The sequence below is a fragment of the Streptomyces sp. NPDC028314 genome, assembly GCF_055565795.1.
In genome coordinates, this window is sequence record NZ_JBVHTP010000003.1 from 325,157 (window position 1) to 382,004 (window position 56,848).

General features: G+C 73.4%; 53 protein-coding genes (2 of these 53 cut by a window edge). 28 read left to right on the forward strand and 25 right to left on the reverse strand.

The features are described 5' to 3' along the window. From ACZ4TG_RS09305 to ACZ4TG_RS09340, 8 genes are all read right to left on the reverse strand, one after another. A protein-coding gene (locus ACZ4TG_RS09305; RefSeq protein ID WP_468161000.1) for an aldo/keto reductase crosses the window boundary here: on the reverse strand, positions 1-7 show its start. 1,031 nt of this gene lie to the left of the window's left edge; the window shows 7 of its 1,038 coding nt (coding positions 1-7); it begins with the start codon at positions 5-7; its stop codon lies beyond the left edge, outside the window. Continuing rightward, a complete protein-coding gene (locus tag ACZ4TG_RS09310) occupies positions 4-3,960 on the reverse strand; it encodes an ABC transporter ATP-binding protein (RefSeq protein WP_468161001.1) in 3,957 nt (1,318 codons plus the stop codon). The genes ACZ4TG_RS09305 and ACZ4TG_RS09310 overlap by 4 nt, the downstream gene beginning before the upstream one ends. Then, entirely contained in the window at positions 3,957-5,342 is a 1,386-nt protein-coding gene (locus ACZ4TG_RS09315; RefSeq protein WP_468161002.1) for an LLM class flavin-dependent oxidoreductase, read from the reverse strand. Before ACZ4TG_RS09315 ends, ACZ4TG_RS09310 begins: the two co-directional genes overlap by 4 nt. Beyond that, the gene (locus ACZ4TG_RS09320; RefSeq protein ID WP_468161003.1) at positions 5,326-6,144 is read right to left on the reverse strand and encodes an ABC transporter ATP-binding protein; all 819 of its coding nucleotides are present in this window, start codon (positions 6,142-6,144) and stop codon (positions 5,326-5,328) included. The genes ACZ4TG_RS09315 and ACZ4TG_RS09320 overlap by 17 nt, the downstream gene beginning before the upstream one ends. Further along, positions 6,120-7,025, reverse strand: coding sequence for an ABC transporter permease (locus ACZ4TG_RS09325; RefSeq protein WP_468161004.1), 906 nt, complete (start codon positions 7,023-7,025; stop codon positions 6,120-6,122). Before ACZ4TG_RS09325 ends, ACZ4TG_RS09320 begins: the two co-directional genes overlap by 25 nt. Next, entirely contained in the window at positions 7,022-8,086 is a 1,065-nt protein-coding gene (locus ACZ4TG_RS09330; RefSeq protein WP_468161005.1) for an ABC transporter substrate-binding protein, read from the reverse strand. The genes ACZ4TG_RS09325 and ACZ4TG_RS09330 overlap by 4 nt, the downstream gene beginning before the upstream one ends. Positions 8,087-8,139: 53 nt before the next feature. After that, complete coding sequence (locus ACZ4TG_RS09335; protein ID WP_468161006.1) at positions 8,140-8,646, reverse strand: flavin reductase family protein; 507 nt, start codon at positions 8,644-8,646, stop codon at positions 8,140-8,142. 428 nt (positions 8,647-9,074) lie between these two features. Beyond that, positions 9,075-10,328: an ROK family protein gene (locus ACZ4TG_RS09340; RefSeq protein ID WP_468161007.1), complete on the reverse strand. Its 1,254-nt coding sequence runs from the start codon at positions 10,326-10,328 to the stop codon at positions 9,075-9,077. 459 nt (positions 10,329-10,787) lie between these two features. On the opposite strand from ACZ4TG_RS09340, the gene thpR reads away from it, so the two are divergent. Then, complete coding sequence (gene thpR / locus ACZ4TG_RS09345; RefSeq protein WP_468161008.1) at positions 10,788-11,372, forward strand: RNA 2',3'-cyclic phosphodiesterase; 585 nt, start codon at positions 10,788-10,790, stop codon at positions 11,370-11,372. 175 nt (positions 11,373-11,547) lie between these two features. Beyond that, positions 11,548-12,327, forward strand: coding sequence for an SDR family NAD(P)-dependent oxidoreductase (locus tag ACZ4TG_RS09350; RefSeq protein WP_468161009.1), 780 nt, complete (start codon positions 11,548-11,550; stop codon positions 12,325-12,327). Positions 12,328-12,367: 40 nt separating this feature from the next. Here the strand turns inward: ACZ4TG_RS09350 and ACZ4TG_RS09355 are convergent, their stop codons facing one another. Genes ACZ4TG_RS09355 through ACZ4TG_RS09365 form a run of 3 tightly spaced genes read right to left on the reverse strand, consistent with a single transcriptional unit; the run spans position 12,368 to position 14,725 of the window. Beyond that, a complete protein-coding gene (locus ACZ4TG_RS09355) occupies positions 12,368-12,844 on the reverse strand; it encodes a hypothetical protein (protein ID WP_468161010.1) in 477 nt (158 codons plus the stop codon). Between the two features lie 33 nt (positions 12,845-12,877). Then, positions 12,878-13,243 carry a hypothetical protein gene (locus tag ACZ4TG_RS09360; protein ID WP_468161011.1) on the reverse strand — a complete coding sequence of 122 codons (366 nt, stop codon included), beginning with the start codon at positions 13,241-13,243 and terminating at the stop codon, positions 12,878-12,880. 36 nt (positions 13,244-13,279) lie between these two features. Beyond that, positions 13,280-14,725: an amidase gene (locus tag ACZ4TG_RS09365; RefSeq protein ID WP_468161012.1), complete on the reverse strand. Its 1,446-nt coding sequence runs from the start codon at positions 14,723-14,725 to the stop codon at positions 13,280-13,282. A gap of 154 nt (positions 14,726-14,879) precedes the next feature. Between ACZ4TG_RS09365 and ACZ4TG_RS09370 the strand changes: the two genes are divergently transcribed. Next, positions 14,880-15,500, forward strand: a complete 621-nt coding sequence (locus ACZ4TG_RS09370) for a TetR/AcrR family transcriptional regulator (protein WP_468161013.1) — start codon at positions 14,880-14,882, stop codon at positions 15,498-15,500. A gap of 13 nt (positions 15,501-15,513) precedes the next feature. Here ACZ4TG_RS09370 and ACZ4TG_RS09375 read toward each other — a convergent pair whose 3' ends face one another. Then, on the reverse strand, positions 15,514-15,930 hold the full coding sequence (locus tag ACZ4TG_RS09375) for a hypothetical protein (protein WP_468161014.1): 417 nt from the start codon (positions 15,928-15,930) through the stop codon (positions 15,514-15,516). 207 nt (positions 15,931-16,137) lie between these two features. On the opposite strand from ACZ4TG_RS09375, the gene ACZ4TG_RS09380 reads away from it, so the two are divergent. The 3 genes from ACZ4TG_RS09380 (at position 16,138) to ACZ4TG_RS09390 (ending at position 19,864) form a co-directional block, all read left to right on the forward strand. Beyond that, complete coding sequence (locus ACZ4TG_RS09380; RefSeq protein WP_468161015.1) at positions 16,138-17,538, forward strand: MFS transporter; 1,401 nt, start codon at positions 16,138-16,140, stop codon at positions 17,536-17,538. A gap of 134 nt (positions 17,539-17,672) precedes the next feature. Further along, the gene (locus tag ACZ4TG_RS09385) at positions 17,673-18,401 is read left to right on the forward strand and encodes a response regulator transcription factor (RefSeq protein WP_468161016.1); all 729 of its coding nucleotides are present in this window, start codon (positions 17,673-17,675) and stop codon (positions 18,399-18,401) included. Continuing rightward, positions 18,398-19,864 carry a sensor histidine kinase gene (locus tag ACZ4TG_RS09390; protein WP_468161017.1) on the forward strand — a complete coding sequence of 489 codons (1,467 nt, stop codon included), beginning with the start codon at positions 18,398-18,400 and terminating at the stop codon, positions 19,862-19,864. Before ACZ4TG_RS09385 ends, ACZ4TG_RS09390 begins: the two co-directional genes overlap by 4 nt. A gap of 4 nt (positions 19,865-19,868) precedes the next feature. Here ACZ4TG_RS09390 and ACZ4TG_RS09395 read toward each other — a convergent pair whose 3' ends face one another. From ACZ4TG_RS09395 to ACZ4TG_RS09415, 5 genes are all read right to left on the reverse strand, one after another. Continuing rightward, a complete protein-coding gene (locus tag ACZ4TG_RS09395; protein WP_468161018.1) occupies positions 19,869-20,837 on the reverse strand; it encodes a TAXI family TRAP transporter solute-binding subunit in 969 nt (322 codons plus the stop codon). Positions 20,838-20,947: 110 nt separating this feature from the next. Beyond that, complete coding sequence (locus tag ACZ4TG_RS09400; RefSeq protein WP_468161452.1) at positions 20,948-21,466, reverse strand: hypothetical protein; 519 nt, start codon at positions 21,464-21,466, stop codon at positions 20,948-20,950. Between the two features lie 195 nt (positions 21,467-21,661). Further along, complete coding sequence (locus tag ACZ4TG_RS09405) at positions 21,662-22,453, reverse strand: amino acid ABC transporter ATP-binding protein (protein ID WP_468161454.1); 792 nt, start codon at positions 22,451-22,453, stop codon at positions 21,662-21,664. Positions 22,454-22,490: 37 nt separating this feature from the next. After that, the gene (locus ACZ4TG_RS09410; protein WP_468161019.1) at positions 22,491-23,291 is read right to left on the reverse strand and encodes an amino acid ABC transporter permease; all 801 of its coding nucleotides are present in this window, start codon (positions 23,289-23,291) and stop codon (positions 22,491-22,493) included. After that, positions 23,288-24,136: an ABC transporter substrate-binding protein gene (locus tag ACZ4TG_RS09415; RefSeq protein ID WP_468161020.1), complete on the reverse strand. Its 849-nt coding sequence runs from the start codon at positions 24,134-24,136 to the stop codon at positions 23,288-23,290. Before ACZ4TG_RS09415 ends, ACZ4TG_RS09410 begins: the two co-directional genes overlap by 4 nt. 257 nt (positions 24,137-24,393) lie before the next feature. Here ACZ4TG_RS09415 and ACZ4TG_RS09420 point away from each other — a divergent pair, with 257 nt between their 5' ends. Together ACZ4TG_RS09420 and ACZ4TG_RS09425 are read left to right on the forward strand one after the other, a co-directional pair. Beyond that, the gene (locus ACZ4TG_RS09420) at positions 24,394-25,929 is read left to right on the forward strand and encodes an FAD-dependent monooxygenase (RefSeq protein ID WP_468161021.1); all 1,536 of its coding nucleotides are present in this window, start codon (positions 24,394-24,396) and stop codon (positions 25,927-25,929) included. A 142-nt stretch (positions 25,930-26,071) separates the two neighbouring features. Further along, positions 26,072-26,815 (forward strand): TetR/AcrR family transcriptional regulator, encoded by a 744-nt coding sequence (locus ACZ4TG_RS09425; protein ID WP_468161022.1) that lies wholly within the window; start codon positions 26,072-26,074, stop codon positions 26,813-26,815. A 32-nt stretch (positions 26,816-26,847) separates the two neighbouring features. Here the strand turns inward: ACZ4TG_RS09425 and ACZ4TG_RS09430 are convergent, their stop codons facing one another. Continuing rightward, positions 26,848-28,464: a phospholipase D family protein gene (locus ACZ4TG_RS09430; protein ID WP_468161023.1), complete on the reverse strand. Its 1,617-nt coding sequence runs from the start codon at positions 28,462-28,464 to the stop codon at positions 26,848-26,850. Between the two features lie 83 nt (positions 28,465-28,547). Then, on the reverse strand, positions 28,548-29,006 hold the full coding sequence (locus tag ACZ4TG_RS09435) for a MarR family winged helix-turn-helix transcriptional regulator (protein ID WP_468161024.1): 459 nt from the start codon (positions 29,004-29,006) through the stop codon (positions 28,548-28,550). Between the two features lie 136 nt (positions 29,007-29,142). On the opposite strand from ACZ4TG_RS09435, the gene ACZ4TG_RS09440 reads away from it, so the two are divergent. Beyond that, positions 29,143-29,541: a nuclear transport factor 2 family protein gene (locus tag ACZ4TG_RS09440; protein WP_468161025.1), complete on the forward strand. Its 399-nt coding sequence runs from the start codon at positions 29,143-29,145 to the stop codon at positions 29,539-29,541. A gap of 79 nt (positions 29,542-29,620) precedes the next feature. Beyond that, positions 29,621-30,514, forward strand: a complete 894-nt coding sequence (locus ACZ4TG_RS09445) for a S41 family peptidase (protein ID WP_468161026.1) — start codon at positions 29,621-29,623, stop codon at positions 30,512-30,514. Positions 30,515-30,602: 88 nt separating this feature from the next. Here ACZ4TG_RS09445 and ACZ4TG_RS09450 read toward each other — a convergent pair whose 3' ends face one another. From ACZ4TG_RS09450 to ACZ4TG_RS09475, 6 genes are all read right to left on the reverse strand, one after another. After that, positions 30,603-31,400, reverse strand: a complete 798-nt coding sequence (locus ACZ4TG_RS09450; RefSeq protein WP_468161456.1) for a VOC family protein — start codon at positions 31,398-31,400, stop codon at positions 30,603-30,605. Positions 31,401-31,537: 137 nt separating this feature from the next. Beyond that, positions 31,538-32,092, reverse strand: a complete 555-nt coding sequence (locus tag ACZ4TG_RS09455) for a hypothetical protein (protein WP_468161027.1) — start codon at positions 32,090-32,092, stop codon at positions 31,538-31,540. Between the two features lie 269 nt (positions 32,093-32,361). Further along, the gene (locus tag ACZ4TG_RS09460; protein ID WP_468161028.1) at positions 32,362-33,162 is read right to left on the reverse strand and encodes an LmeA family phospholipid-binding protein; all 801 of its coding nucleotides are present in this window, start codon (positions 33,160-33,162) and stop codon (positions 32,362-32,364) included. Then, a complete protein-coding gene (locus tag ACZ4TG_RS09465; RefSeq protein ID WP_468161029.1) occupies positions 33,159-33,797 on the reverse strand; it encodes a TetR/AcrR family transcriptional regulator in 639 nt (212 codons plus the stop codon). The genes ACZ4TG_RS09460 and ACZ4TG_RS09465 overlap by 4 nt, the downstream gene beginning before the upstream one ends. 231 nt (positions 33,798-34,028) lie before the next feature. Continuing rightward, a complete protein-coding gene (locus ACZ4TG_RS09470) occupies positions 34,029-34,742 on the reverse strand; it encodes a hypothetical protein (protein ID WP_468161031.1) in 714 nt (237 codons plus the stop codon). 40 nt (positions 34,743-34,782) lie between these two features. Further along, positions 34,783-35,355 (reverse strand): DUF6817 domain-containing protein, encoded by a 573-nt coding sequence (locus ACZ4TG_RS09475; protein WP_468161032.1) that lies wholly within the window; start codon positions 35,353-35,355, stop codon positions 34,783-34,785. A 187-nt stretch (positions 35,356-35,542) separates the two neighbouring features. Between ACZ4TG_RS09475 and ACZ4TG_RS09480 the strand changes: the two genes are divergently transcribed. The 18 genes from ACZ4TG_RS09480 to ACZ4TG_RS09565 form a co-directional block, all read left to right on the forward strand. After that, a complete protein-coding gene (locus tag ACZ4TG_RS09480; RefSeq protein WP_468161034.1) occupies positions 35,543-36,475 on the forward strand; it encodes a LysR family transcriptional regulator in 933 nt (310 codons plus the stop codon). A gap of 96 nt (positions 36,476-36,571) precedes the next feature. Beyond that, entirely contained in the window at positions 36,572-37,768 is a 1,197-nt protein-coding gene (locus ACZ4TG_RS09485; protein WP_468161035.1) for a barstar family protein, read from the forward strand. A 43-nt stretch (positions 37,769-37,811) separates the two neighbouring features. After that, complete coding sequence (locus tag ACZ4TG_RS09490) at positions 37,812-38,192, forward strand: hypothetical protein (protein WP_468161036.1); 381 nt, start codon at positions 37,812-37,814, stop codon at positions 38,190-38,192. A 332-nt stretch (positions 38,193-38,524) separates the two neighbouring features. Further along, positions 38,525-38,716: a thiazolylpeptide-type bacteriocin gene (locus ACZ4TG_RS09495; protein WP_468161037.1), complete on the forward strand. Its 192-nt coding sequence runs from the start codon at positions 38,525-38,527 to the stop codon at positions 38,714-38,716. 176 nt (positions 38,717-38,892) lie between these two features. Continuing rightward, complete coding sequence (locus ACZ4TG_RS09500) at positions 38,893-41,628, forward strand: lantibiotic dehydratase (protein WP_468161038.1); 2,736 nt, start codon at positions 38,893-38,895, stop codon at positions 41,626-41,628. Between the two features lie 161 nt (positions 41,629-41,789). Then, positions 41,790-42,998, forward strand: a complete 1,209-nt coding sequence (locus tag ACZ4TG_RS09505; RefSeq protein WP_468161039.1) for a lantibiotic dehydratase C-terminal domain-containing protein — start codon at positions 41,790-41,792, stop codon at positions 42,996-42,998. Further along, positions 42,995-44,995: a hypothetical protein gene (locus ACZ4TG_RS09510; RefSeq protein WP_468161040.1), complete on the forward strand. Its 2,001-nt coding sequence runs from the start codon at positions 42,995-42,997 to the stop codon at positions 44,993-44,995. The genes ACZ4TG_RS09505 and ACZ4TG_RS09510 overlap by 4 nt, the downstream gene beginning before the upstream one ends. Then, positions 44,992-46,935, forward strand: a complete 1,944-nt coding sequence (locus ACZ4TG_RS09515) for a TOMM precursor leader peptide-binding protein (protein WP_468161041.1) — start codon at positions 44,992-44,994, stop codon at positions 46,933-46,935. The genes ACZ4TG_RS09510 and ACZ4TG_RS09515 overlap by 4 nt, the downstream gene beginning before the upstream one ends. A 40-nt stretch (positions 46,936-46,975) precedes the next feature. Further along, positions 46,976-48,661 (forward strand): thiopeptide-type bacteriocin biosynthesis protein, encoded by a 1,686-nt coding sequence (locus tag ACZ4TG_RS09520; protein ID WP_468161042.1) that lies wholly within the window; start codon positions 46,976-46,978, stop codon positions 48,659-48,661. Between the two features lie 160 nt (positions 48,662-48,821). Beyond that, positions 48,822-49,202: a hypothetical protein gene (locus ACZ4TG_RS09525; RefSeq protein ID WP_468161043.1), complete on the forward strand. Its 381-nt coding sequence runs from the start codon at positions 48,822-48,824 to the stop codon at positions 49,200-49,202. Continuing rightward, on the forward strand, positions 49,199-51,130 hold the full coding sequence (locus tag ACZ4TG_RS09530) for a GMC oxidoreductase (RefSeq protein ID WP_468161044.1): 1,932 nt from the start codon (positions 49,199-49,201) through the stop codon (positions 51,128-51,130). Before ACZ4TG_RS09525 ends, ACZ4TG_RS09530 begins: the two co-directional genes overlap by 4 nt. Next, a complete protein-coding gene (locus tag ACZ4TG_RS09535; protein WP_468161046.1) occupies positions 51,127-51,993 on the forward strand; it encodes a hypothetical protein in 867 nt (288 codons plus the stop codon). Before ACZ4TG_RS09530 ends, ACZ4TG_RS09535 begins: the two co-directional genes overlap by 4 nt. Before the next feature lie 243 nt (positions 51,994-52,236). Further along, positions 52,237-52,452, forward strand: coding sequence for a hypothetical protein (locus ACZ4TG_RS09540; RefSeq protein WP_468161047.1), 216 nt, complete (start codon positions 52,237-52,239; stop codon positions 52,450-52,452). Positions 52,453-52,511: 59 nt separating this feature from the next. Further along, complete coding sequence (locus ACZ4TG_RS09545) at positions 52,512-52,883, forward strand: VOC family protein (RefSeq protein ID WP_468161048.1); 372 nt, start codon at positions 52,512-52,514, stop codon at positions 52,881-52,883. 162 nt (positions 52,884-53,045) lie between these two features. Then, positions 53,046-54,533, forward strand: a complete 1,488-nt coding sequence (locus ACZ4TG_RS09550) for a glycoside hydrolase family 18 protein (protein WP_468161049.1) — start codon at positions 53,046-53,048, stop codon at positions 54,531-54,533. A 53-nt stretch (positions 54,534-54,586) separates the two neighbouring features. Next, entirely contained in the window at positions 54,587-55,237 is a 651-nt protein-coding gene (locus ACZ4TG_RS09555) for an HAD family hydrolase (protein ID WP_468161050.1), read from the forward strand. 61 nt (positions 55,238-55,298) lie between these two features. After that, complete coding sequence (locus tag ACZ4TG_RS09560; RefSeq protein WP_468161052.1) at positions 55,299-55,721, forward strand: YjbQ family protein; 423 nt, start codon at positions 55,299-55,301, stop codon at positions 55,719-55,721. A gap of 120 nt (positions 55,722-55,841) precedes the next feature. Continuing rightward, positions 55,842-56,848, forward strand: partial view of an eCIS core domain-containing protein gene (locus tag ACZ4TG_RS09565; protein WP_468161053.1) — the 5' portion only. It continues 892 nt past the right edge of the window; 1,007 of the gene's 1,899 nt are visible here — the first part of the coding sequence; its start codon is at positions 55,842-55,844; its stop codon lies off the right edge, out of view.

Here is a 56,848-nt window from a genome sequence, read left to right on the forward strand (position 1 = left end):
CGGTCATCGTGCACTCCCGTTGACGAGTTGATCGGTAAGGGTGGTGTCGGCCGGAACCGGACGGGCTCCGGCGCCGCCCGGTCGGTAGGCGTCCCACAGGCGCCGGTACGGCCCCTGTGCGGCGAGCAGTTGGGCGTGGGTGCCCGTCTCGACGACGGTCCCGGCGTCGAGGACCACCACGCGGTCGGCCCGGGCGGCCGTGGTGAGGCGGTGCGCCACCACGACGGTGGTGCGGCGCCGGGTCAGGGCCTCGACGGCGGCGGTGACCCGTCGTTCGGTGGCGAGGTCGAGAGATGCGGTCGCCTCGTCGAGCAACAGGATGTCGGGGTCGACGAGTTCGGCCCTGGCCAGGGCGAGCAGCTGGCGCTGGCCCGAGGAGAGGCCCCGGCCGCGTTCCCCGATCCGGGTGAGGTAGCCGTGCGCGAGCGTGGCCACCATCTCATGGGCTCCGACGGCGCGGGCCGCCGCTTCGACCTCCGCGTCGGTCGCGTCCGGGCGTCCGTAGGCGATGGCGTCACGGACGCTGCCGCCGAACAGGTAGGGCTCCTGCGGGACGATGCCCAGTCGGCGCCGGTAGCCGGTCAGGTCGAGTTCGCGCAGGTCGTGGCCGTCGACGCGGACGGCTCCGGAGGCCGGGTCGTAGAAGCGGGCGAGGAGTTTGACCACCGTGGACTTGCCCGCGCCGGTGGTGCCGACGAGGGCGACGGTCTCGCCGGGGGCGATGCGCAGCCGGATGCCGTGCAGTACGTCCCGGTCCGGCCCGCCCGCGTAGTGGAAGGAGACGTCGTCGAACTCGATCTCCCCGCGCAGGGCCTCGACGGGCCGCGGCACGGACGCCGGCGGCGTGCCGACCGGCGTGCGCATCAGGGTGCGCAGGCGGTTCATGCCGACGACCGCCTGCTGGTACCCGTCGAAGACCGGGGAGAGCTGCTGGATCGGCGCGAAGAACAGCTCGACGCAGAGCAGGAAGGCGATGAGGGTGCCCGCGGTGAGCCCGCCGGAGGCCACCTGTCCGGCACCGACGGCGAGGACGGCGGCCGTGGACAGGGTGCCGAGGAACTCGACGAAGGGGAAGAAGGTGCCCATGTACCGCTGCGCCCGGAGCCTGGACGCGCTGAACGCCCGGGCGAGGGCCGCGAAGTCCTCGGCGTTGCGCTGTTCCCGGCGGAACGCCTGGGTGACCCGCAGGGCCCCGACGTTCTCCTGGAGGCAGGCGTTGACCGTGCTGATCTGCTCGCGGGCCGCCAGATAGGCGGGGACCGAGTAGTGCCGGAAGAGGGCGGTCGCCGCGATCAGCGGCGGGAGGGCGGCCAGCAGGACCAGCGCGAGCTGCGCGTCGATGGCCAGGAGGGACACCAGGACTCCGAGCACCGTCAGGAGGCTGACGACGGCCGTGATGAGGCCGGTCTGGAGGAAGTTCGACACGGCGTCCACGTCGGTGGTCATCCGGGTCATGATCCGGCCCGCGAGTTCCCGTTCGTAGTAGTCGAGGCCGAGTCGCTGCAGCTGGGCGTACGTCTTGACCCTCAGGGTGTAGAGGAGCCGCTCGCCGGTGCGCCCGGTGGTGCGGACCTGGGCCACGCCGAGGAGCCAGTTGGCGGCGACGACCGCGGCCGCCGCGGCGGCGGCCGCGAGCAGGACGCCCCTCGCCTGGCCGGTGACCCCGCTGTCGACGCCGTGCCGGACGAGTACGGGTACGGCGATCTGGGCCAGCGCGTCCAGGGCCACCAGCAGGAGCCCGCCGAGCAGCGGGATCCGGAAGGGCCGCAGCAGGGAGCCGAGGCGGAAGGCGGGGTCGCCCGCCACGGCCCGGTCGAGCGGGACGCCGGGCTCGGCGGCGGGCAGCGGGATCCTTGCGAGGGCGGCGAGCAGCTCGGGGGCGGGCTGGGCGGAGCCGAGCACCCCGCTGCCGGGTCCGCCCCGGCCGGGGCCGGAGGTGACGGCGGCTTGGGCGAGGGCGTTGGCGGCGCGGACGGCGGTGGCCTCGTGGCGGGTGGCACCTTCCCCGTCGGGGCGTCGCCACAGCTCCTCGGTGACACCGCCGACCGGGACCGCGAGGGGGCGCACGGTCCCGTCGGCCACGTCGGGACCGTCGCAGACGTCGGCGTCGTCGGGGCCGTCGCTGACGTCGGGGCCGTCGGGGCCGTCGCTGACGTCGGGGCCGTCGGGGCGGCCGGAGGTGGACAGCAGGGACCGGAAGAGGGCGGAGCGGGCGCGCAGTTCGCCCGGCGTGCCGATGTCGGCGATCCGGCCGCCGTCCATCAGCGCGACGCGGTCCGCGAGCTCCAGGGTCGACTCGCGGTGGGCCACGATGAGCGTGGTGCGGCGGCGGCCGGCCTCCCCCAGGCCGGCGTGGATCTCCGCTTCGACACGGGCGTCCAGGGCGGAGGTGGCGTCGTCCAGGACGAGCACGGCGGGGTCGATGAGCAGGGCGCGGGCGAGGGCCACCCGCTGGCGTTGCCCGCCGGAGAGCGTGAGTCCCTGTTCGCCGACGATCGTGTCGTATCCGTCGGGGAGCCGGTCGATGAACTCGTCCGCCCGGGCGAGCCGGGCCGCCTCGCGGACGCGGGCGTCGGTGGCGTCCGGGATCCCGTAGGCGATGTTGGCGCGGATCGAGTCCGACAGCAGGAGGCTCTCTTCGAAGACGAAGCCGATCCGGGACCGCAGGGAGGCCAGGGTGAGGCTGCGTACGTCGTGGCCGCCGACGGACACGGTGCCCGCCCGGGTGTCGTAGAACCGCGGCAGGAGCGCGGCCACGGTCGACTTTCCGCAGCCGGCCGGGCCGACGAGGGCGAGCGTCTCCCCCGGCCGCACGTCCAGGGTGAAGCCGGACAGCAACGGCTCGGCCCCGTCGTAGCCGAAGGTCACCTCCCGCCAGGCCAGGGCCGGGGCGGCGGGGCCGAGGTGGTGTGCGCCCGGCTCGTCGGCGATCACGGGTGCTTCGTCGATGACCTCCAGGACGCGTTCGGCGCCCGCCCGGGCCTGCTGCCAGACGGTGAGGAGGGTGGCGACCTGGCGCACCGGCGTGACGAGGGCGCCCAGGTAGGCGGTGAAGGCGAGGAAGGTTCCCAGCGACAGGCGGCCGTCGATCGCGAGCCAGCCGCCGAGCGCGAGGACCACCACCTGCCCGAGGGCCGGTACGGCTTGCAGCGCGGGGTTGTAGCGGCTGGTGAAGGCGACCACGCGCAGCCGGGACGCGAAGAGCGCGCGGACGCGTTCTTCGAGTCCGCGCAGTTCGCGGGGCTCCTGGCCGAAGCCCTTGACCACGCGCACCCCGGTGACGGTGGCCTCGACGGCGGACGCCACCTCGGCCGCCTCCTGCTGGGCGTGCCAGTTGGCGGGGAAGAGCGTGCGGCGGCTGCGCAGGGCGATCACCCACAGGGCAGGTCCGACGACCAGTGCGACGACCGTGAGCAGCGGCGAGAGCCACGCCATGAAGACGAGGGAGACGCAGAACATCAGCGCGTTGCCCGTCAGGTTGGGCAGGAACTGGAGCAGGGTCTGGATGAGGGTGATGTCCGAGATGGACCGGCTCACGACCTCCCCGGTGCGCAGGCTGTCCTGCTGGGGTCCGCCGAACCGCAGCAGGGCGGCGAAGGCGTCGTTGCGCAGGTCGTACTGGACTCCGAGGGAGAGCCGTCCCGAGCGGTGGCGGCGGACGAAGGACGCCCCGAAGCGGACCGCCCCGAGGGAGACCAGGAGCACGATCCAGGGGGCGAGGGCGGCGCCGTCCGCGGCGGCGACGTCGTCGACCACCTGGCGCAGCACGAGGGGCAGGGTGGCGGCGGCGACGGCCGCGACCGCGGCGGCCCCGAAGGCCAGCACCAGGTCGGTGCGGTGGCGCAGGCAGTAGCCGGCGAGCCGCCGGGCCCAGCTGTCGGCCGGTGGTCCGCCGACGGGGCCGGCCGCCGCGTCGTGCGCGGTGGCCGGCTGCGTCGTGGCGGAGGGACAGCCCGTCATCGGGCCTCCACCAGGCCGATGCCGGGGTGGCCGGCGCGCGGGGCGGGGCCGTCGAAGAGGCGGTTGGCGGGGCGCGGGAGGCCGTAGTGCTCGCGCAGGGTCGTCCCCGTGTACTCGGTGCGGAACAGGCCGCGTTCCTGGAGGATCGGGACCACCTGGTCCACGAAGCGCTCCAGCCCCGAGGGCAGCACGGCGGGCATGATGTTGAAGCCGTCGGCGGCTCCGCTGTCGTACCAGTGCTCGATGGTATCGGCGACCTGCTGCGCGGTGCCCGCGAAGGTGCGGTGCCCGCGGCCTCCGCCGAGCCGTCCGATCAGCTGCCGTACGGTCAGCCGTTCGCGCCGGGCCAGCTCCACGACGAGGGTGTAGCGGCTCTTGGCGCCTTCGATCTCGTCCTCGGTGGGGATGTCGTCGGGCAGTTCGGCGTCGAGGTCCAGGGCTTCCGGGGCGATGCCGAGCCGCTGGGCCAGCTGCCGTTTGGCGTACTCGGGGACGATGAGCCGGTCCAGTTCGGCGTCGAGTTCGCGGGCCTCGGCCTCGGTGTCACCGATGACGGGGACGATGCCGGGCAGGATCTTGATGCCGTCCGGGTCCCGGCCGAGGGCCAGGGCGCGCCGCTTGACGTCCTTGTAGAAGGCGATTCCCTCGTCGAGGGTCTGCTGCGCGGTGAACACCGCCTCGGCATAGCGGGCCGCGAAGTCCTTGCCGTCATCGCTGGAGCCCGCCTGCACGAGGAGGGGGTGGCCCTGGGGGGAGCGTTCCACGTTGAGCGGGCCGTCGACGCGGAAGAACTCGCCGTGGTGGCCGATGGGGCGGACCCGGTCGGCGCGGGTGTGGACGCCTGCTTCCTTGTCCGCGACGACGGCGTCGTCGGCCCAGCTGTCCCAGAGTTTCGTCGCGACGTCGACGAACTCGGCGGCGCGGCGGTAGCGGTCGTGGTGCAGCGGCGTGTCATCGAGGCCGAAGTTGCGGGCGGCGTCGGCGCCGGCCGTGGTGACGATGTTCCATCCCGCCCGGCCGTTGGAGACGTGGTCGAGGGAAGCGAACCTGCGGGCCAGGTTGAATGGTTCGTTGTAGCTGGTGGAGGCGGTGGCGATGAGTCCGATCCGGCTGGTGACCGCCGCGAGCGCGGTGAGCAGGACGGTGGGTTCCAGCTTGCTGGAGGGCCGCCGGCCGGGGTCGCCGTGCAGGACGGGGCTGTCGGCGAGGAACACCGAGTCCAGCAGGCCGCGTTCGGCGATGCGGGCGAGGTTCTGGTAGTGCGCGATGCCGGTGCCGCCGTCGGCGGGGCTCTCGGGGAGTCGCCAGGAGGCCTCGTGGTGGCCCACGGACATCAGGAAGGCATTGAGGTGGAGGGGCTTGCGCTCAGGCGTTCGTGACATCGGGGTCGTCCTTCTGGTGGGGGTCCTGGTGGTGGTCGGTGGGTGCGGGGGACTCCGCCACGCCGAGGGCGGCGAGGAGGGTGTCCCGGTACTCCTGGAAGCGCGGGTCGCGCCGGCTCCGGGGGGTGGGCAGGTCGACGGCGAGGTCGACCGAGATGCGTCCCTCGTCGAGGACGAGCACCCGGTCGGCCAGCTCCACCGCCTCGTCCACGTCGTGGGTCACGAGGAGGACCGCTGGGCGGTGCCGTTCGTAGAGTTCGCGCAGCAGGCCGTGCATCCGGATGCGGGTCAGGGCGTCGAGCGCGCCGAACGGCTCGTCCGCCAGCAGTAGTTCCGGGTCGCTCACCAGGGCGCGGGCCAGGGCCGCGCGCTGCTGTTCGCCGCCGGACAGCTCGTGGGACCAGGCACGCTCCCGGCCCCCCAGCCCGACCTCGGCGAGGGCGCGTACTCCGCGTTCGCGGACGCCCGGTCCGCGCAGCCCGAGGGTGACGTTGTCCAGGACACGGAGCCAGGGCAGCAGCCGGGAGTCCTGGAAGGAGAGGGAGACCCGCTCGGGGACGGTCAGTTCGCCCGATCCATCGACGTCGTGGTCGAGGCCGGCCACGGCGCGCAGCAGGGTGGACTTCCCGGAGCCGCTGCGGCCCAGGAGCGCGGTGAACTCGCCCGCACCGAGGGCCAGATCGAGTTCCTTGAGGATGATCCGGTCGCCGAAGCGGCGTACCAGCCCGCTGGTGCGCACCGCGGCCGGGGCAGGGGCCCGCCTTCGGGCCTCGGCGGTCAGCCCGCCAGAGTACGTCGCCACGACAGGGCCCTCCGTTCGATCGCGCGTACCAGTGCGTCGGAGGAGAAGCCGAAGATGCCGTAGGCCACCAGGCCGACGACGATCACGTCGGACTGCGCGTACTGCTGGGCCTGGAACATCATGTAGCCGATGCCGCTGGTGGCGTTGATCTGCTCGACGACGATCAGGCCCAGCCAGGCCGAGGTCACGCCGAGCCGCAGTCCGACGAAGAATCCGGGCAGGGAGCCGGGGAGGACCACCTTGCGCAGGAAGCGCCACCGGCTCAGCCCGAGCACCTCGGCGAGTTCGACGTGGCGGTTGTCGATGCCGGTGAGGGACGCGTAGGTGTTGATGTACATGTTCACCGCGACGCCCAGGGCGATGACCGTGACCTTCATCTGCTCGCCGATGCCGAGCCAGAGGATCAGCAGGGGCAGCATGGCCAGCGAGGGGATGGCACGCTTGATCTGGAGCGGCCCGTCGACGAGGTACTCCCCCGCGCGGCTGAGTCCGGCGAGGACGGCGGCCGCGACTCCGGCCAGGACGCCGAACAGGAGTCCCAGGCCGGCTCGTTGGAGCGAGATGAGCACGTTGCCCTGCAGGCGGCCGTCCGCGACGAGATCGCCCGCGGTGGCGATCACGGTGCCGGGACCGGAGAGGATGCGCGGGTCGAGGACGCCTGCGGCGGACGCCGCCCACCAGACGGCGATGAGCAGCGCGGGACCGAGGAGCCGGCCGAAGGGGATCCCGCGTCCGGGCCCCAGCCGCCGGGCCTTGCGGGCCGCGGGGCTGGGCCGTCCGGGGGCCGTGCCGGAAGGCTCCACGGCAGTGCTGCCGGTCCGGTCCGCGACGGCCTCGGGCGCCGGTGCCTGAACGCGCAGATCCGTCAGCGCCTCGCTCATGCGCCCTCCCGGTATCCGGCCGGCACGGCGGCGGCCGCGAGGCCCTCGAACCGCCGGTCGAACAGGGCCTTGACGTCGAGCTTCGGCACGAATCCGCCCTCGGCCATCAGGTCCGCGGTCTCCTGCTCCCATGCGACGGCGTTGTCCCAGTTCGCCGGGAACCGCGGCTTCGCGAGGGAGTCGACGATGCGCCGGCCGTCGGCCGCACCGACGCCCTGGTCCTTGACGTAGTACGCGTCGATCCACTGGTCGGAGTTCTCCCAGGCCCAGACCACGCCCTGCGCCCAGAGCGTGACGTAGCTGCGTACGGCGGCCGCCTTCGCCGGGTCGTTCAGGACCTCCACGGGCGCCCACAGGACGGTGAGCAGGTCGACCACGTCGGTCGGTACGCCACGGGCGCCGTCCTTGCCGTACTGGGTCAGGTACTTGGTCAGGGTCGGTTCGCCGAGGGGCGCGACGTCGACCTGCTTCGACTGGAGGGCGGTGAGGAACTGCGTGCTCGGCAGCGCCACCAGCTGGACATCGGAGTTGGCGAGTCCGGCCTTCTTCAGGGCTCGCAGGACGACGACGCCCTGGGCCTGTCCCTGGGAGAAGGCGATCTTCTTGCCCTTGAAGTCCTCGGCGGTCCTGATGGACGAGGCGGGCGCCGTGGCGAACGTGTAGGTGGGGTGGTGGCGTTCCTGCACGGCGACGATCCGGGCCTTCACACCGATGGCTTCGGCCTGGATCGGCGGAATTCCGGCATTGCTCGCGATGTCGATCGAGCGGGCCCGGAATCCCTGGATGATGTCGGGTCCCGCGTTGAGGTTGATCCAGGAGGACACCTTGAAGGGGAGGTTCTTGTCGAGTCCGGACGTGGCCAGTTGGATCTGCGAGGTCCGCACCGCCACCGCCAGTGACGTTCCGGCGGGCGGCGGCCCGGTGGGCAGTTCGCCGACGGGTCCGGAATGGGCGGCATTCGTGTTCGGGGGAGCGCATCCGGCGGCGGCAAGAAGAGCGCCGCCGGTGAGCGTGAGGAATCCTCTGCGCCCCAATCGGGGAGAGGAAGAGCGGGAGGGCATGGACATTCCTGTTCTCATGACGGGGATTCGCCGGTCGCCGGGGTCGCCGAGGTTCACAGGGAGTGGTAGGCGCCGTTGTGGAAGAGCAGGGGGCGGCCGTCCTCGGCCTGCCAGGCCTCGGCGACGCGTGCCACGACGATGTGCGCGTCCCCCGCGGGGACGAGCTGTTCGACGGCGAGCCGCAGCCAGCCCGTGACCCCGTCGAGCACCGGCTCGCCCTGCGGCAGCCGGTGCCATCGGGTCGGCGCGGCGAACCGGTCGACGCCGCTCGTCGCGAAGCGCCTGGCCAGGTCCTCCTGGGCGGAGTCGAGGAAGTTGACCACCACCGACGCGGCGCGCTCCAGGTGCGGCCATGAGGAAGAACTCTTCGCGATGCCGAAGGAGACGAGGGGCGGATCGAGGGACACCGAGGTCAGCGAGGTGGCGGTGAAGCCGACCGGGCCTGCTCCGGAGTCGGCCGTGACGACCACGACCCCGCCCGGGTAGGCGCGGAAGATCTGCTTGAAGCGGGCCGGCTCGACCAGGCTCCCGGCCGGGTGCGAGGACAAGGAAATGGTCAAGGTTCCCCCAGGGTGAGTGGTGCCGTGCGCTGCCGGTACCCGGCCGCCGGAAACGGCGGCACGGGAAAGACAGAACGGAAGAGGCGGCACGGAAAAGGCGGCAGGAAGCGGATCACGGCTGAATGGGCGTGGCAGAGCACGGCACGGTGAAGTACCGGTCGCGCTCAGAAATGCCACGTGAAGGTGCACGCGAAAAGAAAGGGGCGGCGCGTCATGACCGCGCCGGGAGTGCCTTCGGCTCGCTCGTCAACAACAACAGGAGCGGCCGGCACCGGAGAGAGCCGGCCGGACCGAGCGGCAGTGTCGCGCGATCCGGTGCGCGTACCGTCGATTCCTCTGCGGGCTGCTCATGGATCCATTTTCCCTTTCGGGATCCGGCCCGGTCAACAATGCAACTTTCTGAATTAAGTCGATTTCCCGAGGCCGGGTCAGGACACGGCGGGCAACGCGGGCCAGGGCCCCAGCGGGTCGTCGTGCAGCGCACCCAGCGCGACGGCCGCGCCCGCGGTGGCCAGCACGGACCCGGTGAAACTGCTCGGTACGACCGACCGTGCGGCGTCTTCGCACACCAGGGACCGCGCCCGCACCTCCGCCCGCAACTCGTCCATGTACACGGGGAGTCGGCCCGTGGCCGGTTCGACCACGACCAGCACCTCGGGATCGAACATGTCCAGCAGGACCGCGGCGGCCCTGCCGGTGAGCCTGGCCCGCTGCCGGAACAACTCGCCGGCCACGGGATCGCCGTCGACGGCCAGGGCCAGCAGGGCGGCGAACGTCGTTACGGACAGGCCCCGTTCGGCGGCACGGCGCACCATCGCCGGTTCCGAGACCTCGGACTGGAGGCAGCCGGCCGTGCCGCAGGTGCAGAACGCGCCGGCGGAGGCCGCGCCCACCGGCAGGTGGGCCACGTTGCCAGCGCCGAAGCGCGGCCCCTGGTGCACGGCGCCCGCGGTGACGAACGCCGCGTCGACGACGTTGCCGACGAACAGCACGACGGCACTGGTGCGGGTGGCCGCCTCGCCGAAGAGCTGCTCGGCGCGTGCGAGGGCCCGCGAATGACTGTCGAGGTGCACGGAGACACCGGTCGCCCTGGCGAGCTCGTCCCGCACGGGGACCCCCCGCCAGCCCAACTGGGGGTGGTGCACCACGGCTCCGGCCTCGGGATCGACCCAGTGTCCGGTGGCGACGCCCAGCGCGAGGACGGTCCGGCCCGCCCCGTGCGCGGCCAGCAGCCGCGGCAGTCCGGCGGCCACCCGGGCGAGCACCCGGCCGGGTTCGGTGCCCTCGTGGGGGCGGCGCTCCTCCGCGACGATCCGCCCGGTCAGGTCCATCAGGGACAACGTCGTATGGGGGACCGCGATGTGCGCCCCGGCGACGAGGAAGCGGCTGGTGTCGATCTCCACCGGGATGTACGGGCGGCCCAGCCCGCGGGGGCCGGCGGTCTCGGGGCCTTCCCGGACCAGCCCCCTGTCCAGCAGCGCCCCGCAATGTCCGCTGACCGAGGCGGGCGAGAGTCCGGTGAGCCGGGCGATGGTGCTGCGGGCGACGGGGCCGTGGTCGAGTACGGCGCCCAGCACGGCACCGGTACCGGACGCCCTGCGCAGCGGGTTCGAGGCGGGCGCGGAGATGTCCGAACGCCGCAGTGGGGCACGGCGGTTGGCTGAGGTCTTCGGTCTGTCCACGGAGGTGGCCTTCCAGGTCCTGTGCGGTGGCGCGGAACACCCGGGCTCCGGAAGCGGCACGCGACGGGCGGCCGGTCCGGGCAGGGGCGTGCACGGGAAGCTCCACGGAGGGAGCGCTGTTCACCAGAACGCGGGGACGCTGCGGGAGTTCAGGCTCCGGACCCACTGCCGGGCAGGACGAAGACGAGGGATCCGCGCGGTCGCCGTACGGTCAGGACCACTGACACGCGGCGGAGCAGACACGCTTCAGGTCGACGTGACCTCGAGTCGTGAGAAGCGCGGATCGGTACATGGCGCGCAACATAGCCGGGGCGACGCAAGCCGGTCAAACGGCCGCCCGCACCGTGGAACGCCTCCCGGTCCGCCCGCTCGCGCCGACGCGGGCGGGAATCCACGGCGAACGCCCGATTACGGGCGTGCTGTGAACGTCCCGGCGGCCGGTCGTGTAAGAAGTTCTTCGTGAACGAACAGATTCAGCCCTCGACCGTACGCGTCTTCATAGCGCTCGCCCCGCCCGACGACGCGAAGGAAGAGCTGGAGCGGGAGCTGCGGCCCGCCTACGAGGCGTACCCGCGCCTGCGGTGGAACCGCGTCGAGGACTGGCACATCACCCTGGCCTTCCTCGGTGAGCTCCCGGTCGCGAGCGTGCCACCCCTGCGGCAGCCCCTCGCGGATCTCGCCGCGGCGCGCCGGCCCGTGGAGCTGGCCCTGCGCGGCGGCGGGCACTTCGACCAGCGCGTGCTGTGGACCGGCATCGAGGGGGACCTCGACGGGCTGCACCAGATCACCGCCGAGGTCCGCGGCGTGGTCAAGGAGTGCGGGATCGCCTTCGAGGACCGGCCGCTGCGCCCCCATCTGACCCTGGCGCGGTCCCGCCGCGACGATTCCTCCAGCGTGGTGGAACTCGCCGCCGGACTCTCCGCGTTCGCCGGCCGCCGGTGGCCGGCCGGACGTCTGCACCTGGTCGGCAGCAACGTCGGCCGGGGCCCGGGACCGATCCACTACCGCGACATCGAAGCGTGGGACTTCACCGGCGGGCAGTGACCCCCGTCGTGGACCGGTCGTCGGCTCGATCGGCGCGGCGTCCGGCAGGCCGGCCGGGGATCTGCGCGTCCCGGGTGTCTCGCCCGGGCCTCTCTCCCGGCTCCTCCCCGGGCCTCTCCCCCCGGGCCTCTCCCCCGGGCACGGTCGTCGTGGACGCGCCGTTTAGTGTGTCGGCATGATCTCGCGCAGCTACCTCTCCGAACTGTTCTCGCTGGACGGCCGGGTCGCCGTGGTGACGGGCGGCAGCTCCGGCATCGGGCGGGGCATCACCGAGGCCCTCGCCCGGGCGGGAGCCGGCGTGGTCATCGTGGCGCGGTCGAAGGCGGGGCTGGACGCCACGGTCGGCGAGCTGGCGGCGGACGGCTGCCGGGTGGCCTCGGTGAGCGCCGATCTGAGCACCCGCGACGGGGTGCGCGCGGCGGCGGAGCAGGCGGCCGAGGTGTTCGGCGAGCCCGACATCCTCGTCAACAGCGCCGGGATCAACCTGCGGCCACCGATGGGCGAGCTGGGCGAGGAGGTGTGGGACACCACGATGGCGTTGAACCTGGAGGCGCCCTACCTGCTGGGCGAACGGTTCGGGCCCGGCATGGCCGAACGGGGATTCGGCCGGATCATCCACATCAGCTCCCAGCAGGCGCACCGGGCGTTCGTCAACAGCGGCGCCTACGGGGTTTCCAAGGGGGCGCTGGAGTCGCTTGCCCGCTCTCAGGCCGAGGCCTGGTCGCCACACGGCGTCACCTGCAACACGCTCGTGCCCGGCTTCGTCATGACCCCGCTCAATGCGAGGCTGTCGTCCGACCCGGAGAAGGTGGCGGCGCTGGCCGCGCGCACGATGGTCGGGCGCAACGGCCTGGCCGAGGACTTCGCCGGAGCGGCCGTGTTCCTGGCGAGCCGCGCGTCCGGCTACGTCACCGGCCAGTCGATCTTCGTCGACGGCGGCTTCTCCGTTCACTGAACCCGTCGGGCGGCGCGAGCGGTCTCCGGCGGGACGGCCCTCAGTCGCGCGTGCGCAGCAGCTGTTCCAGGGCCGCGCGGGTCCGGGCGATGCGTTCCTTCCAGTCCGCGCCGGTCAGGGAGGCCAGGTCCGATCCGGCCACCGGTTCCTCGCCGCTCACGCAGTACCCGTAGATCGCGGAGGCGGTGTCCTCGGTGAGCAGGTGGTCGTAGTGGAACGACCCTTCGAACCCGGCCCACGCCACGGTCGGGCCGTCCGCGCACAGGCGTCGCAGGGTCTCGCGCGTGTACGTGAGCAGGTCGAGCGAGGTGTCGTGGAAGGTGAGGTCGTACGACATCAGCCCGAACGGTTCGATCTCCTCCGGCTGCTCCTCCAGCCTGAACGGGAACACCTCGTCGGGCACGAGTCCGGCGAGGCGGAAGGCCTCGGGCGGCAGCGGTTCGTTGCCTGCGCCGATGACGAACAGGGTCACCATCGCGGGACCCGTGAAGCAGAGTCCTTCCAGCAGGTCGTTCACTCGGTTCGCTTCCTGTCGTTCGCGGCGGTGTGCCTACGGGCCTTCGTCGTAGGTGCCCGCCTCCACTTCGAGGGCCAGCTCCTGGAGCACTTCGATCGAGGAGACGTCCGCCCGGCCGCCGTCGTGCACCATGGCGAGGCTGGTGAAGGCCAGGCTGAATCCGGCGACCATCGTGTGCAGGGCGGGGCCCAGCGCCTCCGCGACGAGTCGCGCCACCTGTTGCGGGGAGGCGTCGGCCGGGACGCTGATCGAGGGGAGCATCTCGTTCAGCAGGTGGGTGACGATTCCCGCTTCCGTAGCGGGGACGTCATCGTCCTCCCCGGCCTCGGCTGCCCGGCGGATCTCCTGGGCCTCGGTGAGGATGCCGATGACTCGCTTGAGAACCTCTGCGCGTTCCATCCTGGGAGCCTAGCCCCCACCTGCTCGAACGGGGGGTCACACTCCCGATGTCCGGTACCCGCCGGTGGCCCCGCGCGGGTCGATCGGTGTGAGCACCCCGAGGCGGTCCTCGACGGCCTGGGCCGCGTCCAGGCACAGGTCCTCCCTGAAGGCGCGCCCGATGATCTGCACTCCGCTGGGAAGCCCGTCGGCGAGCCCGGTCGGTACGGCGACGCCGGGCACGCCCACGAAGCTGCCGGCGGTGCACAGGCGCATCCCCGAAGCGACCCGGTCCCGCCCCGCCCTGTCGCGTGACTCCAGGCCCGGCTCGACCGGCGGCCCGGTGAACGAGGGGCCCAGCAACAGCGGGTACTCGTCGAGGAATTGCGCCCAGGAGCGGCGGATGTTCAGCCACGTCCCCATGAGCTTGACGAGCTCCTCCGCGCTCGCGGGCGGGGTCTGCTCCATGGCCATTCCGATGTAGCGGTCGCCACCCTTGCCGAGCAGGGTGCGTACGACAGGCCAGGTCGGAGCGAACTCGGTGACGGTGATCCGGCCGTACGCCTCCAGCGCCTCGTCCAGCCTGGGAACGTCCGCCACCTCGCGCACGTCGTACCCGGCGTCCCGCAGCGCGCCGGCCGCGGCCTCGACGGCCGCACGGACCGCGGGGTGGACGCCGTGGCCGCCGGGGTCCGCCACGACCGCGACCTTCACCGGCCCGGGGAGCGGCTCGCCGTAGGCGGGTACCGGTACGGCCCGCGGGTCGCGCGGATCGGTGCCCGCCAGCACCTCGTACGCCAGCCTCAGATCGCCCACCCGGCGGGCCAGCGGGCCGTCGGTGACCAGCATCTGCGACGCCGGTCCCGGGTCTTCGGAGCCGAGGAAGCGGTGGTCGGCCGGAAAGCGCCCGGCGGTCGGCTTCAGCCCCGCCACCCCGCAGAACTGTGCCGGGACGCGGATCGAGCCGCCGGAGTCGTTGCCGAGTCCGAAGGCCGCCATGCCCGTGGCGACGGCCACCGCGTCGCCGCCGCTGCTGCCGCCCGGAGTCACACCGCTGTCCCACGGGTTGACCGTGTCGCCGAAGAGCTCGCTGCGCGTGTGCATCCCCGCCAGGATCAGCGTGGGTACGTTGCTGTGCCCGATCGGGATCGCCCCGGCGGCGCGCAGCCGCGCCACCGGGGGCGCGTCGGCCGGCGCGACCAGATCGCGGAAGCGCTCCACGCCGAAGGTGGTCGGGACGCCTTCGACCGCAGTGGTCTCCTTCACCGTGAACGGCACGCCCGCGAGCGGTCCCAGCGGTTCGCCGGCGGCCCGTCGGCGGTCGGTCCGCGCGGCTGCTTCCCGCGCCCGCTCCGCCAGGAGCTGGGTGACCGCGTTCACCTGCGGGTCGACGTCGGCGATGCGCCGGAGGTGGCTCTCGACCAGCTCGACGGCCGACACCTCCCCGCTCCGCACGGCTGCGGCCTGCGCCTCGGCCGGCTTCTGCCACAAGGCGTCCCCCATGTGCTGCACGCTCCTCGTCCTCTCGTTCGCCGTTCCGATGCGCTTGCATCGGAACGAACCATACCCCGGGATCCGATGCGAGCGCATCGAATAGAATGGGGCCGCACGACAGACCCCGGTGGAACACCGCGGCGGAACGGGAAGGCGAGCGGGCATGCCCAAGCAGGTGGACCACGAGAGCAGACGCCGTCTCATCGCCGACGCCGTCTGCCTCCTCGCCGACGAACGCGGCCTGGAAGGCGTCACGCTGCGCGATGTCGCCGCCCGCGCGCAGGTGTCGATGGGCGCGGTCCAGCGGTGCTTCCGCACCAAGGAGGAGATGCTCGTGTTCGCCCTCGGGTACGTCGGCGAGCGCATCGGGGAGCGCGTACGCAGCCGCCTCCACCGGAGCCCGGCCCAGTCGGCCGCATCAGCCCTGGGGCACGCGGCCGCCGAGGTCGCCCTGCTCCGCAAGGAGCACCGGGCCGAGGCCAGGGTCTGGCTCGCCTTCGTCGCGCAGGCGGCCGTCAGCAAGCCCCTCGCCGAGCTGCTGAAGGCGAACTACGCCGCCTTGCAGCAGGCGTTCGCGGGCCTGGTCGCGGAAGCCTGTCAGGGCGCCGGCCGTGCCGGCCGCCCCGAGCCCGTCGATCCGCAGCAGGAGGCCCGCGCCCTGCTCGCCCTCGCGGACGGCCTCACCACGCACGTGCTGATCGGCCACCTCACCCCGCGCGAGGCCCAGGATGTCCTGCACGCGCATCTCGAAGGCCTCTGGGACGGGTTCGCCGTACGGGGATGACGGCCCGGGGTCGCTACGTGCCCAGCAGCAGCGCCAGCCGCTCCGCGACCTTCTCGCCCGCGCGCTGTTTGATCAGGCCTTCCTTGGCCGCCGCCCGGAGGCGCACGCTGGTGCCCTCCTCCCCGTGACCGGTCAGACCGACCGTGACCACCACCGGATTCAGGCCGCCGAATCCGCCGCCGACCATCACGCGGAGCGTCGTACCGCCCGTACCGCCCTTGACCGGCCACGGACCGGCCCCGCGGCTCAGCTCGGCCAGAGCGCCGCGCACCCGTTCGACGGCGGGGCCGATGGGCAGCGGCAGGAGCAGGTCGATCTCCCGGACGTTCTTCCGCATGCGTCGGGCCGCGAACCTGGCGCCCCCACGCCCCGACCCCGCGAGCGCGCCCAGCGCGTCTTCCAAGAGCCGGTCCTCGCCCTGTTCCTCCATGCTGCGCTCCCCTCGCTCGAAACCGTCGAACCCGAATCGTCGCACCCGCCCGAAGCAGCGTGCCGGCGCGGGGATTCTTAGCGGAACGTTAGATCTGCGTGCCGGACCTTGTCCGGCTCCGGCGGCGGACGCATGCTCTGGGCGGCACTCCCCCACGACCGGGGGCGTTTCGCCGTCTCCCACCAGGGACTTCCGACTGGAGCCGCCATGTCCTCGTCCGCCGTCCTGCCCGCGTCGCCACCCGGGGACGAGCGCAAGAAGCGCCGCCTCGCCCTGATCGGGGGGTCGCTCGGCAATCTCGTCGAGTGGTACGACTGGTTCGTCTACGCCAGCTTCGCGATCTACTTCGCCGACTCCTTCTTCCCCGGCTCCAATCCGACCACGCAGCTGATGAACACCGCGGGGATCTTCGCGGTCGGCTTCCTGATGCGCCCCGTGGGCGGCTGGATCCTCGGCCGCGCCGCCGACCGGCACGGGCGCAAGAGCGCGCTCACGCTCACCGTCACCATGATGTCGGTGGCCGCGCTGCTGATCGCCGTGGCCCCGACCTACGGCCAGGCCGGCTACTTCGGCGCTCTGGTGCTGCTGCTCGCGCGCCTGCTCCAGGGCATGAGCATCGGCGGGGAGTACGCGGCCAGCGCCACCTACCTCACCGAGGCGTCGGCCCGCGATCGGCGCGGCCTGGGCTCGTCCTTCCAGTACGTGTCGATGACCTGCGGCCAGCTGCTCGGCCTCGGCATCCTGATCACGCTCCAGCACACGCTGACCACGGCCCAGCTGGAGGACTGGGGCTGGCGCATTCCGTTCCTCGTCGGGGCGCTGTTCGCGGTGGTCGTCTTCTGGCTGCGCCGACGGCTCCAGGAGACCGACGCGTTCAAGGAGGAGTCGTCGGGCGAGGACGCCCACGACGACAGCACGCGCGGCACGCTGAAGGCCCTGTGGCAGCACCGGCGGCAGGCCGGCCTGGTCATGGCGCTCACCCTCGGCGGAACCGTGGCCTACTACACGTACACCACCTACCTCACCAAGTACCTGGTCGGCAGCGCGGGCATGCCGAAGACGACCGCCACGCTGGTCAGTTTCACCGCCCTGACCCTCTTCGCCGTGCTGCAGCCCTTCGCCGGCATGCTCTCCGACCGGATCGGCCGCCGCCCGCTGCTGATCACCTTCGCGGTCGGCTGCACCGTCGGCACCTACCCGATCATGACCGCCCTCGGGTCGGTGTCCTCGTACTGGTCCGCGCTGGGACTGTCACTGCTCGCCCTGGTGATCGTCACCGGCTACACCTCCATCAACGCGGCGGTCAAGGCCGAGCTGTTCCCGACCCGCGTGCGCGCCCTGGGCGTGGCGCTGCCCTACGCCGTGGCGAACGCGCTCTTCGGCGGCACGGCGGAGTACGTGGCGCTGTGGTTCAAGGACAGCGGCCACGAGACGATGTTCTTCTGGTACGTGTCCGGCTGCGCCCTGATCTCCCTCGTGACGTACGTCCTGATGCCGGACACCCGCAACGCCGCGCTCAGCCGTTCCGAGGCGGACGCCGACCAGCAGGGCCCTCGGGCGGCCGGTCAGGACCTCCCGGCGGCCACCACCGCGGACGCCGGGCGCTGATCCGCGCCCGTGACCGGGGGCGGCGGCTCCCGTAAGCTGCCGCCCCGGGTACCGGCCGCCGGGCCAGGCCATCCGGCAACGGTCAACGGCCATCCGGTCACGGCCATCGGTCAACGGGTACGGGGAATCTGTCTATGCACGCGCTTCTCGTCGAGGACGACGACCGGATGGCCCACGCGCTCGGCACCGCCCTCGCCCAGCGCGGGCACACCGTCCGCAGGGTCGGCCGCGCGCTGGACGCCCTGCGGCTCGTCCACGAGGCCGAGTTCGTCCTGCTCGACCTGGGCCTGCCCGACCTGGACGGGCTGGAGCTGCTGCGGCGGCTGCGTACGGTCTGCGACGCGCCGCTCATCGTCGTCACCGCGCGCTGCGAGGAGCGGGACATCGTGCAGGGGCTGCGGGCCGGCGCGGACGACTACGTCGTCAAGCCGTTCCGGATGGCCGAGCTGATGGCCCGTATCGACACCGTACGCCGCCGGACCGACACGCACTCCGGCCGTTCGGGCGCGGACCCCGGGGAAGCCGGCGCCCGGCCTGTGCGCGCCGGGGACGTCGCCGTCGACCTGGCGGGGCGTACGGTCACCGTGGCGGGCGCCGAAGTGCGCCTGACGCGGCGCGAGTTCGACGTACTGGCCTTCCTGGCGGCCCGGCCCGAGGAAGTGCACTCCCGGGAGGAGATCCTGGACCGGATCTGGGGCGACGCCTTCCTCGCCGCCTCCCGCTCGCTGGACGTCCACGTGGCGGGCATCCGCGCCAAGACCGGCCGATCCGGCCTGGTGCGGACGGTCCGGGGGTTCGGCTACCAGCTCGGCTCCCCGACCGCGCCCGACGAGGAGGGCTGCGACCGGGACGGGCGACCGTGAGGCGCAGGCTCGTGGCGGTGCTGATGGTGCTGATGGGGGTCGCGGCGCTGCTGCTCTGTGTGCCGCTCGCCGACGCGTACGCCCGGGGGCGGACCGAGCACCTGCTCCTGCAACGGCGTTCGGAAGCGGTGCGGTTCGCCGATCTCGCCGACCGGGTGCGCACCGGCGCCGACCGGTCGGAGCTGGCCGCCGAGATCGGCCGGTACGCCCAGTTGTACGGCGCGGGAGTGCTCGTGGTCGACACCGCGGGAGAGGCGGTGGCGCGGGCCGGAGCGGCGCCCGCCCTCGGCGGCCCGGCGGCCTCGGGCGCCCCTTCCGGTACCGCCTCGGACGTCCCCGCCGGTACCGCGTCGGAGGCCCCTTCCGGCACCCCTTCCGAGGCTGCGGAGGCCCTGCGGCGCGCCCTCACCGGCCGCTCCACGGACCGGCTGCCGGTCATCCGCCCCTGGGGCCCGGCGTCGGTGGTGCTCGCCGAGCCGGTGGGCCGGGACGAGCGGGTGAGCGGGGCCGTTCTGATGGCCGTGCCCACCGACGCCGCCCGCCGGGACGTGACGGCGCGCTGGTCGCTCATCGCCGCCGGGGCACTCGCCGCCTTCGCGGCAGCCGCGCTGGTGGCGGCGGGGATCGCGCGGTGGCTGATGCGCCCGGTACTCGATCTGGACCGGGCGGTGGAGGGGCTGACGGCCGGCAGCCTGCACACGCGGGCCGTCTCCGATACCGGGCCTCCGGAGCTGCGCCGGCTACGGCAGCACTTCAACACGATGGCCGAGGCCGTGGCCGACTCCATCGGCCGCCAGCGCGACTTCGTGGCCGACGCCTCCCACCAGCTGCGCAACCCGCTGGCAACGCTGGTGCTCCAGCTGGAGAACGTCGAACCGCACATCGCCCCGGGCCCCGGCCGGGACGAGCACACCCGCGCCCTGGACGAGGCGGAACGTCTGGAGGACCTGCTCGACGGTCTGCTGGCGCTGGCACGGGTGGAGTCCGCCACCGCGGAGCTGACGGACCAGAACGTGTCACGGGCGGTACGGCAACGCGTGCGGGCCTGGACTCCGGTGTTCCGCGACGCGGGACTGGAACTGGCCGTCGCCGGCCTCCCCGAGGGGCTGCGGGCACGGGCCCTGCCCGACGCGGCGGGCCGCATCCTGGACGCGCTCCTGGACAACGCCGTCAAGTTCGTGCAGCCCGGTGGCCGCGTCGAGGTGACGGCGACGCGGGGTACGGACGGGAGCGCCGTCGTCCGGGTCACCGATGACGGCCCGGGTGTCCCTGAGAACCAACTCGGCCTGCTGCTAAGGCGTTTCGCGCGTTCGCCGGAGCATCAGAACGTTCCCGGCAGCGGCCTGGGGCTGGCCATCGCCGACGAGATCGCCCGGATCAGCGGCGGCCGCCTCGGCGTCAGCGGCAATGCGCCGCACGGCCTGGTCATCGAACTCCTGCTGCCGCCGGCGCCGACTCCCTGAGCACTCAGCCGTACACGGACCGGTAGTACGAGACGGCGCCGGGATGCAGCGGCACCTGCCCGGTCGAGATGGCGAAGCGGGGTTCCAGCCGCGCGCCGGCCGTCACCTCACGCAGCAGGTGGCTCCAGCTCTCGAAGACGACCTGGAGCAGCTCGTGGACCGCCCCCTCCGGTACGTCGGCACGGGCCAGGAGGTAGTTGCCGACGCCGACGGTCCCCACCGGCTCTTCCAGCCGGTACACCCCGGCCGGCAGCGTGACCGCCGTGTAGACGGGCCCGTAGCGCTCGCGCAGGGCGCCCACGTACCCGTCCAGCGGCAGGAACCGCACGGCTCGCTCACCCGCCAGCGCGGACAGCGCCGGGGTGGGCACGCCTCCGGACCAGAACAGGGCGTCGACCGCGCCCGCGCGCAGCGCCGTCGCCGAGGCTTCGAGGCCCAGTTGCCGCTCGTCCACCGGCGAGGGGCCGCCGCTGAGCCCGGCCGCCCGCAGTATCCGTCCGGCCACCACCTGGACCCCGGAGCCCGCCGCGCCCACGGCGACCGGCCGGCCCGCGAGGTCGTGCACCGAACGCACCGGCCCGTCGGCCGGGACGAGGAGGTGCGTGTAGTTGACGTAGACCCTGGCCAGCGCGGTCACCCCGGCCGGCCGGGAGAACGGCTCGCGCCCGGCTACCGCGTCCTCGGCGGTGTCCGCCATGGCCAGCGCCAGCTCGACGGAGCCCTCGTCCAGCTTCCGCAGGTTGTTCACGCTGGCCGCGGTGCTCACGGGGACGATGTCCAGCCTGCGGCCGCCGGCGGCGACGGCCCGGGCCAGGGCCTGCCCGAAGGCGTTGTACGGACCTCCCTCGGGCCCCGTCGCGAGCCGCAGCCGCCGGACGGGGCCGGAGTCCCGCGCGCATCCGCCCAGCGCTGCCCCGGCCACCGCGAGTCCGGCGGCCATCACTCGGCGGCGGCTCACCTCGGCGCTGGTCACGAGGGCAGCGTATCCACTTCCGCCGCGGTGGAGCGGTGCGTCAGAGGGCGCGCTTCGTCAGCTCTTCCCGGGCTGTTCGTCAGCTCTTCGTGAGCTCTCGTCAGCTCTCGTCAGCTCTTCGTCACGCTGACGACGACGCACTCCTTGTACTCACTGCCGTCGCCCTTGCCGGTGTACGGCGTCGTGGCCTCGGCCTGCTTGGACGCGCCCGCCTTGACCGTGAGGGAGCTGACCCGGGCCGAGGCGGGGGCGGCGGTCGAGCCGGTGTCCCCGCGGAACTTCATGGTGATGTTGTAGGTGGAGTCCAGCACGCCGCTGTTGGTGACGGTGAGCCGTGCGACCAGGTTCTTGCCCGCGTCGTCCAGCTTGCACGCGTCGATCTTGATGTCGCGCTCGGCCTTGTTGCTGCTGCTGGAACCGCCGGTGACGGAGGTGCCGCCCGAGCTGCCGCTGGTGCTGTCGTTGTCGTGGCTGCCGCCGGTGCTGCTGCCCCCGCTGGAGCTGTTGGAGCTCGACCCGGAGCTGTGGCTGCTGCCTCCGCAGCTGGCGCCGTGGGAGCCACGGGCTCCGGTGAGTGCGAAGACGGCGATCCCGAAGACGGCGACCGCGCGGACATGGCGAAGCTTCACGTTCAAACCCCGTTGGTATATCAGTGGATGAGAGAGGGCCCGACTTGACGGGCGCACGTCACCCTAACAGTGGTCCGGGAGCCTTCGGTCCACCGTCTCACCACGCCCCGCCCGCGACGAATCCGCGTTGTCGCTGGTGTCGCCGAGTCCCCCAAGGGACGCAGCCACCGGGGCCGGGGGCCGTTCGGGGCGCCTTCAGACGGGCTCGCCGTCGCCGTCGGCAGCGGGCGCTTCGGCCGCCGCCGGGTCCAGGATGCGGTTGAGGAAGTCCTTGGTCCGTTCCTGCCGGGGTTGGCCGATCACCTGCGCCGCGGGACCCTGCTCGACGATCACTCCGCCGTCCATGAACACGACCCGGTCCGCGACCTCGCGGGCGAAGCTCATCTCATGGGTGACGACCATCATCGTCATCCCCTCGCCCGCCAGTACCCGCATCACCGCCAGCACCTCGCCGACGAGTTCGGGGTCGAGGGCCGAGGTCGGCTCGTCGAAGAGCATCACCTCGGGGCCCATCGACAGCGCCCTGGCGATCGCCACCCGCTGCTGCTGGCCGCCGGACAACTGGGCCGGGTAGGCGTCGGACTTGTCGGCGAGGCCGACGCGTTCGAGGTTCTCCATGGCGACGGCGGCGGCCTGGTCCTTGTCCCTGCGCAGGACCCGCCGCTGGGGCAGCGTGAGGTTCTCCATCACGTTCACGTGGGGAAAGAGGTTGAACTGCTGGAAGACCATGCCGATGCGGCGGCGTACGGCGTCGATGTCGACATCGAGGTCGGTGACCTCCGTACCGCCGACGAACACCCGGCCGTCGCTGGGCTCTTCCAGCAGGTTCACACAGCGCAGCAGCGTCGACTTGCCCGAGCCGGACGGCCCGATGACGCACACCACCTCGCCCCGGGCGATCTCCAGGTCGATGCCGCGCAGGACGTGGTTGTCGCCGAAGAACTTGTGCAGCCCCCGGATCTCGATCTCCGGGCCGTCCGTGGCCATCGGGCCCCCCGCTTCCGTCTTCTGTGACATCAAGTCCTCACGTGGCCTTGTCCGCACGGGCCTCGAGGCGCCGCACCACGAAGCTCAGCGGCACGGTCACCAGGAGGTAGCACAGGCCCGCGACCAGGATGGGGGTGGAGTTGGCGGTCTGACTGGCGAGGTCGCGCCCGAACTTCGTCAGTTCCCGCTCGTCCAGCGTCACACCGAGGAACAGCACCAGCGAGGAGTCCTTGAACAGCAGGACCAGTTCGTTGGTGAGGGGCGGGATGACGATGCGGAAGGCCTGCGGGATGATCACCGACACCATGGCGCGGGCGTGCGAGAAGCCCAGCGAGCGGGCCGCCTCCATCTGCCCCTTGGGCACCGCCTGGATGCCGGCGCGGATCGTCTCCGCCATGTACGCGGCGGCCACCAGGCCGAGGCCGATGGCGACCTTGCCGTACGTACCGCCCGGGATCTCGGTGCCGGGGAACGCCAGCGGCACCGCCACGCCCACGAAGATGAAGATCAGCAGGGCGGGGAGGCCGCGGAACAGCTCGATGTACACACTGGCGACCCACCGGTACGGGGCCACCGAAGACAGCCGCATCATGGCGATGACCAGGCCGAGGACCAGGCCCAGGAGGAACCCCGACATCGTGTAGACGACCGTGTTGCGCAGGGCCGTGGTGATGATCTCCGGGAAGAGCCGGAGGGCCAGGTCCTTCTGGGCGAACTGGTTCTGCAGCCGGTCCCAGTCGGCATGGACGCCGATCAGGATCAGCACGGCCGCGAAGAGCACGTACTGGATGCCCTGCGAGATGCGGCGCCGCTGCCGGCGGGTCAGCCGAGAGGTCACGGCGTGCCCTGGGGCAGCGGGCCGATCCACTGCTCGTAGAGCTTCTTGTAGGTGCCGTCGGCCTTGGCGTCCGTGATCGCCTTGTCGATCGCGGCCAGGAGGGCGGTGTTGCCCTTCTTCACCGAGAAGCCGTACTGCTCACCGGTGTCGACGTTCTGCGCGAGGGTGAACTCGGCGGCGTTCTTGGGGTCCTTGAGCCAGCCCTGGACGACCGGGTAGTCGATGACGACCGCGTCGACCTGGCCGGTGCGCAGTCCGTTGAGCACCGCGTCCGAGCTTTCGAAGGCGACGGGATCGAAGCCCTGCGCCTTGGCGTAGCTCTCGCCGGTGGTCTCGGCCTGGGCGCCCAGCTTCTTCGACTTGGCCTTGACGTCGGCGAGGGAGGTGACACCGCTCTTCTTGGTGACGAGCAGCGCCTGGGTCGCGTCGAAGTAGGGGACGGAGAAGTCGACGTTCTTCTTGCGCTCGTCGGTGATCGTCATACCGGCCGCCGCGAGGTCGCACTCGCCGGAGTTCAGGAAGGCGCCGGTCTTGAAGTTCTCGAAGGGCGTGTCGAGGATCTTCTGCTCGACCTTGAGCCTGCTCGCGACCAGGTCGACCAGGGCGACGTCGAAACCGACCACCTTGCCGTCCTGCTCGAACTGGAACGGCGGGTAGGGCAGGTGGGTGCAGGTGGTCAGCTTGCCCTTCTCCACCACGGGCACCCCTCCGGCCGCCTCGCCCGGCCCCTCGCCGCCCGATGAGCAGCCGGCGACGAGGAACACACCCGCTGCGGCGGCTCCGGCCGCGGCTCGGATGCGGAAGCTGCTGGGGCGACTGCGGATTCCTCTGGCCGTCCGGAACACGGTTGACCTCCACGAGTGCGGGGCGTGCGGCGGTCGCGGGACGGGACCGTCCGCCGAGATCGTAAGCCACGGGTGGCGCGTGGCGGGGGATCATCCGTGAAGCGTTCCGGGTCCGTCGTCGCCGCGGACCGGATCTGCCCGGCCCGAGGCGCGATCCGGTCCCCGGAAAGCGGCCGGCGCCACCCCTGCTAATTACGGCTACAATGTAGCCATAATTGATCCACGCATACGGGCGCAGACGGCAAAGGTGGATGGACATGACGAAATCGGACGATGTGGCTCCGGAGCACGATGTGATCGTCGTCGGCGCCGGCCCGGTCGGCCTGGCCCTCACCCTCGACCTGGCACGCCGCGGGCTCGCGGTACGGCTGGTGGAACGGTCGGAGAGGACCTTCGAGGGCTCACGCGCCAAGGGCATCCAGCCGCGGACCCTGGAGGTACTGGACGACTTCGGCCTCGCCGACGGCGCCCGCGCGGCCGGCTCCCCCTACCCTCCGATGGGCCTGCACCTGGGGCCCTTCACCAAGTCCTGGCAGATGCACCAGTCCGCCCCCGAGAACGCCGCGACCCCCTACCCGGACATCCTGCTGCTGCCGCAGTACGCCACCACGGCCCTGCTCCTCGGCGCCGTCGAGCGCCTCGGCGTGACCGTCGACTTCTCCTCCCCGGCCGCGGACATCACCCAGGACGCCAACGCGGCCGCGGTGCGCCTGGCCGACGGCCGGAAGCTGCGGGCCCGCTACGTGGTGGGGGCGGACGGCGGGGCCAGCACCGTGCGCAAGGCCGCCGGCATCGGCTTCGAAGGCACCACGGACGAGGCCGACCGGATGATCGTCGTGGACGCATCCGTCGACGGCCTGCCCCGCGACCGGTGGCACGTCTGGCCCCGCCCCGGCGGTCGAAGCGTCGCCGCCTGCCCGCTGCCGGGCGGTGACCGCTTCCAGCTGATGATCAAGATTCGGCCGGACGACCCCGCGGACCTCACCGAGACCGCCCTCGCCGCTCTGCTGCGCCGTCGCGTGAGCCGCTCGCTGACACTGCGCGACGTCACCTGGGCCTCGGTCTTCCGCCCGAACATCCGCCTCGCCGAGCGCTACCGCCACGGGCGTCTCCTGCTGTGCGGCGACGCCGCCCACGTCCACACCCCTGCCGGGGCGCAGGGTCTGAACACCGGGGTCCAGGACGCCCACAACCTCGGCTGGAAACTCCAGCAGGTGCTGGCCGGAGCGCCCGAGTCGCTCCTGGACAGCTACGAGGGCGAGCGGCGGCCCGTCGCCGCGCACGTCCTGGGCCGGTCCACCGAGCTGTACGAAGGCCTCCGGCAGGCACGCCCCGGCAGGCTCACCCGCGGCCAGGACGAACACCAGCTGAACGTCAGCTACTTCGGCGGCCCGCTGGCCCCCGCGGACTCCCCCCGCACCGTCACCCTGCGCTGCGGCGACCGCGCACCCGACGCCCCGCTGGCCGCCCCCGCCCCCGGGGCGCGGCGCATGTTCGACCTCTACCGCGGCCCCCACTTCACCGCCCTCGCCTTCGGCGCACGCGCCCGGGCCGCCCTGGCAAGCCTCCCGTGGCCGGCCCACGGCGTCCCGCTGCACCGCCATACCGTTCTGGGCCACACCACGCCGCGCGATCCGCAGGAGGAGGCCCTGATCGGCACCTACGGGATCACCGACGACACCCTCCTGCTCATCCGCCCCGACGGCTACGTCGGCCACATCGCGAGTCCGCCCGCCGATCCCGGCCCGGCCTCCGCGGTCCGGTCCATGACCGCCGGCCTTCGGGCCGGCTGAAGCACCGGCGGTGGCGGGCCCTGCGCCCGCCACCGAAGCCGCCCGCGATCCCCCGCTACCGTGGCCTCGTCACCAGTACGAGCACGCCGGCCCCCTGAGCGCCCCGGCGGAAACCAGCTACGGCGAGAAAGGCAGCTGCCTCATGGCCGCCAACCCACCGGTCCTCCCGGGCAGCCCGGCATGGTGGGCCTCACGTCCCCCCACCCCCACCGGTCCGCGGCGCGGCCGCCCCGCGATCGACACCGCCGGCGTCGTCGACGCGGCCCTGCGCCTCGTCGACGAACACGGCGTCCAGGCGTTCACGCTGCGCATGCTCGCAGAGGCCCTCGACTCCGGCACGGCCACCCTCTACCGCCACTTCGCCGGCAAGGACGAGATCCTGGCCTACGTCGTCGACCGCGTCCTCGGCGAGGCCGACCTGGCCGACCTCGCCGCCCTCTCCACCTGGCAGGAAACCCTCACCGCCACGGCCCAACGCCTCTACGGAGCCCTGCGCGGCCACCCGAACGTCCTTCCCCTGCTCATCGCCCAGGTACCCGTCGGCCCGAACGGCCTGGCCCAGCGCGAACGGGTCCTGCACACCCTGCTCGACCACGGGCTGCCCGCCGGCCTGGCCGCCCGCGCCTTCACCGCCGTCGCCCACTACGTCATCGGCTTCACCGCCCAGCAGCACGGCCCCTCCGCGGCTCCCGACAACGGCCCCCAGCTCGCCGCCTTCTACCGGCACCTGGACCCGGCCGCCTATCCCGCCCTCACACGGGCCGCGCACAGCCTCACCTCCGTTCCGCTGGAGGAGGAGTTCCGCTTCGGCCTCGCGCTCCTGGTCCACGGGCTCGAACACCTCCGGGCGACCCGCGCTCCGCTCGACGCGCGGGACGTGCCCTAGGCCGGTCTGCGTTCCGGCTCGGCTCGGCCGGTTCAGTACGCGTTGCGTCGCCGGAGGCCGAACGGGCGCCCGTCCGGGTCGACGAAGAGCCGGTACAGGGGCATGGAAAGGCGCCGCGTCATCCACGGCAGCTCCGGCGGCCGGTAGGTGCGCAGGCGGCCGGCGGGCCTCGGCCCCCGGCAGCCGCCCTCGTGCCAGGAGTCCAGCGCGGCGGCGCTCGCCGCGAAGGCGTCGAAGGCGCTCACCGGGTCGCAGATGAGCTCCGGCGTGTACGGGGAGCCGGGAGCCGCGCCGTCGAGGTGTTCCAGGGAGAGCTCCAGCCGCAGGTCGCGGGCGTAGCGGCGGGCGCCGTCCGCGAGGCCTGCCGGGTCGCGCGGCGGGCGGGCGTCCGGGGTCTCGTCCAGGACCGCGCAGTTGAGTTCCGAATCGTGGGTCCAGGAGCGCAGGTTGACGTTGTCGGATCCGACCGAGACCCAGACGTCGTCGATCACGCACACCTTGGCGTGCACGTACACGGGGGTACCCGCGTGGTTCTCCAGTCCGTAGACCGCCACGCGGTCGCCGCCCGCGCGGCGCAGCCTGTCCAGCGCGGTGATCCGTCCGACCAGGTTCATCGGCCTCGTGAGCCGGCCGTCCTGCTCGGGGACGGTGGGTATCACGGCGATCAGGCGCAGCTCCGGGTTGTCGTGGAGGGCCGCGGCGAAGGACTCCACGACGTTCGGGGACCACAGGTACTGGTCCTCCAAATAGATGAGCCTGCGCGCCCTCTTGAGCGCCTTGAGGTAGCTGCGCGCGATGCTGCGTTCGCCGTCGGGCGCGAACGGGTAGCCGCGCAGCAGGCGGTTGGGATAGGTGCGGAGCACCTGTACGGTGTGGCTGCCGCACGGCTGGGGGTCGGGGAGCTGGTCGGGCAGTCGGTCCGCTTCGGTGTCCTCACGGTCCAGGAGCTCCCGGAGCCGGACGAGCGGACTGCGGGTGAGGGGTGCGGGGTCGTCCCAGCGCTCGCGGAACACGGCCTCGATGTCGCCGACGGCCGGGCCCCTCAGGGCCAGTTGGACGTCGTGCCAGGGCGGCCGGGGCCCGTAGGCGGCGGCGAAGGGCAGGGCCTGCGGATCGCCGCGGTGCGAGGCGTCGTCGTTGCGGCTGTGGCAGAGATCGATGCCGCCCACGTACGCCACGTCGAGCTCGGGACGGCCGGGGTGGCGCAGTACGACCAGTTTCTGGTGGTGGGAGCCTCCGGGGCGTACCCGCATGTCGAGCAGGCACTCGCCGCCGGCTTCCTCGATCTCCTCGCCGAGGTGGCGGTTCTCGGTCTCGCTGAACTGGAGTCCGTCCAGGTGGGAGCGCCAGATCAGCCCCTTCACGATCACACCGCGCCCGGCCGCCTCGCACAGGACGGCGCCGATCTCCGTGCCCTCGCCGTCGAGCCGCTCGTCGGGGTCGCCGCGCCAGTCCGTGAACAGCAGGAGGTCTCCCGAGCGCTGGGCCCGGATCGCCTTGAGCAGCTCGGCGAAGTACGTCGCTCCGTGCACCAGCGGTCGTACGTGGTTCCCGCGCGTCCACGCGGCTCCGTCGGGGTGTCGTGCGTCCAGGCGGGTCGCGTCGTTGCCGCGTTCGCTGACGGTGAGCATCCAGTCGCTGAGTTTCACGTGTCTCGGCCTCCGCCGGAGCGTCTACCCGCTCGGAGCGTCTTCACGTGCCGCCCCCGGTGGCGGCTACGGCGAACCGGAGCTCACGCCTGCGAACGCCGCCCGAAGGGGCCTTCGTCCACGAACCTGCGCAGCCCGCGGGCGAAGACGCGGGCCTCCCCCGGCGGCCACCCTTCCAGGGAGGCTTCGACCAGCAGCGCGAGGCGCTCCCGCATGGTGTCCACGGTACGGGCGCCCTCGTCGGTGAGGGTCAGCAGGACGGAGCGCCGGTCGTCGGGGTCGGGATCGCGGCGCACGAGCCCGGCCGCCTCGAGGCGCGAGGCGCGCCTGCTGACGCCGGAGCGGTCCAGGCCCACCTCGGCGGCCAGGTCGGCGGCACTGCACGGCCCCGTCCTGGCGAGCCCGCTGAGCACCGGGTAGGTGACCTCGTCGACGCCCTCGCCGAGATTCTCGGTCAGCCCCTGGTACAGCTCGGCCCGCAGGCTCCGCTTGAGCAGCTCTCCGAGTGCGTCGGCGATCTCGTGCCCCATGTCGTGTGCCACGGCCCCAGGATAGCGTGCGCGGCGCACGGAAATAACGTACCCTTCCAGAAGCGTGCTCGGCGCACGCTTTTTTCGGGCTCACGCACGCCTGCTCACGCACGCCCGCTCACGCACGGATACGGACAGAGGACAGACCATGACCGCGACCAGCACCAACATCACCGCCGCCCTGACCGACCTCCTCTTCTCCCCGGAGATCGGCCTCGAGGAAGCCGCCGACCGGCACTTCGCCCCCGACTACCGCCAGCGCACCGACGGCCGGTGGGACGACCGCGCCGGCTTCCTCGCCCACATCGCGCATCTGCGCACGGTGGTCGCCACCGGCACGGTCGAGGTGCACGACGAGCTCAACGACGGCACCCTGTACGCCGACCGCCACACCGTGCACGTCACCAAGAAGGACGGCTCCGCCGTGCGCACGGAGGTCTACCTCTTCGCCGAGTTCGCCCCCGACGGCAGGTTCCGTCGCGTCGAGGAGACGACCCTGATGCTGGCCGGCGCCGAGGCCGACCGGAATCTGGGCAGCGCCCGCTGAGGGCCCGCCCGCCCCCGGCCCCGCCGCGCGCCGGGAAATCGCTGGCCGGGAAGCCGCGCGCCGTCTACCGTGGCCCGCCATGATCACCAACGAACGAATAGTCGAACAGGCCCTCGGCCGGATCGACTCGGGGTACGTCTTTCCCGAGAAGACGGCGGACATCGGCGCGGCCGTACGGCGCCACCTCCAGGCAGGCGCGTACGACGGCCTGGACGGCCCGGCGCTCTGCGAGGCCGTGACCGCCCACCTCCAGGCGGTCTGCCCGGACAAGCATCTGCGGCTGCTCTGGTCGGACGAGCCGCAGTCGCTGGAGCCCGAGGACGAGGACGCGGGGCGCGCCGCGTTCCTCGCCCTGCTCCGCGCCGAGAACCAGGGGATCCGCCGCGTGGAGCACCTGGAGGGGAACGTGGCGCTGATCGGCATCGGGCTCATCGCCTCCGCCCAGGAGGGCGCCGCCTCGATCGGCGCGGCCATGCAGCTGGCCGCCCACAGCTCCGCGCTCATCCTGGACCTGCGCGCATGTCGTGGCGGGGCACCGGACGGCGCCGCGATGTGGTGCAGCTACTTCTTCCCCGACGGCGAGGTGCACCTCAACGACATCTACGACCGGCCTTCCGATGCCACCCGCCAGTACTGGACCAGCGCGCACCTTCCCGCGCCGCGCTACCTCGACCGCCCGGTGCACGTGCTCACCAGCGCCGCCACGTTCTCCGGCGGCGAGGACGTCGCGTACACCCTGCAGGCGCAAGGCCGGGCCGTCGTGGTCGGTGAGACCACCCGGGGCGGCGCCCATCCGACGGTCCGATACGCGGTCTCCGAGCACATCCTGGTGACCGTCCCGATCGCCCGGTCCGTCAACACCGTGACCGGCACCAACTGGGAAGGCGTCGGAGTGGTCCCCGACGTACCCGTCCCGGCCGACCGGGCGCTGGACACCGCGATCAAGGCGGTTCTGGAACGCCTCGACTCCTAGGCCGTACGCTCCCCCGCGCTCGCGGCGCCGCCGGGCGCCGCGAGCTCCGGGGAGCGCCGGAACGGGGTCAGGCGATCGCCCGGACCGGTCAGGCGGGCTGCTCGGGCGACGAGGCCGTGATCACCGAGAAGCCCCCGCCCTGCGGGTCGGCGAGGACGGCCATCCGGCCGGCGGCCATGTCGAAGGCGGGAGCCAGGACGCTGCCGCCGGCCCGCACGGCGGCGTCCTGGACGGCGTCGACGTCGTCGACGTGGAAGTACGGCATCCAGTGCGGCGGAACGCCCGGGGGCAGCTTGGAGAGGTCCAGCATGCCGGCGACGGCGCGGCCCCCGACCTTGAACTCCGTGTAGCCCTCGGCTCCCGGCATGTCCGACGGGGCCGGGCTGATCGGCAGTACGGCCGAGTAGAAGGCCGCGGCGGCGTCGGTGTCGCCCGTGCTCAATTCGTTCCAGATCAGCGCGCCGTGCTCGTTCACGATGCCGGCGCCCTCGAAGGTGCCGGGCTGCCAGAGGCCGACGACGGCACCGGTCGGGTCGGTGACGACAGCCATCCGCCCGAGCTCCATGACGTCCATCGGCCCCACCATGACGGTGCCGCCCGCTTCGGAGACCGCCTTGAGGGTGGCGTCGATGCCGTCGGTGGAGAGGTACGTCGTCCACACGCTCCGCGGCATCGGGTCGGGCACCGTCCCGTCGGGATTCATCGCGCGCATGATGCCGGCGACCGGCTTGCCCTTGAGCAGACAGACGGAGTACCCGCCGGTCTCCGGCGGGCCGATCTCGCCCTGCCAGCCGAACAGGTCGCCGTAGAAGTCGAGGGCCGCCTGCTGGTCGGGGACCATCAGGTCGATCCAGCACGGAGTGCCGGGCTTGTAGGGGCCGTTCATGTCGGGCACGGATGCCTCCGGGATGGCGAGTGGGGAAGGACGCGCCGTCACCTACCCGGCCCGTACGGCCCGAATCGGGCCGTACGGGTGACGCGGAGGACCGAAGTGCCTGTGGTTCCCGCGCTGCTTCGCGGCGCCTACGGGCAGAGCTGGTGCGGGGTCGGGTGGCACTCGCCGTCACCCGGGTCCACGGGGCCGCCGGGCCGGAAGTTGGACCACCAGATCGGCGTGGCCCCGTAGTAGACGACCATGTTCCCGGCGTTCTGGATCGCCAGGTGGGCTCCGGGGTGCCGGTCGGTCGCGCTGTTCCACAGCGGGCGCATCGCGGCGTCGTAGGCGACGAGGTTTCCGTCGGCCTGCATGTAGAAGGAGGTCCCGATGCCGTACGTGCCGCGGGCCGTCCAGATCGCGACGCCGTTGTGGTAGAGCACGACGTGCCCGTCGGTCTGCTGGGCCAGGACGGTACCGCCGTCGGGCGAGGACCACGCCTGGCCGCGGGTCAGGCCGCTGGTGCCGTGGATGATCGTCTCGGTGTCGCTGCTCACCGCCGATGAGGACGAGGAGGTCGATAAGGAGGCGGTGGCCGGCGCGACGGAGGCGGCCTGCGCCGCTCCCGCCCCCAGACCGGCACTGCCCAGGGCGAGAACGGCGGAAGCGACGACGACGCCGAGCCGGATATGCCTTCTGCTCATGCTGACTCCTTATGCGGGCTGCGAACGGACACCGGAAGGTTCGCAGCGGAACCCGGCCCACAGCAGGACGAAACCGGCCGTTTCGGTACGACTCCCAGCCACTGGAACGAGGCGGCGCCACCGGAACGACACAGCGCGGGTGCGCGCCCCGGGGGCCCGTCGGCGCCTCGTCAGGGTGCGGTCGTATGACCGGCCGGTTCCTGGAGCCGTTGCGCACCCGCCCCGAGCTGGCCGAACCGGCCGCGTTCTTGTCACCGGCATGGCGGAGCTCAGGCGGTGCGGCAGTCCGTCGTACGGTTCGCGCCCGGGCCGGTGCCCGCGGCGCCGGGGGAGCCCGTGGCGCCCGTGGAGCCCGTCGCGGCGGCCGTGTCCGCCCGGGTCGGCGACAGGGCGAAGTCCAGTACCAGTCCCGTGCCGGTGGCCCGGGCTCCGGTGAGCCGGGTGCCGTCGGGGAGTTCGGTGATCTCCACCGTGCGGGGTCGCAGCTGCTCCGCCATCCGTCCGGCTCCGGGCAGCTTGGACAGCAGGTCCAAAGGCAGTTGGCGGCCCATCGCGCGGACGGCGGTGGGGGTGGCGGTGAGGCTGTGCGCGGTGGTGGTCAGCTCCGTCACGACGGTGACGGGCAGACCGCCCGCAGTTCCGCTGAGGACGAGGCGGCTGCCGTCGGTGCCGGCCTTCATGTCCTCGCCCGCCTGTACGCCTTCGCCCGCTTCGCCGAGGCGCTTGTCGAGTTCCGTGTACGCGACCGTCGCGGTGGCCGTGCCGCCGTCGCTCTGTCCGCCGGTGGAGACGCCGTGCAGCACCGCCGAGACGTCCATGTCGGTTCCCTGGCGGTGCACCCCGTCGGCCGTGACGCGGACCGTGCCGACCGAGCCGGTGAGGGCGGTCAGGCCCGCGAAGGTGTCGTCGAGCTCGACGTCGACGCCGTTCTCGGTGTCCAGCCGGCAGGCGGCGACCTCGGCGACGCGCTGCTCCACCTTGTGCTGCATCACGAGGTCGGTGGCACCGGCCGCTGCGACGAGGGCGGTCGTGCAGGCTGCGGCGGCCATGAGGGTACGGCGTCGATTCACGGGGCTGTGGTTCCGATCCGGGTGAGTACGTCGAAGGCTTCCAGCAGCAGTCGCCCCGGCACCACGGGCTCCACCGCTACGTCCGCCCGCCTGCGGTTGCGCAGGGTACGCAGTACCGCGCGGGCGGCGGACAGGACGGACGCGGCGATCACCGCGGCGTGCAGGTCGGCGTCCGGTGTCCCGAGCGGGAGGCGCCGCTGGATGAGTTCGCCGAAGCGGTCCTCGAACTCGGCGAACTGCTGGACCATGTGGGCCCGCGCGTGTTCGCGGACCTCGTCGAAGGGGTGGGTCAGCGCGGTGAGGCTGCTGGTGGCGAAGAAGCCCACCGCGTCCAGGACGGCGGCGCAGGCGGCCTGGAGGGCGCTTTCGTGTTCCGGCCGGTCCAGGAGGGACTTCTCGATCCGGATGAACAACTCCCTGCTGTCGGGCAGCAGTACGTCTTCCTTGCTCTCGAAGTAGCGGAAGAAGGTCCGTTCGGAGACGTTCGCCCCGGCGGCGATCTCGGCGATCGTGGTCCCGAGGAATCCGCGCTCGGCGAAGAGCCGGGCCGCCGCGTCCCGCAGGTCCCGGCGGGTCGCCTCTTTCTTGCGTTCGCGCAGTCCCGGCGGCCCGGGCGGCTCGGATCCAGTGGCCATGGCACAACCATCCGTCATATCTGACATTCATGTCAATTGACAGGACTGCCAGTTTCCCCGCCGCGCTGACGTACGACACCCTCCCGGACTCCCCCCGGGGCACGGGAGCGACCGGCTACCTCACCGGGAGTTCCAGTGGGGTTGGGGCAGCGGGCTCCTGGACTGGTGGCCGCCCGGGTTTCCCGGCCGGGCCCTGCCGCGCCTGACCCTCCGATGAGCGGTGCGGTCCGTTCAGGAGATTCCGTACCACTGGCTGGCCCAGCCGGTGTTGATCGTGCTGGTGGACTGCTCGCTGAGGTTCACGGTGGCGGGCAGGGAGCTCTGGCCTGTCAGGACGGTGCTGTACCGGAGGTTCGGCGGGGTCAGGCCCGCGTTCACCGAGATCCCGGCGCCCGTGGACTTGAGCGTGAGGGCGTTGGTGGCCCAGTTGCCGTTGAGGAGGAGGGCGACGAAGTAGGTGCCGGGAGCGGCCGTGAAGGGCTTGGCGAGGGGCAGCGGCTTGGCTATGGCGTCGGTCATCAGCTGCGGCGACACATCGGCGGTGGACGCGCGCAGGGTGCCGTGGGCGTCGTAGACGCCGAGGTAGCAGTTGGAGAGCTGGGCGTTCGGGTCGATGCCGGCCAGCCCCAGCCAGACGTTGGACCAGGTGATCTGCTCGCGCAGCACGACCCGCACCAGGGTGACCCGTCCGCCTACCCCGGCCGCGGTCTGGGCGGTGACGTGCCCCGCGTCGTTGGGGTCGCCGGTCCAGGCCAGCAGGTTCTGGTCCTGCGGCCGGGGGCCCTCGTACCCGGAGCCGCCGCCCGGCGCGGAGGGAGCGGGAGCGGCGGCGCTGCTCCCCTTCCCCTGCGGGCTTGCGCCGGACCCGGTGCAGCCGGACAGGACGAGCGACGCCGCGAGCACGGCGGCGAGGCAGGTCGAGACGGTGGTGGTACGGGTGCGCATGGTCCCCCCATGAGGTGCGGATGCTCCGAAGGGGCCATGGTCACACGGGTCCCGCCCGTCCCCCGCACGGGGCCAGCACAGTCGCGCAGTCCTGCCACGCCAGCGGGCTCAGCAGGGGCCGGAGCCGGGTGAACAGGGCCAGCAGGCCGGCTCCGGCCGCCTCCCGGAAACCCGCGTCGACGCGGGCGAGGTCCAACTCGTTGGCAGCGGTCAGTTCCACGAAGTCCTGGCGCTGCCGCAGGGTCGGGGTGAAGGTGCGGCCGGTGAACCGGTCCCGGAAGGCCGCGTCGGCGCCGGCGAGCGTGGGATAGGAGGAGGCGCGGTCGCAGCTCGCGTAGAAGTGGACGATCGATTCGGCCTCGGCGCCGATCACTTCCACCAGTCTGGACCGGTGCCCGAGTGCCAGCGGGGCGGTGGCGAAGCCGTCGGTGCCGTAGAAGGCGTGGCACAGTCCGGCGAGTTGGAGGGCGGGGCGGGCTTCCCAGCGTTCGAGTTGCTGCTGTACGCGCCGCAGGTGCGCGCCGAGGGTGCCGCCGGGATGTTCGCTGGCTGCGGCGCCCAGTTCCTCCAAGAGGCGCAGGGCGGCAAGGACGCGGTCGGCCGGAGGCGGCATCCGGTGGGTTCCTCCTCGGGTCGGGTGCGGTCGGGTCGGCACCCGACAGTGCCCTGAGCAACCGTCCGGAACATGCTCAGGTCCCTGCCGGGTTGCCGCCCTGGGCCCGAGAAAAATCCTCACAAGAGGAAGTACCCAAGTCAATCCTCCAGGTTGATTGCACGGACCCAAGCTGTAGCTTGGGTCCGTGACTCTTGAAGATCTTCGATTCTTCGTCGCGGTGTGCAAGGCCGGCTCCCTCAGCGCGGTCGCGCGCGATGTGCCGTGTACGCAGTCGGCCGTCAGCCAGCACGTGAAACGCCTGGAGCGGGAGCTGGGCCTGAGCCTCCTCGAACGGCACCCGCGGGGGATCGTGCCCACCCAGGCCGGACACCTGCTGCGGGTCGCGGTCGAAGACGGGCTGGGCAGCATCGACCATGCCCTGCGCCAGATCGAGGACCTCGTGCGCGGCGACGGCGGTTCGGTCCGGATCACCACCGGGGCCACGACGGTCCGCCACTTCATGTCGGACGCCATCGTCGACTTCCGGCGCCGGTACCCGCGGGTCAGCCTGGAGTTCGAGACCGAGAACTCCAGCCGTGGCTGCTTCGACGCACTCGCCTCCGGCGGCCTCGATCTCGCCTGGATCACCGTCGGCCCAGCGGTACGGGGCATCGAACAACGCCCCGTGATCGAGCTGCCCTGGGTACTGGCCGTGAGTACGGACCACCCTCTGGCGGCGAAACCCCTCATCGCACCGGCGGACCTCCAGGGCGTTCGGATCGTCGGACTTCCCGAGAACTCGACCTCCCGCTCCCACCTCGACAACTGGCTGGAGGAATCGGGGATCCGGCCGGTCTTCGACACCAGCGTCGCCGACTGGGACACCGCGATCCTCCTGGCCGAGCTGGGCCTCGGCTGCGCGATCGTCCCCGCTCTCCCCGGCTGGCTCGGCCCCGGTCACACCGGCCTGCGCCTCGTCCCCATCCCCGCCCTCCCGGTCCTGTGCGCAGGATGGGCCGTGCGGCGCTGGGACGCGCTCTCCCCGCTGGCGCGGACCTTCGCCGACACCGTCGCCCGCAACTGTGCTGCGAACCGGCCTGCCCCCGGGCCCGCCACGATCCCGGCGGCCCGGGGCTGAGGGGCGCCGCCGCCCGTCAGGACGCGGCGCTCTCCCGGCGGGTCGTGGCACGAGGCGATCGGGTGACGTGGGGCGGCGCCCTGTTGAATGAGCGGCATGGACCCCTTTCACCAGCGCTGGAGCTGGGAGCGCGACATCCCCCTGCGGTACGCCCTGACGGCGGAGACCGAGGCGAACGCGGAGGACGAGGGGGACGAGGACGGAAACGGCATCCCCCGCGCCGGCGGATTCGAACTCATGGCGAGGTGTTCCGACGTCGAGGGACTGTTCGCCGAACCGCCGGCCCCTGCGCGGGAGGAACTGGTGCTGTTCGAGTGCGCACCGCTCGGCGCGCTCCGTGACGCTGTCGACGGGCAGGACGGAGGCCGGGTCGGCGACGTGCGGATCGAGGTCGGCCTCAAAGGCGAGAAGGTCCACGACTGGCACTACCGGCTCTGCGACGCCGTCGTCCTGGAGCACCGTCCCAGCCCGCAGGACGCCTCGCTCGTCGACCTGATCGTCGAGGCCGGTGTGCGGACTCCGGACTGGTCCTTCGGCGACCTGTCGGAGTCACGTCAGGAACAGCTGGGCTTCGAGCTGTTCCGGGCCGAGGGCGACACGCCGTACGGCTCCTGCGGCGCGGTGCCGGGGCTCTTCGTCCGCCGGCCGGATCTCCGGATGACCGAGCTGCGGCTCGTCGGCTGTGAGCCCGATGCCCCTGTGCTGTCCCAGGGCACCACCTCGATGGACCTCCTGGCACTCGACCGCAGCGGCCGCGTCATGACGAGTCGGCGGGCAAGGCTCTGGGCCACCGGGACATGTCCCTCCGCCACGGGCGGGGACCTGGTCGACGTGGAGCTGCGCGGATGGATGGACGACCAGCCGCCGCCGGCACTCGCCGCAGTGTGGGAGGCCTGGTCACAGGGGCGCCCGACCGCCCCCAACCGGTGGGTGCCCTTCTCCGACGACCTCAGGGGCGAATGGCTCTGGCTCACGGAGAAGAGCACCGGCCCGGACCGGCAGGGCGGCGAGTACCACCTCGACGGCCGGTTCGTGACCGGCTTCCACGCCTTGCACTGCGCGTTGGGCGAGGCCGTCAACGGCCCCGGCGGGTACTACGGCCACTGCTGGAACTCGCTCTTCGACTGTCTGAGCGGCGGATACGGCGCCGCGCCGCCCTTCACGCTCGTCTGGCACGACTTCGACGTGGCCCGCGCCGCGCTGGCCGACGAGGGGTCGTCGCAAGGCACTTCGTACGCCGAGGAGATCGCCGAGCGCCTGAGGGGCTTCGGCGTCACCGTCGAACCGCGTTGAACCCGCACGTCGCCCGTTCGACGGTGACGATACGGTGGGCGCCATGACCACACGTGCCCGGGGCGGCGACCCGACGTTCATACGCGGAGCGGCGGTCTTCGCCGGCGCCCTCACCGCTGCCCTGTACCTCCTCGGCCTCCTGCTGGTGGGTCTCACCGTCAGCCAGGTCGGGGAGGGGGCTGATTCCACGCCCATGCACGAATGCCGCTCCACGGCCAACCGCCCGCAGGATGCCGTGGTGTCGGACCACGAGGTGCGGTTCATCCCGTTGCACATCATGTGCCGTACCACCGACGGCAGGCTGTTCAACAGCGCGGTCGTCCCCTCCTGGCTGAACCCCGCCCTCGCGACGTCCTTCGCGGCCTCCGTCGTTCTGACTGCGGTCGGCTTCGTACAGGCCGGCCGGCGGCCCGCCGCCCGATAGCCGTCCCGCTCAACTAGGGTGTTTTTCCTGGGTTGTTGAACCGGTTGGCGAACCGGTTGTTGAACCGAAAAGGGACCGAACGGGCTGCATCTCCCCTCCAGTAGTGCTGAAGCCGGGCCGGTGATGGTGGGTACCAGGCCGCACCACGGCCGGCAGGAGTCCGGATCCAGGGGACCGAAGCGAAGCTCTTCCGTCGAGGAGAGCAGCCCGGTCGCCTGCGGACCCGGCCAGACCGCACGCCGAAGACCTCCGGGCCAGGCAATTACGGCCCGTGGGCCGGGGCGTTCGATCACTGCACATTCGGCTCTCACCTCGACTTCCGGGAGATACGCATGTCCGACACCGCCCGCACCTCCGAATTCGCCCTCCAGGATCTGGAGCTGGACCTCGGCGACCTCACCGTCACCTCGATGCGCGACACCGTCGCGCTGCCCGAGGGCGGGGCCTCCTGGGGTTCTTGTTCCTGCCAGGGCTCGTCGTCCTGCGCCCAGCCCCAGCTCGACGCCGGTGAACTCGCGGGCTGACCGCGGCGGCCCCACCGCGCCCCTACCGGCGCCCGAGGTCCCGGCGCCGTAGGCGATAGGCGATAGGCCATAGGCCGTACCACCCGATACACCCGCACGTGTGACGCCTCCCGCCGCACCTCGCGTCCGGCGGGAGGCCCGCTCGGCATCACCGACAGGACAGGACAGGGGCCACCATGCCGCAGCCGCAGCCGCGCCCGACGGGCACCGGGACGGAAGCCGAAGCAGACCCCCACTTCGCAGCCGGCAGCGGCGGCTACCGGGTTCGCTCCGCGCCCTACGCGCTGGTCCGCGCCTCCGTGCTCGCCCATCCCGCCCAGCGGCCGCACGCCTCCCGGTTCCGGGTCCTGCTCGCCCGACTGCACCGTCTCGACTCTCAGCTGCTGCGCATCACCACACCGCTCTGCGACTCCCTGTACGACAGCCGCGAAGGGCATCCGGCGGACTTCCACCGCGACATCGTCCTTCCGCTGCGCCGCGCCCTGCACAACGGCCGTGAACCCCGGCCCGCCCTGCTGGAGCGCCTCGGCGATCTGCCGGCCCGGGTACCCGAGCTGGCCTCCTGGCTCGCGCTCCGCGCCCGCCGCGGCGCCGTGCTCGCCGAGCTGGGCGCCGCCGCCGGACCCGCCCTGGCCGACGAGCGGACGGCCCTGGCGGCTCTGTGCCGCGAACCGGCCCTCGGCAAGGCCGTCGCCCTCACCAGCGCCGATCTGCTCCGGGCGGTGCAGCGGGCAGGCACCGGCGCGACCGACCGCAAGGCGCGCAAGGAGGAGCCCGGCGTGCTGCGCTACGCCCTGCGGGCCAGCACCAAGACCAGCCCGCTGTCCTGGTTCACCGCCGTCGGCTGGGGCGTGCTGTCCGAGGGCTCGCCGGCCCGCCCCGTGCTCGACTGGGGCGCCCCCGCACTGCTCGACGGCTCCTTGCGCCCGGTCGTGAAGGCCAACCGCACCCTGACGACCGCCCTCACCCTCGCGCTCCTGGCCGATCCGCACCGCCGGGCGCGGCTCCCCCACCGCATCACCAGTACCGCCCGGACGGCCGACGGGAGGGCCGCGTACTCCCGCGACCGGACCGCCTTCGCCGGGGGCCGCTATCTGGTGGCCGACGAGGACGAGGTGGAACTGCCCTTCGCAGGCCCGCTGCGCCTGGTCACCGAGCACGCCGGAAGCCCGGTCGAACGGGCCGGGTTGGCCGAGCGGTTGGCCGCGGCACTGGAGGGTGGGGGCGACGGCGCCCGCGCCGCGGCCGAAGCCTTCCTCGACCGTCTGGAACAGGCCGGCCTGCTGGTTCCGGGTGACCCGGTCCCGCCGCAGGACGCCGACCCCTTGGACCGCATCGCGGTATGGCTGCGGACGGCCGCCGCGGCGCAGCACGGCGGATCCCCCGCGGACGCGGCGCTGGCGGACCGCATCGGTGAACTCCGCCGTATGACGGCCGGCTTCGGAGCCGCATCGGCCGCCGATCGCCCCGCCCTGCTGGCCGCCCTGTCCCAGGGCTGGCGGACGGCGCTGGCCGATGCCGGGCGGCCCGTACCCCCCGGGTCCGCCCCCCTCAACGTACTGTCCGAGGACGTCGTCACCCCCCGCCCGCTGCCCCTCGGCGGCTACCTCGACGGCGCCGACCACGAGGCGCTCGGCGAGGTCACCGCGCTGGCGGAGCTCTTCGACCTCGGGCACCTTGTCCGCCGTCTGGTCCGCGACCGCTTCGTCGAGCGCTACGGCTCCGGCGGCACCTGCCGCCATCCGTGGGAGTTCGGTACCGAGGTCGCCGAGGCCTGGGCCGCGGTCGGGCGGCTCGCCGCACTCGACCCCGCGGACCGGGCCGCCTTCCCCACGGGCGCGGGGGAACTGGCCGCGCTTCGCGCGGAGGCCGTCCGAGCGGTCCGCGACACCCTGGCCGACGGTGCCTTCGGCGGTGACGAGCTCGTACTGCCCCATGACCTCGCCAAGGGCCTCGGCGAGCGGCTGCCGGGCTGGGCCGTCGAACGGCCGTTGAGCTACTCGTACTTCCTCCAGCGCGATCCCGCCCGCACCGAGGGCCCCGGCCTGCTGTGCGTCAACCACGTGTACGGCGGGTGGGGCCGGTTCACCAGCCGGTTCCTCGACGCCCTGGACCCGAGCGCCGGGGCCGAGGTGTCCCGGCAGATCCGCCGCGGGCTGGGGTCCGGCGCACGGGCGGCGCAGATCCGGCCCGTCGGTGGTTTCAACGCCAACCTCCACCCGATGCTCGTACCGGACGAGATCGGCCCGGACCGCCGCTGGGCCTCGATCGGCGAGGGCGACCTGGACCTCGTCCACGACGCGGCCGCGGACCAGGTGCGTTTCCGCCTTCGGAGCACCGGGGAGCACCTCGACGTCCTCTACCCGGGCTTCCTCGCGCCCGTCCTGCTGCCGCGGCGCATCGGGGCGCACCTGGCGGACCATCCCCAAGGCGCCGTCGACTTCGGGGCGCTCGTCCCCCGTCACGCCCTCGCCGCACCGGGCGGCCGCGTGACGCGCACCCCCCGGCTGCGCCACCGGCACGTGGTGCTCCGCCGCCGTCGCTGGCTGCTTCCGCCCGAGGTCGTACGGGCCCTGCGCGCCGACCTCGGCTCCGACCCGGTTCCCGCCGCGGCAGCGGCCCGTTGGCGCGCCCTGCTCGACCTGCCCGAGCAGGTCTTCCTGCACCCGGCCGGCGCCGCCCCCAGCGGGCGGGCCGCGGACGACTTCCTGAACCGGCTCAGCCGCCCCAAGCCGCACCTCGTGGACCTCGGCAGCGCGCTGCACCTGCGCTGTCTGGCCAAGTGGCTGTCCCGCCACAGCGATGCCGGCGCGGTCCTGGAGGAGGCGCTCCCCGCGCCCGGCGGCCCGGCCGCCCCGGCCAGGGCGGTGGAACTCGTGCTGGAGACCTACCGGTCCGGGCGACCGCGATGAGCCGAACCCCGACGACAGGGAAAGAGAGGGTGCGAGCAGTGCCACCCACGCAGCCCACGCCGCGGCCCACGCCGCAGCCCACCCCGTCCACGCAGCGCTCACGCCCCGTGCCGTCCGCGCCGCCTGGGCTGCCCGTGCCGCCTGCGCTGCCCGTGCCACCCGTGCCGTCCGCGTCGCCCGGGTCCTCGCCGTCCGCGTCGCCCGCGTCCTCGCCGTCCGCGCCCGCGTCCGGGCGACGCTCCGGCAGCGGCGTCCGCGACGTGGTCGCCTACTACCACCACCCCGTCAAGGCGCCGCTGCTGCGCGAGGTGATGCTGCCGCTCGCCGAGGCATGCGCGGCGGACGGGCTGGCCGCCCACGTCGAGCGGCACTGGCTGCACGGCCCGCACCTGAGGCTGCGCCTGGAGGGCCCGGAGGCGCGGGTCGACGCCGCCGCCCGGGCCGCCGCGACCCGGATCCGCGACTGGCTCCGGGCCCACCCCTCGCGCGGCGACCTGACCGAGGCACAACTGCTGGAGCGCGCGGCCGAGGCGGGCCGTGCCGAGCTGATCGCGGGGCCCTACGGGCCGATCGTGGCGGACAACTCCGTCCGGCTCCAGCCCGCCGACCGCGCCCCGCTGCGCACCCTCCTCGGCGCCGACGGCGCCGACCTGCGCGAGGCGCTCCTGCGGGCCGGCCTGGGCGCGTTGCGCGCCGGTGCCGGTTTTCTCGCCCGGCACGGCGACGGCGCGCAGGCCCGGGTGCAGCTCGCGGTGACGGCGCTCGCGGCGCACGCCCGCGCGCACCCCGGGGGTCTGGCGGGCGGCCACTACTCGTACGTCTCCCACCTGGAGGACTTCCTCGTCCACGACGATCCCGACGGACGGCTGCGGGACCGGTTCGAGCGCCAGTGGGAACGTACCGACGACGCGGTCACCGGCCTCGTCGGGCGGATCTCCGACGGCGGTGCACAGGGCTGGGAGCGGGCCTGGACGGCCTACTCGGCGGATGCGTGGGAGCTGACCCGCAGCCGCTACGACGCGGGCGCGGACCTGCACGGCGCCCCGGACGCCTACCGGGCACGGGCCGCGGCCACCGGGGACACCGCGACGGCGCAGCGCTGGAACCCCGGCTCCCGCACGCGCTACAGCGACTTCCACCGGCTGCTGCGCCGCTCGGACCCCGGCGGGACGATGTGGAGCCGTCCCGACTATCTGGTCTACCGGGCCTGCACGAACGCCCTGTACCGGCTCCTCGCCATCTGCGACGTCCAGCCGCTGGAGCGGTACCTGGCGGCGCACCTGGTGATCCGGACCGTGCCGCCCCTGACCGGCTGCGACTGGCGTACGGAGCTCGGCGCGGCCGTCGACGCGGTGGAGGCAAGGCCATGACCACGACCCCCGCATCCCCCGCCGCCCTCCGCGGCACCGTCGCGCAGGCATCCGCGGCCGGCCCGCGGATCGTGCGGCGGCTGCGCCCCGGTGTCGCCGTGACCCCGCTGCGCAACGGCCTCCACCTGCGCGGCCGGCGCGGGAGCCTGACGCTGGAGGGAAGCAGGGCGCTGCCCGCTCTGTGGCAGGTGCTGGAGGGGCCCCTGCGCAACGGGGGGCTGGAAGCGTTCGTCGACGGCACGGAGCCGGGTTCGGCGCTGCGTACGGCCGTGGACGCGCTCCTCGGGCAACTGGACGCCCACGACCTGCTCGTGGCGGAGCCCGCGCCGTCCGCGGACCCCGGCCCGCCGGTCTACGGAGCCGGTCCGGTCGCGGACTGGCTCGGCGCGACGGCCGAGCGGCCCGACGCCGCTGCCGCCGCGCTCGCCACGACGCGGGCCGAGGTGGTGGCCGGGGCCCCGGACGGGCCGCTGGCCAGGGCGGCCGGGCGCGCGCTGGCGGCGGGTGGACTGCCCGTCACGTACACCACCGATGCGGATCTGCCCCCGGACCGGGTCCTGCTGTACGCCCACGGCCCCGGCCCCGACCGGGGCGTGGCGGTCGGGCGGTGCGGGGGCAGCGGCTACGCCACCGCGCCGGGCAGTCCCGCCCAGGTCCGGTCCGAGGCGGCGGCCCTGGAGGAACTGCTCGGCCACCCCGGCCCACCGGAGGCACCCGCCGCGTTCCCGGCCCTCCTCGCGGGCGCCGCCGCGCAGCGGCTGCTGTGCGCGGCCGCCGGGCTGCCGGACCCGGCGGGTGAAGGCGGGGACGACCGGCTGCTGCCCGGGCTGCCCGCGGTCCTCCTCGCGGACGCGCGCCCGCTCCGGGCCGACTACCGCACCTGGCTCGGGGCCGCCCGGATCGACGCCGACCGGCACGCGCGCCTGGCGCCCGCCGACACCCTCGGCGATGCGCTGCGGCGCGTGGCGGCCCTCACCGACGGGCGGTGCGGGGCGCTCCCCGAGCCGCTCCCGGCGGACCTGAGGCAGCTGCCCGTGCCGCTGGCCCGCTGCGAGCCGCTCCCGAGCACCGGCCCCGACCGCAGACCGCCCGGCACGGTCGCGCCCGCCGCCGCCCAGCTCGGCACCGCCGCGCCCGGCGCCGCCCAGCCCCACGGCACCGCGGGCAGCGGCGCCCGCTCCGACGTCCTGGCCGGCGGCGCACCGCGGCTGGATCTGGCTCGGCTCGACCTGTTCTGCCGGGCCGCAGAACAACTCCTGGGCCAGGGGGACTTCACCGTCGGCGCGAACCCCGGGCACGCCTGGGGCCGGGCCCTGCGCACGGCCGCCCTCCTCCGCCCGACGCCCTCCCCCGGGCCGCTGTCCGTGCCCGCCGCCCAGTGGTCCGGGCACCCCCAGGTGCGTCACTGGTGGACCACGCTGACCGCCCGCCTCGGCGTGTCCGCGCGGTTGGAGGTGTTCCGGGCCGCGCCGGGCGAGGAGGTGTACCGCGCCGTCGTCCGCCCCGCCTCGGCCCGCGGTCCGCTGCCGGGCACCCGGCCCGAACCCCGCATACAGGGAACCCCGCCTGCGCCCCGCGCACAGGGCACCCCGCCCGAGCCCCCCGTACAGGCAACCCCGCCCGAGCCCCGCGTGCTCGGCGCCGCCGTCGAGGCGACCGCGGGCGATGCGGCCGCCTTCGCCGCGCTCGCGGCCGTCGCCGGGGTCTGTCTCGCCGCCGCGGGGCTGCCCGCGGCGCCCGCCGCTTCCTCGGGCGGCGCGGTCGCCCCGCTGGCCGCCGCCGGCGCGCGGACGGCCGCCTGGGAGGACACCGGATGGACCGGGGGCTGGCTGGCCGACCTGGCCGGACGCGAGGACGCGTTCCAGGACGCGCTGCGCCGGCTCGCGGGAGCGGCTCCGCCCGCGCAGGCGCCCGTTCCCCCGTACGCCACCGAACTCACCGAGCGGCTGCGCGCGTTCGGCTTCACCGTTCTGCACACCCCGCAGGAGGCACGATGACCGCGCCGGCACCTCCCCCGGCCCCGATCGAGGAGCCCGGGGTCCTGCACGTGCCCGTGCTCGACGCCGGGTCCGCGACGGCGGTGACGGCCGGCCCGGCCGTGGTGCTGCTGCCGCGGTGGACGCTCGGCCTCGCCGAGGAGCTGAGCCGGCACGCGCTCGGCCACCCCGTGGCCCTGGCCCCGGTGCGCTTCGACGGAGCCCTGGCGGTGGTCGGGCCGGTGCTCCGGCCGGGTGCGGCGGCCTGCCTGTGCTGTGCCGAGTACCAGCGGCTGGCCACGGCGGGCGGCCGGGTCCCGTGGCGCAGCCCGAACCTGGCGCTGGCAGGCGTACCCTCCCCGGCGCTGTCGGATGCGCTCCGCGCCCTCGCGCTGGAGCTCCTGGAGCCGGTGGCGCACGCCCCTGCGGACCCGTCGGCCGCCGAGGACCCGGAGTCCGCCGTCGTACACGTCGTCCACCTGGGACGCGGCACCTGGTCCACCCACCGCGTCCGCCCTGTCGGCGGCTGCGCCGTGTGCCGCCCCCTGCCCCCGGACTCGGCGCCCGGCGTCGCCCCGCTGCCGTCGGCGCCCCGGGTGCTCGCCGACCCGTACGTGCTCCGCGGCGCGAACCCCCTGACCACGCCGGACCGGCTGCGCGAGGCCCTGTACGACGAGCGGTTCGGCCCGGTGCGCAAGCTGTTCCGGTCCGAGGATTCGGCGTTCAGCCTGACCAGCGCCTTCGTGACCGATGGCCGGCTCGTCGACGACGGCGGGTACGGCCGGTCCCGCGACTACGCGGACAGCGAGCGGATCGCGCTGTTCGAGAGCGTCGAGCGGTACGCGGGGATGCGGCCGACCGGTCGGCGCACCGAGTTGCGCGCCTCCTTCGCGGAGCTCGGGCCCGAGCGGGCCGTGGACCCGCAGCGGCTCGGCCTGCCCGACCCCGCCTTCCACGGGCACCCGGCGTCGCCGACCGTGCCCTACGCCCCGGACCTGGAGCTGGACTGGGTGCACGGCTGGTCGCTCACCCGTCGGCGGGCGACGGCCGTCCCCGAGCACGTGGCGTACTGGGACGTCCCGGGGAACGGCCGGCCACGGGTGGTGTACGAGTCCTCCAACGGCTGCGGGCTGGGCAACAGCCCCGAAGAGGCCGCGCTCTACGGCCTGTTCGAGGTCGCGGAACGGGACGCCTTCCTGATGGCCTGGTACGCGGCGACGCCCCTGCGCCGCGTCGCCGTGCCACCGGACGACCTGGACACACTGCTGCTGGCGGACCGCGCGGCCCTGGCCGGCTACCGGCTCGTCCTGCTCGACGCGACGAACGACCTCGGCATCCCGGCCGTCGTGGCGGTCTGCCGGTACGAGGGCTCCCACCCGGACGCGCCGCGGATGTTCCTGGCGGCGGGCGCCCACCACGACCCGCGGGCGGCGATCCGCTCCGCGGTGGCCGAGGTCGTCACCAACGTCCTGGAGTCGGGACACCGCTCCCTCGCCGAGGCGGGCCCGCGCGATCCGCGCCGGCTGCGGCCGATGCTGGACCGGCCGGAGCTGGTGGTGACCCTGGACGACCACGTCGGGCTGAACACCCTTCCCGAGGCGGGCCCGCGCCTGGAGTTCCTCTTCGCCGACACCCCGTGCGTACCGGTCGAGGAGGCCTGGCCGGGGGCGCCCGCGCCGGTGCGCGATCTGGCCGCCCTGCTCGGAGCGACCGTGGAACGGCTGTCGGAAGCGGGCCTGGAGGTGATCGCCGTGGACCAGAGCGAGCCGGGGATGCGCGACCGGCTGGGCCTGCACTGCGTGAAGGTCGTCGTCCCGGGCTCCCTGCCGATGACCTTCGGGCACGTCAACCACCGCACCCGGGGGCTCCCCCGGCTGCTGGAGGTGCCGTACCGGCTGGGCCGTACGGACCGTCCGCTGCGTCACGCGGACCTCGCGCTCCACCCGCACCCCTTCCCCTGACCCCCACCGGCCGCGACCGGGCCCACGACGAGGACCGCAGATGACGACGACCGACACCTGGCAGAGCCACCACCTGTTCCTGCACTCCACCGCCGAGGACACCGACGCGTTCCTGCTCCGGGACGTGGCACCGCTCCTCGACGGCCTGGTGACGGCCGGCGAAGCGGCCGAGTGGTTCTTCATCCGGTACGGGGAGGACGGCCCCCACCTGCGGATCCGGGTACGGGGCCTGAGCCGCGCGGCCTCGGGGCGGCTGCCGGACGAACTCGCGCGGGCGGCCAAGGAGGTGCCGGCGGTGCCGGGCCCGTGGCCGTCCGCCCACGCGGAGGTCCGTACGGTGCCCTACGTACCCGAGACCGACCGCTACGGCGGCCCGCGGGCGCTGCCGGTCGCCGAGGAGGTCTTCGTCGCCGCCACCCGGGCGGCGCTCGAAGCCCTGCGGGAGCAGCCCGGCGCGGGCGCGGCGCGGCGGCTGGCGGTCGCGGCGGACCTGGCGCACGCGACGGCGTACGCGCTCGGCATGGACGACCTGAGCGCGGCGCGCTGGCTGCGCCGTCACGCGGCGGGCTGGCGCTGGGTCACCGAGGTGCCGCTGCTGCCCGGCGCCGCGGTGCACACGCGGGTCAACTCCGTCTACGCGGCGCAGCGTACGGTGCTCGCCCGGCGCGCCGCGAACGTCCGGCAGCGGCTCGCCGAGGGCACCGCCGCGCCCTGGCTGGCACGGTGGACGGACCGGGTCCGTGAGGCCGACGCGTCGCTGCGCGGCGCCGGCGCCGGGGGCGCGCCCGAGGATCCGTGGACCTGGGTCTGGGCGTCGCAGCTCCACATGCTGTTCAACCGGCTCGGGGTCACCCCCGACGAGGAGCGGGCGGTGTGCCGGCTGGCCGCCCGGACCCTGCTGGAGACGGCGGAGGAGCCGCCTTCGTACTTCCCGTCGGGACGTACCGCGCCCGACTTCCGGTACCTGGAGCGGAGCAAGTTCCAGATCGGCCGGGGCGAGGACACGGCCCTGCGTCCGACGGCGCCGGCACCGGGGGCGCGGCACGCGTCCCGGCCGGTCCTCCCGCTTCCGGCGGGCCCGCTGCCGGACGTTTCGCTGCGCGCCGTGCTGGCGGACCGCTCCTCCCGGCGCGGGGCGCTCGGGGGGCCGCTCGACGCCGACGCCCTGGGCGCGTTGCTGTGGTACTCCCTGGCCGAGAGCGGCCGTTCCGCGCAGCGCCTGGCGGACGGCTCGACGCGTCCGCTGGCCCACCGCCCGTACCCAAGTGCGGGGGCCCTGTACACGGCACGGGTGCGGCTGCTGGTCCTCGACACGGCCGGTGTCCCGGCGGGGACGTACGAGTGCGTGCCCGAGTCGCGGTCGCTGCGCCACGTCGGGCCGGTGCCGCGGGTCGAGGAGATCAAGGCGCTGTCGACGTACCTGTCCCGGCCGGCGACGGACCCGGACTGGATCGGCATCGACGGTGCGCCGGTGGTGCTGGGCGTGTACGCGGACCTGGGGCTGCTGCGCCGCCGCTACGGTCTGCGCGCGCTGCGGCTGGCCCTGCTGGAGACCGGTCACCTGACGCAGACGCTGCTCCTCACGGCGTCGGCCCTGGGCCTGGGCGGCACCCCGCTGGGCGGCTTCCACGACGACCTGGCCCAGGAGCTGTTCGGGCTGGACGACCTCGAACAGCCCCTCCAGTACCTCCTGCCGCTCGGGCGGCGCGAGGAGGCCGGCGGGTAGCGGCCGCGATCGACATGCATGACCCGGTCTGCACCGAGGAAGGATCACGGCGATGTGAGCGCAATGGAGCCCAAGGGGAGCAATGCCCGTGACCGACCATTTCTTATGCCTATCCTCTGCCCTGACCGGATTCGGCACCGATGAGCTGCGCGGGACCGGTATGGCGGACACCTACCACCGGGTGGTGGTGCGGCACGCCGGGACGGGCCTGCTGCGGCGGCTCGGGAAGACCGTGACCGAGTCGGGGGCCGGCCCGCTGGCCATCGAGGACGAGTCGGAGCGCGAGCTGGCGCGCGCCCTCGCCCACCTGTGGTACCTCGGGACCTGGCCGGCCCCGGCCCTGCGGGCGGAGCCGGACCCGGACGAGGAGCAGCCCGCCGATGCTCCGTTCGTGGTGTCGTCGCGGGCCTACGCGCAGGGGCTGGTGTGGCGGGCCTTCGGCGGACACGCGCCGGGCTCCGCGGCCCAGGGATACGGCAGTTGGACCGAAGCCCCCTTCGCGGTGGGCGCGCGCGGCGCCGACCCCGTGGGCGAGCGGTGAGCGCGGCGGGGGCCCGGCGGTGGGACGTGATCGTGGTCGGCGCGGGGTTCGCCGGATCCCTGGTCGCCAAGGGCCTGGGGGACCGGGGCTGGCGGGTCCTGGTACTGGAGGCGGGACTCGGCCGTGCCGGGGACGACGACGGCGGGCACGGGGAACACGCGCGGGCGGTGGAGGCCTACCGGTCGGCGATGGCGAGGGTGCCCAACTCGCCCTACCGCCAGAGCGCCGCGGCCCCCTCGCCGGACGTGACCGACCTGCGCGGGACCGCGGACGGCGGCTACCTGGCCGACGGCTACCTGGTGCAGCGCGGCCCCCTGCCGTACGCCAGCGGGTACCTGAGGGCCAACGGCGGCACCGGACTGGCCTGGACGGGACTCGCGCCGCGCATGCACCCGGAGGACTTCCGTTCCGCGGACTTCGGACAGGGGCGGAACTGGCCGCTCGGCTACGCGGACCTGGAGCCGTACTACCGCGCCGCGGAACGCGAGATCGGGGTGGCGGGCGATGCGGACGAGCAGCGGGAGGCCGTCGGCCTGCCCTTCCCCGACGGCTACCGGTACCCCATGCGCGCGATCCCGCCCAGCTATCTGGACCGGGTGACGGCGCGGGCCCTGGACGGCAGGTACGTACGCGAACCCGGCGCGGGCTCTCCCACCCGGTTGCGGGTCGTGGCCACCCCGCACGCCCGCAACGGCCTGCCCGACCCCTCCTACGACAACGGCTCGGGCTACCGGCCCGCGGGCGCCCCCGGCCGGCCGGAGCGCGGGACACTGTGCGCGGGCCACGCCAGTTGTGTGCCGATCTGCCCGTCCCAGGCCAAGTACACGCCGCTCAAGACCCAGGCCCGGTGGGGGCCGTCGGTGACGCTCGCGACGCGGTCCGTGGTCACGCGCGTCCGGTTCGGCGGCAACGGCCGGGCCACGGGCGTCGAGTACCTGACCTACCGTGAGGGTACGGATCCCGCCCCGGAGTCCGGCCCCGACCGGACCGCGCTCGTCGCCGAGGCGGATCTCGTCGTACTGGCCGCGCACGCGATCGAGAACGCCAAGCTCCTCCTCGTTTCCGGGGCCGCCAACAGCAGTGACCAGGTCGGCCGCAACCTCATGGACCACCCGGTCCTGCTGACCTGGGGAACGATGCCCCGGCAGGTCGGTGCCTACCGCGGCCCGGGGTCGACCTCCGGGCTGGAGGGGTTCCGCTTCGGCGCGGCCCGCGCCCGCCGCGCCCCCTTCCGGATCGAGATCGGCAACTGGGGCTGGACCTGGGCGCTCGGGCCGCCGGACGGGCGCGTCGCGGAACTCCTGCGTACCGGAGGAGCGGACGGCCGGGGCCTGCTCGGCGCGGAGCTGCGCCGGACGCTCGGTGACCGCGTCGGGCGGGAGTTCGCGTTCCAGTTCGAGATGGAGCAGGAAGCCGACCCGTCGAACCGGGTCACCGTCGACCCCCGTCACCGGGACGCGCTGGGCAATCCGCGCCCGGTGCTGCACTACGGCCTGTCCGACTACGTCAAGCGGGGCATCGCCGCCGCGAAGGCGGTCTCCGACGAGTTGTTCGCCCTGCTGGGCGCGGCCGACCACACCCGCTTCGAGCCCGGTCCCGCCTGGCCCGGCTACTTCGAGTACGAGGGCCGCCCGTACGCCTACCGGGCGGCAGGGCACGGCGCCGGAACGCACATCATGGGCGACTCCCCCGCCGACTCCGTGGTCGATCAGTGGCAGCGCTGCTGGGACCACCCCAACCTGTACGCCGTCGGCTGCGGCAGCATGCCGACCGTCGCCACCTCCAACCCCTCGCTGACCATGGCCGCCCTGGCCCTGCGCAGCACCGAGGAGATCCACCGCGACCTGCTCGCCCACCGCCGCCCGGCCACCGTCCGGGGGACCGCCCCGGGCAGCGCGCCCGCACCCCGAGGAGCCGACCGACCGTGACCGCCGACCAGCACCTGCCCCTGCCCCCCGTCCCCGCTCCCTACCAGCTGCCGTTCCACTACGGGGCGCTGCACAACGTGGGCGTCGACTACCTGGTCGACCCCGCCCCCGCGCGGGACGTCCTCGCCGAGCACCATCCCGAGCTGCGAGCGGCCGACTTCGGGGGCCGGGCCTGCGTCTCGCTGAACTACCAGCTGTACTTCGCCCAGTACCCGAACGGTGGCGGAATCACCCAGGAGATCGAGGTCAACATCATCGCCCTCCCCGCCGTCGCCGCCGGCCGGCTGGCCGCTCTCGGCTACGACGAGTACGCCCGCGGGGTCGACCAGACCAAACTCCTGGGCATCGCGCGCATCCACGTCCTGTGCGACAACCCGCTCGCCATCGACGCCGGCCGCCGGCTCTACGCCGAACCGAAGTACCCCGGCTGGTTCGAGACCACGCTGCCTTCCCTCAACGGCCCGGCGGAGCAGTCGACCTGGTCGATCGCCTGCAAGCGGGCCGGCTTCAGCGCCGACCGCGACGGCATCGTCCGCGAGGACCACCCCTTGTTCTCCCTCGACGCCGACCTGGGGGGCCTGGCCGCGGAGAGCGTCAACAACACCCCGATCACCGGCTACGGCACCGACCCGCGGCACGGTCTGCTCGCCGGCCCGATGAACGTCTACCAGCCGTACCGGCACCACCCCCTGGACGAGACCACCGCCGGGCGGATCCGCCTCACCGTCCACGACACCGCGAGCGGCGTCGGCCGGCACCTCACCGACCTCATCGGCGGCGCTCCGGCCGTCGCCGCCTGGACCTACCAGTCGCCTCCCGTGGCCGCCCACAACCGCCCGTACTACATCCCGTCCAAGGCCTGACCCGCCGGGGCCGGCAGCGGGCCGCGCGAGCCCGACTCCGCCGGCCACCGGTACGTCCGCGGGCACGACCGTCCCGTGCCCGCGGACGCCTTCGCGGAGCCGGGCTGGTCGACACGGACCACAGGCCACGGCCCACGGCCCACATCCCACATCCCACATCCCACATCCCACGAACTGTTCCCCGATTCCCTTGCGCGGAGCGGGGCATGCGCGCGGAAGACCCTCCAGCCGAAAGGGACTTCCGTGATCGTCACCGCGTTCCTGGTTCCGCCGCTGCTCCTGTGTGCCGTACTGCTGCTCGGCCGGTACGAGGAGCACCTGTTGGACTCCCCCGCTGCCGCGGCCCCCGAAACGGCGCCTGCGGACGGCAGGCACCTGCGGGCCGTGCCCGACGTCGAGGCCCTGCCGGATCCGGCCCCCGCCCACCACGGGCGGCCGCGCCGCCGCCACGCCGCCTGAGAACCGGCCCGTACGGCCTGCCCGCGCGCCCCGGCCCGGAGCTTTGGGAGAATCGGCGGATGCTGAGCATCGGAACGATTGTCATGGGCGCGCAGGACGTGCGACGGGCCGCGGAGTTCTGGAGCCGGGCGCTGGGGTACGTCCCGCGCGACGGCGCTACGGCCGACGACTGGACCGTCCTGGTACCGGCAGCCGGTGACGGCCCCGGTCTGGCCCTCGGCCGCAGCACGACACCCGTGCAGGAGCGCCCCCGCGTCCACCTCGACCTGTACGCCGCGGACGCCGCCGAGCAGAAGGCGGAGATCGAGCGCCTCGTGGCGCTGGGTGCCCGGCACGTCGACTGGGACTCCTATCCCGCCGATCCGGACTTCGTGGTCCTGGCCGACACCGAGGGCAACCGCTTCTGCGTCATCGACGCCAGCCACGGCTGATCCCCCGCCCCGCCCGTACGGGCCGGCTTAACGCCTTCCCATCGCTTCCTTAAGTGGAACCTAAGACTCACCGCCGCCGCCCCGAATCGAACGATTGCCCGTTTCGGGGCGGCTAGCGTGCTGCCACACCAGACCCCCCAGAAACTCAGAGGCAGGCACGCGATGGGCAGTACGACCGGTCACCGGCGCACGGCGAGCAAGAAGGCGAAGGCCACCGGCGCGATCGCGGTGGCGGCGGTGATCGGTGGCGCCGCCTTCGCCTTCACGGGTACCGCGCAGGCCGCCTCCGTCGGAGCCGTGTACACGAAGTCCAGCTCCTGGAGCGGGGGTTACACCGGCCAGTACGTGATCACCAACAACACCGGGCAGGCGCAGCCGGGCTGGACCCTCCAGTTCGATCTGCCCGCCGGGACGAAGATCGACTCCCTGTGGAACGGCACGCACACCGTCGACGGCCGGCGCGTCACCGTGAAGCCGGCGGAATGGAACAGGGAACTGGCTGCGGGGGCCTCCGTCACCGTCGGCTTCGTGACGAGCGCCGGCGCCGATCCCGGCAATCCGACGGCCTGCCGGATCAACGGGGTGAAGTGCTCGGTGGACCAGGGTGCGACGCCCCCGCCGGGCGGCCGGCCCACCAGCGCCCCGACGGAGACCGCGAGCGCTCCCGCCACCTCTGCGCCCTCCACCCGGCCCAGCCCCACCCGGACGCCGACCGCGACCGCCACTCCCCCGCCGGCCACCGGCACCCCGACGGCCGGCGGAGCACGCTTCGCCCCGTACGTGGACACCTCCCTGTACCCGGCCTACGACCTGCTCGACACCGCCGCCAAGACCGGGGTGAAGGAGTTCCACCTGGCCTTCATCACCTCCGGCGGCGGCTGCGCGCCGCTGTGGGGCGGTGTCACCGACCTCGCGGGCGACAAGGTCGCCGGGCAGATCGGCGCGCTGCGGGCCAAGGGCGGCGACGTACGCGTGTCCTTCGGCGGCGCCGCCGGGCACGAGCTGGCACTGAACTGCGCGAGCGCCGACGAACTGGCCGCCGCGTACGGCAAGGTCATCGACCAGTACCGGCTGACCAAGGTCGACTTCGACATCGAGGGTGCGGCCCTGCCCGACACCGCTGCGAACACCCGCCGGGCCCAGGCCATCGCCAAGCTGCAGAAGTCGCACCCGGGCCTGGACGTGGCGTTCACCCTGCCCGTGATGCCGGAAGGTCTCACCCAGCCGGGCGTGGCCCTGCTGGCCGACGCCAAGCGGGCCGGGGTCCGCATCGACGGCGTCAACATCATGGCGATGGACTACGGGCCCGCGTACAGCGGTGACATGGGGCAGTACGCGATCCAGGCCGCCACGGCCACGCAGGCGCAGATCAAGGGGGTGCTCGGGCTCTCCGACGCGGCCGCGTGGAAGGCGGTCGCCGTCACTCCGATGATCGGCGTCAACGACGTCGCGAGTGAGATCTTCACCGTCTCCGACGCGACCCGGCTCGTGGACTTCGCGAGGTCGAAGGGGATCGGCCGGCTGGCGATGTGGTCCGCGACCCGTGACCAGCAGTGCGCGGCGGGCGCCGTGAACCACGCGGACCCGACGTGCAGTTCGATCCTCCAGCAGCCGCTGGCCTTCACCAAGGCGTTCGGCGCGCTCGGCTAGGGCTCCGTCATCCGTCGGGCCCTGCGGGCCCGACGGATGCCTATGATGCGGAGATGATCAAGCCGGTTGAACTCGTGATATTCGACTGCGACGGGGTGCTCGTCGACAGCGAGCGCATCGCCGCCCGCATCCAGGTCGCCCTGGGGGCCGAACTCGGCTGGGCCCTCACCGAGGCCGACGTCGTCGATCGTTTCATCGGGCGTTCCAGCGCCTCCATCCACGAACTGCTCGCCGCGCGGCTCGGGGAGCCGACGGCTGCCGTCTGGCGGGAACGGTTCGAGCTGCTCCACCGGGAGGCGGTGGACACCGCGCTGTCCCCGGTCGACGGGCTGCCCGAGGCACTCGACGCGATCGCCCTGCCGACCTGCGTCGCCTCCAGCGGCTCCCACGAAAAGATGCGCCACACGCTCGGCCGCACCGGCCTCTACGAGCGATTCGCGGGCCGCATCTACAGCGCCACCGAGGTTCCGCGCGGCAAGCCGGCCCCCGACCTGTTCCTGTACGCCGCACGGCGGATGGGCGTCGCACCCGAGTCGTGCGTGGTCGTCGAGGACAGCGAGCCCGGCGTCCGCGCGGCCCGCGCCGCCGGGATGCGTGCCCTCGGCTACGCGGGCGGACTGACACGGGCCGAGCGCCTCGAAGGGCCCGGTACGACCGTCTTCCACGACATGCGCAAGCTGCCCGGCCTCATCAGCGAACAGTGAGCGCCGCCGCTCGGCGGTGAGGCTGCGGCGATCCTTCGCCGCGCCGCGCGAGGATGGTTCCATGGCAGACACCTTCACCACACGGGCCATCGACGTCACGACCGGCTCCAGGGAGACCGTCCACGACCTCACCGCCGCCTGCGCGGAGTTCCTGCGGGAGGCCGCTCCCGGGCGCGACGGACTGCTCAACGTGTTCACTCCGCACGCGACGGCCGGGCTGGCCGTCATCGAGACGGGAGCCGGCAGCGACGACGACCTGCTGGAGGCACTGCGTACGCTGCTGCCGGCCGACGACCGCTGGCGCCACCGGCACGGCTCGCCCGGGCACGGCCGCGATCACGTACTGCCCGCCTTCGTGCCGCCGCACGCCACGCTGCCGGTGCTGCGGGGCGAGCTGGCGCTCGGGACCTGGCAGTCGGTGGTACTGGTGGACACCAACCGGGACAACCCCGAGCGCACGGTACGGCTCTCCTTCCTCGGCTGAACGCCCCGGACCCGGCGGGACTGCCCGTACGGGCAGTCCGGGCTGCACTCGGGTACCTGGCCGCGGAGCACACGCGCCTTGTATCCAGGGGTGGTTCCATCTCCGCGCGGAAGAGGCCCCATGCAAGCCCACGAGAATGCCAAAGAGCCGGCCGCCCAGAACGGCCGCATCCCGGCGCGCACCACCGCGGCCGACCCGGACACTCGGCTCCAGGGGCACCAGGGGCTCCTCGCCCTGCAAGGCAGCGCCGGGAACGCGGCCGTCGTCCAGATGCTCCGTCAGTCCGGTCACCCCTGGGCGCGGGAACAGCACCAGCACGGAGCGGGCTGCGGCCACCGGGACAGCGCCACCGCCGAGGCCCCCGCCACCACTCCCGGGGCGCCGGTGCAGCGCTCGACCGTCCACGACGTGCTGGCGGCTCCCGGCAAGCCGCTCGACGTCCCGCTCCGCGAGGAGATGGAGTCGAGGCTCGGCGCGGACTTCTCCGACGTCCGCGTCCACGACGACAGCACCGCCCGCGCCTCGGCCGCCGAAGTCGGGGCCCGCGCCTACACGTCCGGCAGCCATGTCGTCATCGGGGAGGGCGGCGGCGACAAGCACACCCTGGCCCACGAGCTCACGCACGTCATCCAGCAGCGCCAGGGGCCCGTCTCCGGCATGGACAACGGGGCCGGGCTGAAGCTCTCCGACCCTTCCGACCGTTTCGAACGCGAAGCCGAGGCGAACGCGACCCGGGTGATGTCCGGAGCGGTTCCCGCCCCGGCACCCTCGCTGGTGCGGACCGCTGAGCCGCAGGAAGCCCCAGCCGCCGGGGCCCCGTCGGCCGTCCAGCGGGTGATGGATCCGGCCACCTTCAAGCAGGAGACCTCCCTGCCCCTCAAGAACCGCGGCAAATCGTCCATCACCAGCGTCGACGAGCAGTTGGAGAAGTACGACACCATCGGCCGCGGCAAGCGGGACGAGCGGATCGCCGCCCTCGCCGAGCTCGTGGCCCGGTGCAAGTCGTACCTGGAGGGAGGCCACTCCAAGGGCCGTGCGGCAGGCGTGGGCAAACTGCGCGATCAGGCAGCCGCCGAGCAGGGCCTGCTGGAATCCGTCCCGCGGATGCCCTCCGAGGATCTGGAGCC

Coding starts and splice junctions, on each gene's coding strand:
- ACZ4TG_RS09310 (WP_468161001.1), bottom strand. CDS start 3,960: ATGACGGGCTGTCCCTCCGCCACGACGCAGCCGGCCACCGCGCACGAC.
- ACZ4TG_RS09315 (WP_468161002.1), bottom strand. CDS start 5,342: ATGTCACGAACGCCTGAGCGCAAGCCCCTCCACCTCAATGCCTTCCTG.
- ACZ4TG_RS09325 (WP_468161004.1), bottom strand. CDS start 7,025: ATGAGCGAGGCGCTGACGGATCTGCGCGTTCAGGCACCGGCGCCCGAG.
- ACZ4TG_RS09330 (WP_468161005.1), bottom strand. CDS start 8,086: ATGCCCTCCCGCTCTTCCTCTCCCCGATTGGGGCGCAGAGGATTCCTC.
- ACZ4TG_RS09350 (WP_468161009.1), top strand. CDS start 11,548: ATGATCTCGCGCAGCTACCTCTCCGAACTGTTCTCGCTGGACGGCCGG.
- ACZ4TG_RS09360 (WP_468161011.1), bottom strand. CDS start 13,243: ATGGAACGCGCAGAGGTTCTCAAGCGAGTCATCGGCATCCTCACCGAG.
- ACZ4TG_RS09365 (WP_468161012.1), bottom strand. CDS start 14,725: ATGGGGGACGCCTTGTGGCAGAAGCCGGCCGAGGCGCAGGCCGCAGCC.
- ACZ4TG_RS09370 (WP_468161013.1), top strand. CDS start 14,880: ATGCCCAAGCAGGTGGACCACGAGAGCAGACGCCGTCTCATCGCCGAC.
- ACZ4TG_RS09375 (WP_468161014.1), bottom strand. CDS start 15,930: ATGGAGGAACAGGGCGAGGACCGGCTCTTGGAAGACGCGCTGGGCGCG.
- ACZ4TG_RS09380 (WP_468161015.1), top strand. CDS start 16,138: ATGTCCTCGTCCGCCGTCCTGCCCGCGTCGCCACCCGGGGACGAGCGC.
- ACZ4TG_RS09385 (WP_468161016.1), top strand. CDS start 17,673: ATGCACGCGCTTCTCGTCGAGGACGACGACCGGATGGCCCACGCGCTC.
- ACZ4TG_RS09405 (WP_468161454.1), bottom strand. CDS start 22,453: ATGGCCACGGACGGCCCGGAGATCGAGATCCGGGGGCTGCACAAGTTC.
- ACZ4TG_RS09420 (WP_468161021.1), top strand. CDS start 24,394: ATGACGAAATCGGACGATGTGGCTCCGGAGCACGATGTGATCGTCGTC.
- ACZ4TG_RS09425 (WP_468161022.1), top strand. CDS start 26,072: ATGGCCGCCAACCCACCGGTCCTCCCGGGCAGCCCGGCATGGTGGGCC.
- ACZ4TG_RS09440 (WP_468161025.1), top strand. CDS start 29,143: ATGACCGCGACCAGCACCAACATCACCGCCGCCCTGACCGACCTCCTC.
- ACZ4TG_RS09445 (WP_468161026.1), top strand. CDS start 29,621: ATGATCACCAACGAACGAATAGTCGAACAGGCCCTCGGCCGGATCGAC.
- ACZ4TG_RS09450 (WP_468161456.1), bottom strand. CDS start 31,400: ATGAACGGCCCCTACAAGCCCGGCACTCCGTGCTGGATCGACCTGATG.
- ACZ4TG_RS09455 (WP_468161027.1), bottom strand. CDS start 32,092: ATGAGCAGAAGGCATATCCGGCTCGGCGTCGTCGTCGCTTCCGCCGTT.
- ACZ4TG_RS09465 (WP_468161029.1), bottom strand. CDS start 33,797: ATGGCCACTGGATCCGAGCCGCCCGGGCCGCCGGGACTGCGCGAACGC.
- ACZ4TG_RS09470 (WP_468161031.1), bottom strand. CDS start 34,742: ATGCGCACCCGTACCACCACCGTCTCGACCTGCCTCGCCGCCGTGCTC.
- ACZ4TG_RS09475 (WP_468161032.1), bottom strand. CDS start 35,355: ATGCCGCCTCCGGCCGACCGCGTCCTTGCCGCCCTGCGCCTCTTGGAG.
- ACZ4TG_RS09485 (WP_468161035.1), top strand. CDS start 36,572: ATGGACCCCTTTCACCAGCGCTGGAGCTGGGAGCGCGACATCCCCCTG.
- ACZ4TG_RS09490 (WP_468161036.1), top strand. CDS start 37,812: ATGACCACACGTGCCCGGGGCGGCGACCCGACGTTCATACGCGGAGCG.
- ACZ4TG_RS09495 (WP_468161037.1), top strand. CDS start 38,525: ATGTCCGACACCGCCCGCACCTCCGAATTCGCCCTCCAGGATCTGGAG.
- ACZ4TG_RS09500 (WP_468161038.1), top strand. CDS start 38,893: ATGCCGCAGCCGCAGCCGCGCCCGACGGGCACCGGGACGGAAGCCGAA.
- ACZ4TG_RS09510 (WP_468161040.1), top strand. CDS start 42,995: ATGACCACGACCCCCGCATCCCCCGCCGCCCTCCGCGGCACCGTCGCG.
- ACZ4TG_RS09515 (WP_468161041.1), top strand. CDS start 44,992: ATGACCGCGCCGGCACCTCCCCCGGCCCCGATCGAGGAGCCCGGGGTC.
- ACZ4TG_RS09520 (WP_468161042.1), top strand. CDS start 46,976: ATGACGACGACCGACACCTGGCAGAGCCACCACCTGTTCCTGCACTCC.
- ACZ4TG_RS09525 (WP_468161043.1), top strand. CDS start 48,822: ATGGCGGACACCTACCACCGGGTGGTGGTGCGGCACGCCGGGACGGGC.
- ACZ4TG_RS09545 (WP_468161048.1), top strand. CDS start 52,512: ATGCTGAGCATCGGAACGATTGTCATGGGCGCGCAGGACGTGCGACGG.
- ACZ4TG_RS09550 (WP_468161049.1), top strand. CDS start 53,046: ATGGGCAGTACGACCGGTCACCGGCGCACGGCGAGCAAGAAGGCGAAG.
- ACZ4TG_RS09555 (WP_468161050.1), top strand. CDS start 54,587: ATGATCAAGCCGGTTGAACTCGTGATATTCGACTGCGACGGGGTGCTC.
- ACZ4TG_RS09560 (WP_468161052.1), top strand. CDS start 55,299: ATGGCAGACACCTTCACCACACGGGCCATCGACGTCACGACCGGCTCC.